Raw genomic sequence first — 57,671 nt, forward strand, 5'->3', positions numbered from 1 at the left:
TGGGGTCATGTGGGAAGCGCCAGAGGCTATAAATTAGCTATTGACGCCATAGTCTCTTGTTAGTTGTTTCGTTAATTGCAAAACACTTCAAGCATAGGTGTCGACTTTTGTCAATCCTGACTTAACTTGATAATCCATTGGTAGTGAATGATTAAACGACAATAACTCTTTAAAAATTTCTTGGTCTGATGAGCCTTTTGATTTCATTTCATTGAACAACTCGATTCGTTGTCCCGTCACTTTTGATGCGATTTTATCAAACTCTTCGGACATACCCGCCCAATTCTTGTACGCTACAGGATCAGAAAGTGGGGGGGGGCGTCATTTAAATTCATCAATAACTTATCAGGTATAAATGCAACGACTTCAGCCATTTTTTTAGCGAATAAAGGATCTGCTTCGACATCTGGAATGAATGTATCCAAGCCATGTCGTACATTTCCTGTACTTTTCGTTTCCTGTACAGTTGCAGGTACAATAGAATTTTTAACCTCGGAAGTTTTGTACTGTAATAATGAATTAGCTACGCTTAAAGTATTTGCGATCGGTGTCATAGGCCACCTCCATAGTCAATGTTCAATATCTAGCAGGAAGTGCGCCAAATTAGAAATAACTCTACTACCGTGCGGTAAAGAGAAGTCGATATATTGAATTGCCGTCGTGCGGTCTATCTTTGCCGTTTGTTGCCATTCAATGAACTAAATACTGCCTATCATTGTTAATTGGTCAATAAGGAAGATTAGATCTGTCAGCACTTCCATTACCAAACTAAAGAATTGAACCACACGCAAAATAACCGTTGAGCACACAAATACAAAAGCAATTTTACGAAATTTATCCGGACAACTAACGCTTATTATCGAGCATGTCCTATATGTCACTACACGGTTTAATTTGATTTTTTGTCACTTCAATACGCTTAATCATTGATTTAATTTGGTACTCCTATTTTAACCCAAGGTATATCACTACAGATTTTGTTAGATCTGTAAGTTTAATGGGGTCACCTTGATGTTAACGGGACCTTTATGTTTCCTATTAAAAACCATGAGAAAAATATTTTTAATATAAAAATCAGTTAGTTAGCATTTCTCATGGAAACAAAGCGCGACTATATTTCATTATTTAACGGGAAGAGAAGCAGCACTTTCTTGTTATCACCCATGAAAGCGCTATACATGCGCGGTTCTATTTTGACGGGATATAATATCAATAACGTAACTGCGTATCAGTTAGCGATATTCAAGTTTGCGTTATTGCTTGGTATGCCAATGAACGTCAGTAATTTTATGTGTTTTTTGATTTAAAGCAGCAGATAGCGCAGATCATGGCATGATCTGCGCGTTTTATTAATGCCGGAAGTTTGTCATTAGTGCTGGTATGCCTGGCAGCATGCCAACCATTGCCATGACTAGGGTGAGCAATACGAACATGATCAGTGGAATGATCCAGCGGCTCATATGCGTTAACTCGGCACTTCTTTGTTTACAACCAATAAGACCTAGGTTATCCAGTAACATGGTAAGGGACCAACCAAACGCGGGATTAACCAAGGTTGATGCAAATACCACTATCGCCGCTGATTGGGTGGTTTTCCCTTCTCGAGTCATTTCCATGCCCGCTTCAAGCAGCGGAATAAACACGCCCACGATTAACGCCACACACAATACAGGCTGCCAAATCGCCAGATCCATTGGGTAGCCCCAGACACCAGCGATAACACAAAATAACGCGGTTAATATGGCCCCAGCAGGAATAGGCCGCTTTGCGATGGCCGCTGGCACAATATAGGTGCCCCAAGACGAGGTGAAATTCGAGCCACCTAAAATAGAGCCGAAAGTTTGCCTGACCGATGCGCTGAGCATAGTGTCGTCGATATTCATTTGCACTTTTTCAGTTCGCTGTGGGTAGCTTATTTTTTGAAAGACCTGATGCCCCAAAAAGTCCGGCGACCACATGGCCACCGCGAGTACGGCAAACGGTAATACAACCACAAAGCTCTCAATGGTCGGCATACCCAGCATCCATCCGGTATTTTCGCCCCACCAATACATGGGGTTCATGTTAGGTAAGCCAGGTGCGGTTTTAAACTCAAACGGTGCCCCTAGAGAAAACGCTGTCGCCCCGCCTAATAGGCAACTAAGCGGCACGGCCAGCCAACGCTTTTTGAAGTGCTCTAACAAGGCATACAATAAAATAGTGGCCAAAATGACAATAAAAGCAATGTGCGTCATTTGAATGTCTTCAGCCCAGGTAAACAGTTTCTTCACTTGAGAAATCGTGCCAATAAAGCCTAAGTATAGTAACAGCCCGCCACATACCCCTTTACTGGTGAGCCGTGCCAGTAAACTGCCTCCTTTACTGAGGGCTAGAATTAAGCCGAACGCCCCAATCAGTAATCCAAACGCCATAGGGTGCCCCCCCGCCGCGACAACAATCGGAATTAACGGGATAAGCGGACCGTGTGTACCAGCTAAATTGGCGGTGGGTAAGATAAAACCGGAGAACAATAGAATGAAAACAGAAACAATAAGTAACTCGTAGCGCACATTTTCTAGCACAAAGGCGTCACTCAAACCTAATGTACCAGCAAACGTGGCCGCAATAGCACTGACCATAACAACTTTGCCGATAGTGCCTGCTAACGCAGGGATCGTGTCTTCAAATTCGAAGCGATAATCTCTAAAAGGTAAATTAGGTCGCCAACGCTTGGGCTGCATAATTTGCAGCTCATGCTCGAGGTACTCGTCTCTGGTGTCGAACTCGGAACTGGGTTTATGCAAATTTTCATAACTATCGGAACCGGCCTGAGTGCCCTCTGCTATTTCAGGGGGATTGTAGTGCTGCGACTTGGTATTCATAATTTTTCCTAACACATAGTGACTTGCTCTAACTAACAGTAAACGCATTGTTTAAAGCAAATGAATGTCGATGCGGCAGGGTAAGCCAGCCATTGACAAATGACGATTAAGCAAAAGGTCTTATACGGTGATATTGAGGGCTGTAAATAGATAAGTGATACGCCTAACAAGGTAATAACGGGTCTTTCACCTCATGCTATAAAAGTATTAAAATTCATTTAATATCATTAGCTTACAATTTAACTTTGAAAATTAATCTATCGTCAGAAACGCGATATACACCGCTTGCTTAAAGAAAAGTCACTGCCTATAAGACATTGGTCTCATAGCCAGTTGATTGACGAAAAAAAGCACTGTCCAGCTTCGACGCTATGCATTTATTCACGCCATAGCATCCAAAAAGCACACGCCGCACACAGGTAATTAGTTAGATAAATGAAGCTATCGCCACCAAGATGAAGGATTAATGAATCAGTAAGATGGAACGTTCAAGCAAATTATATAGACAGCCATAACAAATTATATAGACAGCCATAATAAAATTTAAGTTTCGAATCCCCGTTTGGACACAGCCCCCACAATAAGATTTTTTGTTTGCACAACTTCAAATTCAAAATTAGATCTAAGAATAAAAATATGAGCGGAATGACGTATTCTCTAAAATTCTAGGCAAGCTAACTTTCCGCAATTGTCTGCGGAAAGTTAGTATTTACTTAGGTTTAAATGCTTGAAATGTTCAGCCTTGCTTGAGCAATACTTTTGCTTGACCCATCCCTCGTAATCTCTGATGGTGTGTATGGCGTTTAAACGAATTCATCATTTGCTCAGCACCCGCGGCATAACAAAAATGCTTTTCGAATTCAGTCGTTAAGGTTAACCACTGGGTAGTATTTAGGCCCAGCCTGACCAGAATGGGGCATTGAGCGTCATCGATATAACCCGTTATATCATCTCTAATGCAACGACCGGTGATATCTACTAGCTCGCAATAATCGTTCAATGAAAAGGCAATGCCTTTCGGCATATTTTGTTGTGCGTTGCCTACAAAAGGCATTAACGTTCTCGGCTGAGGTCGTTTACTTTTCGCCGCTTGCAGGCGGTTTTTAATGCTGGTGTATTTTGACGTTTCTGGTGTTTTTTCCAATTTCGCACGAATAGGATTCAAGTCAACATAAGCCATGCACGCGAGCACGGCACTTTCATCCAATAAAGCTTGTGATTTAAACCGCCCTTCCCAAAAACGACCAGTGCAGTCATCTTCCTTATTAGCCTCTCTGGCTATGTATTCATTCAAATTACGCATGAACCAACTGATGTCATATAAACGCTTTCGATATAACTCAACTGTTTCATCAAAGGTTATAAGCTCGCCTTGGCTAAGCCTATCCCCCATGACATATTTTTGCGTAAGTAGCGTTCCTTTGTGTAATTTATGGTAGCGCGTTAACACCTCATCAATATTCCAATCATCTGTTAACGATTTATCTACGTGCAATACGATGTGCGTGTGATTGCTCATCACCGCATAGGCGCAAATGTCGATGGAAAATATCGTCGACAGAAAAAGTAAGCGGCTTTCTACCCAGCCTCTACGATGCTCGTAACTTTGACCGGAATATTTATCAATACCGCATAAAAATGAGCGGCGTACACAGCGAGAAACACAATGGTAATAAGGCGTGTCTATTAGACTGATTTGGCTTTTTCGAGGCTGAGGCATCAAGCACCTACCCAACAAAAAATGGAACACCTAACAAGTTTAGTTTAGGTTTAAAAATTATCCATTTTTATCATGGGTGTCACTATATTTATTTTTATATCTAATGGAGAGGGTTTAGGTCAGTAGGAATCGACACGATTAAGCGTTGCGGGTTTTTAACCCTGAAATTTTAGGGATTGGCTGGCGGCGAGATTGTGGTTTTGTAGGTGCAATACCGTTTGCTGGCCTACAAGGAGTTTAGTTGCAATACCCGACTAAATGACAGCCCTTGTTAAAACACAAACAGGGCGGTCATTTAGCGCGGCATATTAGATTATTTTTGTTTCCTCAGCCGGTTTTACGGTATCAGCTATTTCGTCTGTAGTTTTCTCCGTCTCAGCTGTTTTATCTGCTTTTTCTTTGGTTGCAACTGGGCTTGCTTGTTTGCCAGAAGGATCGGTGTAGGTGTTGTTCAGCTCTTGTACGTAACGATCGGCATTGCTCAGCGCTAAGCGCAGTGCTTTTTTGGAACGCCAGCCCCAACCGACAGGACTGGTGCGAAAGACACTATTCCAAAAACCTGTATTGCGTTTAAAGGCGTGGATCATGCCTTCTCGTCGTTCAGCACCTAGGTCGCTGGCAGTTACGGGAATGGTTTTGCTAATTTTGGCCGACGCACTTTTTTTGATTTGTGCGTAAATCCAAATCAATACCATAACAATGGGTACGCCCACTATCATCCCAGTCTGCCATGAACTGATGGCCCAATTCCACCAGGGGGTGCTATGTAAATGACCATACACGCCTGCCGCTGCAAGCCCGCCAATAAGAGGTAATAAAAACACCGCACTTCGCCACGCTACCCCCCTGCGCCATTTTTTCTTTAACGCTATTAAGCCAGGCACTAATTCGTCGGCGATTTGATGGGCTGTGCGTTCTAAATTGGCGATAATGCGGTAGAAACGCTCCACTTTAACCTGACTGACCCGGGCGTAAATGTCGGCCATATCGGCGTTGCTTTTGGCTTCTAAACGCTCACGTACTTTGTCATCTTCTATCGGGCGCGCCTGGTCAGGGTTGAATATAGTGTAAAACTTCCCCGCAGTGAGTCCCTTTTCCGCAATCGCACGTTGCCAAGCACCTACGACTTCTTCTAGGTTGTCTTCGCTGGCGGTTGTATCAATTTGATTGAGAATGTATAAAAATTTATTCGCGTCACTGCGACTGACCGTTTCCCCGACCAAGTGCTGCAAGGTATCGCGCATCGCGCCAGGCTCAGGGCGACGGGCATCAAACAAGACCAATACCAAGTCCGACATGTTCATAATGTGATCGGTAATACGCAGGGTCGCAGTACGTTGTGCATCAGCATCAAAGCCAGGGGAATCGATGAGTATTTGGCCTTTCAATTGCTCGCTAGGGCAAGTTTTTAATTGTAGGTAGCTATCAATACGCGCACCTTCACTAAGTGATACTTTGTCTAATTCTTCGCGCATTTTATAAAATGGAAAACGCGGGTCCGCGTCCAGTGCGATGCCAGGTAAACTGCGTGACTCTTTATCTTTTGAATAACACATAACGGTGAATTTATCGTCTACCGCCTGTGTACCACTTTCTTGTAATTTGGCTCCAATATAACGATTGATAAAACTCGACTTACCCGCTGAAAAGGTGCCAAGAATAGATATCATCGGCCACCAAGGCACATGAAAAGCGAAAGACTGATCGGTTTTTAGCAAACCTAAGCGATAGGCAACTCGGTCAAGGCTGCGAAAGCTCTTCACAACATCAACGAGTAATTGATTTTCATTTTTTAAGTGCGACTCAAGCTCGCTCAGACGCTGTTTGACTTGTCGGTTCGGTCCTGGCATAGAAAGCTCTCTTATGTGTGGAGTAAGACGATAAAGGGTAGTCATGTTATGACCAAAGCTGCTTAACGTGCCCTAGTAAATATAATGCTAAATTCGCGTTACCTAGCGCTAAAAACAAGCAGCGAGAGTATAAAAAGAGTAAACAATATACCTCATATATTCAATAGACATGGATTTTATAGGATGTGCAAGAAATACCGCGAAAGGTGCTAAAAAAGGTAACATCAGGGTCGATGAACAGGCTCGTTCAGTCGCGTTTTGTTCTGCATTCGCTCGCTAGCACTGTGTGAGAGTCGCTCAACGCAAGCGGCCATAAGGTGTTCACGTTTCTCAGTATCCTTTTTGTGGTCTTTGAACTCACACTAATGGAATCAGTGTGAGTTACTTTGCTCTTTTTCAGGATTATGGGTTGCCATTTTAATCACCTGATTTTCTAGCTTTTCCATAATGCGCATCAAGTTACGGTACTCAGTTGTATCTAGCACACTTAGTAACTCTTCTTCCCATGCAAGCGCCTTAGGCGAAATTTGGCTGTATAACTCCCACCCTTGTTCGGTCAACGATAAATAAGCCGCACGATTATCATTGTGATCCTGTTCTCTTAGCAGTAACGATCGATCTGCAAGCTGCTTTACTGCTCGCGACACCTTAGATTTATCCATTAGCGTTAGCTCAGCAATATCTTTTGCAGTGAGTCTTTCGTACTCCCCCAAACATGCCAATAACCGCCAATCAGGAATAGCGAGACTGAATTGGTTACGGTAGGTCTGTGAAAATGCATGGCTAATGCGCGTGGCTAAATTAACCATTCGGTAAGGCACAAAAAGTTTAAGCAAGATCATATTAGAAGGCCGTTAAAAAGTAATGATTGCCTCACGCTAGTAAGGCTCGATAGTGTGTGAACTGCATGCTTATAAGGGCTAACAGCTTACACATCACAGTAGAGCAACGCCACAATAAATACTCTTAAATGAGAGCATTTAAACAAATCTTTACAATCTAGCCAAAATATTAGCCCATTTATATTACAAATATTGCCTCGACAACTTGCATTACCACTAAACAAGCCATTAAATTAGTCTCAAATGAGAATAACGTAATATAATTAATTCTTACTTATTAACCCGGTAATCATCTTTAAGCGAGCGTGATACATGAGTAACGATGCAGCCATTAATGGCCTGTTTGGTTTTAATAACGAACACCAGACAGAAGCCTTGCCAGGCGCCTTGCCAATCGGCCAGTTTAACCCACAGCGTTGCCCTTATGGATTGTACGCAGAACAATTTAGTACCAGTGCCTTTACCCGTCCACGACACGAAAATCGCCGCACATGGACCTATCGTATTCGCCCGTCTATCGCCATGGGTGATTTTAGTAAAATAGACAAAGGCCAAGTACGTTCCGGCCCAATCACCGAAGTAGATTGCCCGCCCAACGTCATGCGCTGGGACGCCCTGCCGTTACCCACTGAAGCCACTGACTTTATTGATGGCCTCATCACCATTGCGGCCAATGGTGATGTGCGAGGTCAATCAGGTATGGGGATCCACATTTATCTGGCAAATAAAGGCATGGACAATCGTTCATTCTATTCTGCTGACGGCGAACTGCTCTTTATTCCGCAACTGGGGGCATTCAATGCCATTACCGAAATGGGAGAACTCAGCATAAAACCCGGCGAAATTCTGGTTATTCCCCGGGGGATCAAGTTCAAAATAGAGCCATTAGACGGGCCTATTCGCGGCTATATTTGTGAAAACTACGGTAGTCCACTGGAGCTTGCTGAGCGCGGCCCTGCAGGTGCCAATGGCTTTGCTAATCAACGTGACTTTCAGTACCCCCATGCTAACTTCGAAGAAACCGAAGGAGAGCATCAGATCATTGCCAAATTTTGTGGTGAATTTTATCAGGCGAAGCAAAACCATAGTCCGTTTGATGTGGTGGCTTGGGTGGGCAATAGTGCGCCGTACAAATATGATTTATCTCGATTCAATGTACTCAACACAGTCAGTTTCGACCACCCAGATCCGTCAATATTTACCGTGCTGACCTCCCCTAGCGCCGAGGCGGGTGTAGCAAATGTCGACTTTGTTATCTTTCCACCGCGCTGGATGGTAGCAGAAAACACTTTTCGTCCGCCTTGGTATCACAAAAACTTTATGAGCGAATTTATGGGCTTGATTGAAGGCACTTACGACGCCAAAGAAAAAGGTTTTGCGCCAGGAGGTATGAGCCTGCACAACTGTATGACACCCCACGGCCCAGAAGCGGACGTGTTTGATAAGGCAACTAATGCTGAACTCACGCCCCAACGTTATGAAAACACCATGGCCTTCATGCTGGAATCTCGATACGTCATTGCCCCCACAAAATTTGCCCTTAACGCTCCTCAGCGTCAAAAAAATTATCTGGCCTGTTGGGGCGATCTCAAAAAGCATTTTAACGGTCAGCCATAGTCGCCGGCCCGCTATATAAGGTATTAATATAATGACATTAATAAACGAAACACATGATCCAGCTCGCAAAAGCTGGGTAAGCTCGGCTAACGGCGATATGCAGTTCCCAATTCAAAATTTACCGTTCGCTATTTTTCGAGAAGCAGGGTCTCAGTCCTCGTGGCGTGGTGGCGTGGCCATTGGCGAGCAAATACTCGACATGGCCAAAGTTGCCAAGCTGACACTGTTCAGCGGCGATGCGCAAACCGCCGCACAGGCTGCCGCCGAAGCAAGTTTAAATACCCTAATGGGACTGGGCGAAAAGGCAAATTCAGCCCTGCGCTTGGCGTTATCTCAGGCTTTAACCCAAGGCTCTGAGCACCAAGCGGCGCTTGAAGGCTGTTTACTGCCACAAAACTCAGCTGAATATGGCATGCCCTGTCACGTAACGGATTACACTGATTTTTATAGCTCAATTCACCACGCCACAGCTGTGGGTAGTTTATTTCGCCCTGACAACCCTTTATTACCAAACTACAAATGGGTGCCGATTGGCTATCACGGGCGCTCGTCAAGCATAGGTGTTTCAGGTCAAGCCTTCCCCCGACCAGTGGGTCAAACCAAAAAACCGGATGCAAGCGTCCCAGACTTCGGCCCTTGCCAACGGTTAGACTATGAACTGGAAATGGGCGTATTTATTGGTCAGGGCACTCAACTCGGCCAACGTATTGACATCAGCAAGGCTGAGCAGCATATTTTTGGCATGTGTATCTTAAATGACTGGTCAGCGAGAGATATTCAAGCATGGGAATACCAACCATTAGGGCCTTTTTTAGCCAAAAACTTCGCCTCAACCATTTCTCCTTGGGTAATCACCACCCAAGCTCTAGCCCCGTTTAGACATAAGTTTACACGACCAGAAACCGATCCCCAGCCGCTGGCATATTTAAGCAGCGAGCAAAACAGTCAATCTGGAAATCTTGATATCGAACTCAGTTGCTTCATTCAAACCGAATCCATGCGTCAAGCGAAACACACGCCTCAACGACTGTCTGAATCTAACTTCAAACACGCTTACTGGACACCCGCTCAATTAGTTACCCACCATAGCGTTAACGGCTGCCCCATGACCCCAGGCGATCTTTTAGGTTCGGGCACCCAATCGGGTCCAGAGGCAGAAGAGGCTGGTTCATTACTTGAACTGACCCAAGGCGGCAAAAAATCGCTAACCCTGGATAACGGCGAAACCCGTACCTTTTTACAAGACGGTGATGCCATCATCATGCGCGCCCAGTGCCGTCTTGATGGCGCAGCCACCATTGGTTTTGGAGAGGTAGTGGGCACGATACTGCCTGCCCTAGTATGAAATTATTCAGTTATTTTCGCTCGTCAGCGGCGTACAGGGTAAGAATTGCGCTTAATCTCAAGCAAGTTGAGCACGAGTTGGTGTTTATTAACTTATTGAAAAGTGAGCAATTAACCTATGACTACCAGGTTTTGCAACCCCAAGGCCTAGTGCCCTGTTTGCAACTCGCCAGTGGTGATGTGATCACCCAGTCTGGGGCTATTTTAGCCTACATTGACGCTCAATATCCCCAGTATCCGTTGATGCCGGCCAATCTGTTATCCGCAGTCAAAGTGCGCAGCATAGTTGACATGGTTGCCTGTGATATTCATCCGTTAAACAACTTGCGGGTATTAAAATATTTGAGCAAAGAGTTAGCGGTTGAGGATAAGCAAAAGCAAGAATGGTATCGCCACTGGATACAAGGGGGGTTTGCAGCCATCGAACAGCAACTTGAAAACCAGCGAGCTAGCACGCCAAATACTGGAGTTTATGCTATGGGTGAAAACGTCACTATGGTTGATGTGTATCTGGTGCCTCAGATATACAACGCCCTAAGGTTTGAGGTCGATATGCAAGGCTATCCCAATATGATGCGTGCTTATGATGCCTGTAATAAACTCGATGCATTTATACAGGCTGCGCCGCAAAATCAGCCTGATAGTACAATTTAGCCTTGGGTAGTTCAAAAGGTTAAACCGTTTAACAGAAACAATAACTGCACACGAAGCACCGCTGATGATCATTAGCGGCGCTTTGCTGTGGCCTATACCAGTAAATTTAACGAGTTTGTGGCAACCTAAGAAGCACATCATTGGATACAGACTGCGCGCTATCGGTCATCCCAATGCAATAACCTTAACACTCTTCACATTCAGCCACACGCGGACTCATTCCAGGGTGGCTTTTTTCACCTTCCATATGCCGGTTGCCTTATGTTTTCCTTGTGCTCATGAATACCGATGACGCTCAGAAGATGTGGGGACGCAAGCAGATAATTCCCGGAACGTCCCAGATTCTAATCCGCCCCTGCGGCCGGTACCAATCAACTGAGTCTTCGAGATACAACCCACGCATTTACTCTGCCTGCCTGCCCAGCAACCTTGATGGCAGCGTCCCTGCCTCAAGAATGAGTCTTATGCGCGTTGTGGATTGCAGTAATCACTCAAGTAACAACTACGCTGGAGTGTTATTCCACACAACGATAAATATTCAATAGTTACTATCTGTTCTGATTTTAGGGATCGGAATACTCTCTCTATGGATGTATCTTCCAGTACGTCCCTACTCAGCGCAGGCGATAACGCTACGCTCTTTGTGACGATGAAGCACGAAGTTGTGGGTAACATTTCGTTCCTTATGTTTAGTGCTTTGAGTCATGTTTATGGTAGCTTGCCACGCAACGGTAGCATCAGTGTTAAATATCAATTTTAAGCGCGAACGTACTAAGATATAAAGACTTCTAAAATAGAAATAAACGAAGCAGGTATACAATGAAAACTCATATTCTTTATCGTGGTCCGCAAGAACGCGGGGATTGCTGGCAAGAGTTGTTTAATGATGCCTTACCCGATGTCGTTTGGCACCACTGGCCAAAAGTAGAACGCAAAGACGCCATTGAGCTTATGGTCACTTGGAAACTACCACGGGACTACCAGCAAGATTACCCTAACCTAAAAGTCATTTTTTCAGTGGGGGCCGGTGTCGACCAGCTCGATTTAGCCACGGTGCCTGAGCATATTAAAGTCGTTCGTATGCTCGACCCTGGTATCGCTAAAGGGATGAGTGAATTCATTGCCATGCATGTGCTAAATATTCACCGTGAGACTTTTAGCTATATCAATTCAAATCCATCTGCCAGTTGGAAACAACTTTCCACTATGGCTAATCACAAACGTCGTGTGGGTATTTTAGGATTAGGCAATTTAGGGCAAGATGCAGCAAAAACACTGTTAAATTTGGGTTTTAGCGTCAACGGTTGGAGCCGTTCTGTTAAAGATATAAAAGGCGTATCGTGTTTTAGTGGCAACGCTGAACTGAGCACTTTTTTAGCGCAAAGTGATATTTTGGTGAGCTTACTGCCCTTGACGGAGCAAACCCGTGGTTTACTCAACGATAAGACGCTCTTAAGCCTGCCTAAGGGGGCAAGCTTGATCAATGTAGGCCGTGGCGAGCAATTAATCCCCGAAGATTTACTTGCCCTTCTCGATAGTCAACATATCAACTACGCTGTGCTTGACGTGTTTGAAATTGAGCCTCTGGCTGAGAATCATCCCTTTTGGCAACACCCTAAGGTAGTGGTTACCCCACATATCGCGGCCATCACCCAAAATGACAGTGCAGGCAGCGTATTAATTGAAAATGTACAACGTTACCTTAACAACCAGCCCATGGTGGGCATCGTCGACCGCTCACTCGGATATTGATAAGCAGTATTAAACGTTAAATATGATTTCGCCTAAGGCTGCCGTAAAGCATTCGGTATATGCATCGTAGGCAGATGTATCGCTCTTACTAGAATACATATCTCTGCAATCGATATTTTACCTGGTCGAGTATCGTTGTTAATGTCGAGCGACGGTGTCCGTTAGCGATTTTATTACTGCCTGAACATCATTGTATCTCGAACGTTTGATACTCATACGAGCTATTGTCATTTACGTTTAGGGTTATTTACTTAGGTTATCTCACCGGTTGAAATATGATGAAACACAACCAGTTAAATTATTCGTCATTAAATGGAATACTTGAACGAAGTTCTATTATTATTGGGTCTGGTTTATATCTGCCCCACAAAAACTAACAATAGTGAGCAAAAATGGAAAACAAATTGAAAAAAATCGCGATTTGGTCAGCCGTCGTTATCTTACTTCTCAGTTTACTCTGGCTACCTGCACTGTGGTTATTCATCGTGCTTATCCCGCTTGTTGCTTTAGGTTATTACGACTATCACCAAACCAGTCACAGCATTTTACGTAATTATCCGGTTTTTGGCCACGGCCGCTGGCTCATGGAACGCTTACGACCGTTTGTCCGCCAGTACTTTTTCGAATCTGAAACCGACGGCACTCCTATTAGCCGTATGTTTCGCTCGCTGATTTATCAGCGTGCCAAAGGCAGTTTAGATTCCAATCCTTATGGTACTAAGCTTGATACCCAACGGGTAGGATATGAATGGATTGGCCATTCAATGGCAGCGAAACACCATGATAGCAAACATCCAGCACCCCGCATCAAGGTAGGCGGTCCCGACTGCACTCAGCCCTATGAAGCGAGTTTCTTTAATATTTCCGCCATGAGTTTTGGTGCCCTAAGTGACAACGCCATACGGGCGTTAAATAAAGGTGCAGCCATTGGTGGCTTCTATCACAATACTGGCGAGGGCAGCGTCAGCGATTACCACTTAGAAAACGGCGGTGATATTGTATGGCAAATTGGTACCGGCTATTTTGGTTGTCGTGACAAAGAGGGCAATTTTGACCCGGATGCTTTTCAAAAAATTGCGCAAAAGGATGTGATTAAAATGATTGAGATAAAACTCAGTCAAGGTGCTAAACCCGGTCACGGGGGATTACTGCCCGCCGATAAAAATACCGATGAAATCGCCCGTATTCGTTTAGTTGAACCGGGTACCCAAGTGGACTCGCCACCTTCCCATAGTGCGTTCGATACACCGCTGGGAATGATGCAATTTATTAAGCAATTGCGTGCGCTATCAGGCGGAAAACCTGTGGGTTTCAAACTGTGCATTGGTCGAACCAGTGAGTTCGTTGCCGTGTGTAAAGCCATGATTGAGAGCGGTATAAAACCTGATTTTATTACCGTCGATGGTGGTGAAGGCGGCACGGGAGCTGCGCCTCTAGAGTTTTCAAACTCGGTAGGCATGCCGCTGCGTGAAGCACTTTCGTTTGTTAGTGATGTGCTCATTGGTTTCGATCTTAAAAAAGACATCAAAGTGATTGCCAGTGGAAAAACATTCAGTGGTTTTCATTTAGTTAAAAATTTAGCCTTAGGCGCGGATATGTGTAACAGCGCTCGGGGTATGATGGTCGCCCTTGGTTGTGTGCAGTCACTGGAGTGTAATACCAATAAATGCCCCACAGGTATCACCACTCAAGATCCCAAATTGACCCGAGGCTTAGTCGTGCCTGATAAGGCCGAACGCGTGGCCCGTTATCACAATACAACGGTCAATTCGGCCTTAGAGATTATTGCATCAGCAGGTTTGCGTAATACTTCGGATTTGAACCGTACTCATATTTTTCGCAGAGTTAGCCAAACGGAAGTTCGTCGCTTTGATGAAATTTACCAAAGTCCCGTACTCGGTAGCTTTTTTAATGAAGAAGTACCGCCTAAATTTGCTCAAGCGTTGAAGGAGTCCTGTGCAGAAAGTTTCTTCCCTAAACAATATGTAGCAGAAACCACCGAAGGTTTGAAAGAAGTGAGTTGACCGGGCTTTTTACACCTACCCACAAGGTGAAGTATCACATGCGTGTGAAACTTCACCTTTATCACCTTGTGACTTACAGCGCTTTTTTGGTTGGCATTACCACGTTGGCAAAAATTAAACCGGCAATGAGGGACATAAAGATCAAAAAGGTCTCTTGGCCGATATGTTCAGCTTGCACGAAATCTTGACCTGATACGAAGGAGTTCAAACCTATATAGGTTTTCGAGCCGGGCACCAGTACAATTAAGCCTTGCATACTGACCAGTGACGCGGGTGCGTGAGCAATACGCGTAAACAGATTAGCGTAAATACCTAACGCAAATGCTCCCACGAAGGTACTTAAACCTTGCTCTAAATAGGCCGAGCTCCACACTGTTGCGCCGTAAGCAATAAAACCGGATAACAAAGCCCATGGAATATGCTTTACCCGGGTTCTGAATATCACGACCAGGGCCAAACAGAGCATGAATATCGCGAACCAGCGCGTCCATTCTGGTAATGAATAGGCAACCTGTGATTCATTCGGACCAAATAAGCCAAAGCCGATACTGATCCCTAAAAACGCACCAAAATACAATTTGAATAATTGCATGACGGCATCCATTATTCTGGCGGTACCTGAGACCAAATTACGGGAGGATAATTCAGCTAAGCCCATGGTTAACGCCAACCCTGGCACTAAAATAATTACCGATGAAAGCACCACCAGCGGAATATTAATCCCATGATCAACGTAAAAGCTAATCGCACACGCCACTAACCCTGCGATAAGTGATGCTGCTGGCTCTAACATCAGGGTGACACGTTTTGAAATTTGTGACCACAAGACTAAAAAGTATACGATCAGCCCGATTAGCCCAGTCCATAGTATTTCTTGCCAGCTCGCTCCCATTAACATGGCAAAGGCACCGGTGGCACCACAAAAACCAAGGCCTGTTAATATTTTGCCATAAGGACTGGGCATTTTATTGATCACGTCCAATTGATGATCCGCTTCTTCAAGGCCCACCTCGCCTGAAAGTAAACGTGTTGCCAACTCGTCTGTACGCGACAAGGCGTTCATATCGTAATCACCTGGCTGAACGCGCACTGAGTGATTGTATTCATCTTCCCGTCTGTCACTCCAAATGACGAACGTTAATGCGGTGGGCGTGGCGATAAAAGACGCACGTACCCCTAAGTAGGTTGCCAATTCAGTCAGGTAGGCTTCTAAGCGAAACGCAGGAGTACCGTATTTGTGTAACATAATGCCCAATTTAACGATAAATTTTCGAATCTGAATAAATTCTGCTGTATTCACTTCACACGCCTTTTTTCACAATTATTTGTCTAGCATTATCAGCCTACGCTGAAATTTCGCGGATTTTAGTGGCAATTGAACCGTTACACAACGCACATTTTTTACCCAGATAGGATTAAAAAAACTAATCCTTAGTATGCGAGATGAGCAGTAAAAACGAAAAAAGTCGTCCCCCTCCCCCATAACGATAACAATAACGACCCGTGCTCAAGGATTGAATTTTTATAAAAAAGCATCAGTTCTATATAACGCAAAATTTTTAATCACCTTAGGAGAAAATAACATGGCTAAAGAGAAAGTCGTATTAATTACCGGTGCATCCAGCGGCATAGGAGAAATGACTGCCAAAATCTTGGTGCAAAATGGCCACAAAGTGATTTTGACGGCCCGCAGACAAGAGCAATTAAACGAACTTGTCGCTAATTTAGGCGAAGAAAACGCGTTCGCCGTGGCCGCGGATGCCACCGACATCCACGCCCTTGAAAAAGTGGTGCAGGCGGGTTTGCAGAGATTTGGCCGACTCGACGTGGCCTTTGCAAATGCTGGCATGGGAGTATCCACTTCAGGTACCGAGCAAGGTGACCCGGACGAATGGAATGCTATGGTCAATATTAATATCAATGCTCTCCTCTACACGGCCAAACTGACTCTGCCTTATTTACGTGAGTCCGTCGGTCAATTCATTATCACCAGTTCGGCTGCGGGGCGTCGCCCGATCAAAGGGTCAGTGTATGGCGCCACTAAATGGTTTGCCTACGGATTTGGCCAGAATTTAGCGGAAGAAATGGCCGAATGGGGCGGCCGCTGCACCACCATTTCTCCTGGCATGGTTAACACCGCATTTTTTGATGAGGCCAAACCTGACAAGCTAGCAGCGGTTGATGTCGCTGATGCTGTGCTATTTACCATCGAAGCCGACAAACGCAACAATGTACGGGAAATATTCTTGATGCCTACTAACTGATTAAACATTCATTCATCGAGGGCGATTAATCACTAAAAGCGGCACAGCCTTAATGGGGTTATTCAGCAAAGAAAGACCTGAATAATCGCCGTCGAGCAAAAATGATGGCTGTGAATAACATTCAGCGATTAACGTTTTTTTGCAATATGTCCTGTGTCTCGTAAATTGAATCAGCAAACCATCCTGTAAGTCTTCTGAAAATATCAATTTTCAGTTATTGTCAGTCCTTTGTATTTGTATTCTTTACGACCTAATAGGAAATTAATAATGTTGATTAGTTGCCGTCGTCAGTCCCAAAACAGCAACATATTCGTACACGGCAAGTCCATATTGATAGGAAAAATATTAGGCCTTACCTTTGCCTCATTGTTGCTGACGGCCTGTAATGAGCCAGCCAAAAATCAGGTAGTTGCCCACCTCAATGACAAACATGCCGACGAATTGCACCTTGATGAAAAAGTCTTGTTGGCAAAAAGTTTGTACAAAACCCAAGGACTTACCGTTGCAGATAAGCTAGTGCCTTGCACCTTATCCGGGGGTGCGGAGTCAATGTGCATCAGCATTAAAGTCAATGCCGAACATGACGTAGTACATAAGATGGGACCTTGGTGCCCACGTAATGTTGCTGATAGCGCCGATCTAGCCGGTATCTGGTTAGATAACGATGTGGTATATGATGCAGACGGAATGTTCGTCAAAGACCTAGCTACCTTTTACCTGGATGATGATTGGCAATTATATGATCCAAAAACAGGTGACATTAAGGTAACTGACAGTAAAGAAGCCTGCATGGCAGCGGCCCGTCCTGATGTTGATCCTAAATACCAAAATTACTGTGTTGAATGCTTGCCTAGCTACGTGGACAAAACGCTGGAAACCACATACCTGATCCCCGCCCAACCCATTGTCACAAAACATGCGTCTCGTTTAAATCCCCACTCGGGCGTGGGCCTTGCCTTTAATGGCGTTCGCCTTGATGCACCGGCGCCTGTTGAAGCCATCTTAGGTGCGCACACCTTAGCGGTGTTTGATGATTGCGGCGGCCATGTGAACTTGCATGCGGGGTACCATTACCATGCTGTCACCGAATGCAGTGCGAAAATCGCCGTGGCTACCGACCATGCAGCAATGCTAGGTTTTGCCATGGACGGTTATATGTTGTTTAGCCATTTCAATAATGATGGCTCTCTTTCACCTGACCTAGATACCTGTGGCGGCCATGACCTTGCTGATCTGGGTTATCATTACCATGTTAACCAACCTGGTAAAAACCAGATCCTGTCTTGTTTTACCGCGCAACAAGGTTGCACAGTAGATGATGACAGGGCCCGTTGCGATGCCAAGGGTATGGGTCCTCCTCCACCAAGAGCTGGTTAAGCGTCAACTCGAATACATTGTTTATCACCTACCTGGCTCACTCTTTGAGCAGGGTAGTGTTTTTCAGCCATTAAAAATACGCCAACGTCGTTTAATCATCAATGACAGTGCCACACCTGACAGCAAGCAACATTATTACCTAAATGCTAGCCGCTTCTGTTTGTTTAACACTCAGTCAAAAAATCAGCTAACAATCAGTGCTAAGCCTGTCTATATTATTGAAACGGCTTTGTATTAAAGTTCTACGCTGAGACAAAGCATAGATCAAACGTGCAAAGGCTTAACGGCTGTTTTACGTGAATTTAGGTTTAACTAGGTGAGAGGAAAAATGAACTTTCGACTTATAATATCACTCGTTTTGGGATATGGCGTTATTATCAACCCAGCCCATGCGCAAACAACCAATTGGCCGGAAGAACCGGGTAAAGCGCTCATTCATCAATACTGCACCGGGTGCCACCAACTTAACCAAATCACGCAAAGTGCTGGCTACAGCCAAGTGGGCTGGCAAGAATTGATCAGTAGCATGATTGACCTAAGCAAAAGTCCCCATCGCGATACGATTACCGCATACCTTGCTAAGCACTTTCCACAAAATAGTGCCCGTCGTGCCACGTTAAAAACGGGAGACATATCCATTGATTTTAAAGAATGGTTTGTGCCCACCCTTGGCCAGCGTGCTCGCGATCCCATGCAAACACCTGATGGCGCCATCTGGTGGGCGGGTCAATGGGGTAATCTCATTGGAAAAATAGCGCCTAAAACCGGAGAAATGACAGAATATCTCCTGCCTGCTGGTGCTATGCCGCATTCGGTCACTCACGATAAAAAAGGAAACATTTGGTACACGGGCAACAAAAATGGTTCAGTGGGTATGCTTACCCCCAGTACTGGCGAGATAACCGTTTACAACATGCCGGATCCCAAGGCCAAAGATCCTCACACCGCGATATTTGATAATAACGGGACCATGTGGTTTACGTTACAACACAGTAATATGGTGGGCAGGCTTAACCCAGCGACTGGCGATATTCAGCTTGTCACCATGCCCAGCCCACACTCCCGTCCATATGGGATAAAGCTAGATGCTAACGATACGCCCTGGGTAGCATGCAATGGTAGCAACTGTTTGGTAAAAATCGATCCCCACACGATGCAACTGCATGAATATAAGCTCCCACATGCAAACACGAGAGTGCGACGTCTCGATTTCGCGAGCGATGGCATGCTGTGGTACGTCAATTCCAGCCGCGGACGCTTAGGTCGGTTTGATCCGACCTCTGGTGATAGCAAAGAATGGCCCTCTCCCAGTGGGCCTAAATCCCATCCCTATGCAATAGCAGTGCTAGACAACGTAGTTTGGTATAACGAGTCAGGTGTAAGACCCGATGCACTGGTTCGATTTGACCCAAAAAGCGAAATATTCCAAAGCTGGGCAATCCCTTCAGGCGATGTCTATGCAGGTATTGTGCGTCACATGCGCACCACCCGAGAAGGTAACCTATTGATCCACCAAAGTAGCAGCAACCGGATCATTCTAGTAACCCCCCAATAACCGAAAAAAGTTGACGTTATATCCATCAACATATACTAAGAAATAACTAAGCCGATAGTCTGGCTTAGTTAATATTAGCCCTGCCTTTACCTACCTTTAAATAGGCGAATGCATCCCGTTAATTGATTTCCCCACTTAATTTCGAAGCTTTCGAACATGAAGGCATTTTCCATTCACTGGAAATATCCCGCTGTTTGTCATCGCCGCTGCTAGCCAAAAACGCGGATTTTATGCCTTTATTTGTCTAGAAATGCCAAGCAACTGTCAAGAAAGGTAAAGATTCTGTAAAGGCCAGTTACTCCTGCGAACTTATCGATTAAATAGTCAGTCGGAACCGCAAATCATCAATCAATGATGAAGTTCCACTTACATTATCAACCTAAGAAAAGTTAAACCTGGAGATACAATGAAGTTAAGCAAAACGACGTCGTCGATAATACGCTCCCCTGCCTTATATATAGGCTTGGCGGTATTATCGCTTACCGGCTGTGGCTCAAGTGACGATGACAGCACCGGTTACATTCGCTTTTATAACGCCTCGTACAATGCCCCTGCGGTATATTTAACCGTTGACGAAGATCTTGATGAAGACGATGACGATGAAGTTGAAATTACCTACAGTTCCGTGCAATTTGGTAGCGTAACCTCTAATAATGCCTTAGACAATGACACTTATTGGGTGGAACTTGGCTGGCAAGATGAAGAGAGTAATGATCGCAGTGATCTGGAAGTGATATATCAAGAACAGCATAAAATTAAGAAAGATTATATTACCTTCGTAGCCCTGACCGATGATATTCGTGATCCTACCGTGCTGACTTTTGATATCCCAGTCGTTGATGATGACGATGATGACCTGTTTAACCTACGTTTTTTAAATCTAAACACCAATTACGCATCGGTAGATGTTTATATGTCTGAAGACAATGAAACATTTAACGAAGCTGAATTTGTGTCTACGGTTGAACTTAACAGCCTGACCGACAATATAAAGGTCGAGCAAGATCAATATATTTTCTATATCACTGAGCCTGGTGGCAGTGAGCCTATTTTTACCTCTGAAGATATTTCTTACTCAGTTGTAAGCCAATATGTCGTTGCTCTGCGTGACAACGTTGGTGTGGGCAGTTCACCGTTCACCATTGACAGCATAGGAACCAACAGCGTCACTGAATTAAACGACGTTGATTCTGAAGCCTCTTTTGGCTTTTACAATGGTATCGCAACGAATCGCTACATACCTGACTACTCGGGCGTGGTTGATCTTAACGTTGATTTAATCGACGACAGTAAACTAAAAGTTGAAGATTTAGCCTACGGCGAATTCAGTAATACCACTACCACCTCTAACGGAGATTATTCGTTTGATATTTATAATGCCGACAACGATACGCTGTTCATCCACGATGCGTTATTAAGCTTGGAAGAAAACGCCGATAACATGGTGTTTATCTACGCAAAAACCGATGCAATTGATGACGACGAAGACGATATTATCGATGAAAACGAAGACGGTATCGTTGATGATTATGAATCTATCATTAAATCAATCACGATCACCAAGAGCACCAGTTCGAGCATTTATAGCCATGGCATAAAGGTTGTTAACTTAAGTGATTCTGACGATTTTAGTCGCGTTAAATTCTACTTCGTAGAAAGCGATGAGGTTATCTCTACTGCAGACAATACCCTTTCTGTTTTACAAGAAAGTAACAGCTCAATTAGCCTGATCAATAACACTTACTCTGTATACGCTATCGCCACGATTGAAGACACCGACATTATTATGGACAGTTTTCAACTTACCTTAGATGAAGACAGCGTAGAACAGTTCTTAATATTTGAAGCTGATGATAGCTCATCTACTGGTTTCAGAATGACATTAGTGAATCAGAACCAAGACAACTAATCGAGTTTAATAACGTTGCGCCAGCCTGTCCCTTTGCCAGCCAGGCTTGAGCGCGACTTTATTCTTTCTCAAGTTTTACGCCCTAATGACATGTTAGGGGCCTCAAGTTACCCACCCTTTTGACGTTTCGTCGTATGTGACTGCTTGTTTTCACAGGGTATGTGCGCGAACAAATTATAGGGTTGAGTTTGACGTTTGAATTGACGCTTTAGCCGAAAATGATGCTCAACACTCAGTAAGAAAATAAGCAAGTAACGAAAGAGATCCATGAAACACAGTTTTAAGCAGGACTCCAAATGAAAAAAACACGATTAGCAGCACTAGTATCCAGCGCGTTTCTGTCTATTCCTTCTGCCTTTAGTGCTCAGTACCAAGTGGTTGAGATCCCAGCTGCGGAGCTAGGAACGGACTCTTATCCCAGCGCCATTAACGATATAGGCGAAATTACCCTCAACTTAGTTTCCCAATATAATCCGGTTATTGATGTCACCTTGCTTGATTTTGACTCAGCCACCTTAATCGCTACCTTGACCAATATAGAGAATGCAAAATCCGGTGACTTCAATACCACCGATTATGCGCTTTTATACGCCTATATCAGCGCCAATGACGAAAGTCAGTTTTTTCAACAAATTGCCAGCTTAAACAGCTATATAGCAACAGAAGACACCAGCACCTTGCTGCGCGGTTTTGATACCATAGACCCCAATACTGATGAATACCGCAACAGCGCCACCACAACGGTGCGCGGCATAAATGAATCTGGTTATACCGTCGGCATAAGTTACGATGGTTTCTACACACTGACCTATGTGAACGACAACATAGAAGACGTTAGCTATGTTTTAAACGACTTCTATGCCCGCGCCTTTGCACAAATTGATGGTGACGTGATAGCGCTTCCTCCGCCTGAAGATACCGTAGGCGGTTATAGTGAAGCCTATGACATTAATGAGCTCAATCAAGTTGTGGGTATTGCCACCACTGAATTGGTGTCAACCACCTTAGAAGACAGTGTTGCAGACTGTGCAGACGAAGATGAGCGCGGCGACATACCTGAAAAGTCCTGTTTGCGCAGTTTGAGTATCAGTACATATGCGAGTTTGAGTACCGTGTTTCAAAGACGTGGGGTTATCTGGCAACTTGATGATGGCAGCGTTTCAGACACAAATGAACTGCCAATGCTTATCGAGCCAGATGATGATGACACCACTGTCTATAACAGCACTGCGATTGCAATAAATGACTTTGGTATTGCTGTGGGTACCTCCCCTGCTTATTACAATAATACTGACACATTAACGTCCGCCGCAGTGATATACGACAACGATAAAGCGTATACGATCAGTGAAGACAACGATGAAGAGTATGATGTATTCGCCAGCTACGCGACGGATATTAACAACAACGATTTAGTGGTGGGTTACGCCACAAAGAGCGTATTAGGGATAAGCGCAAGTAAGTTTTTCGTTTATGACTATGACTCTGGCCTTATCGATTACCCAGATGATTTTTTTGATAGTGCATCAACTATTCCAACCGCCATTAATGATGACAATATGGTCGTAGGTTATACTGAATACGAAGAAACAAGCTCAGGCGTACGCCGAGTTGAAGGTTTTTTATACGATTACCGCAACGACATATTCTCAAGTTTAAATGACTTAATCGAGTGCAATAGTCCCTACACTATCTCTCAAGCAAACGGTATTAATGAAAACAATGAGATCATCGCGACTGCCAGTGTATCAACCGTAGATAGAGACATAACCGGCGAAATCGAACTTGATGAGTTCGATGCCCAGTCGTACTCGACTCATGTGGTTGCGGTTAAACTTGTGCCCATCTCAGGTGGTTCCATAGATAACTGTGACGTATATGAAGAAGAATATGAACGCCAAGGCGCGAGCGCATATTGGTTGTTGTTGTTAGGCTTATTCGGTTTAGGTCGATTTGCTTTTACGGATCTAAGGAAAAGCGCTTAAACCCACCACGGCTTACCAAGGACCTTGATTGATAGCTCACTGTTATTGGGCTATCAGTCTACTTTCCATTCAAGGTTTTCCAGTGGATATCCGCCAAACCATTTAGGAGCGCTCATCACAAAGCACGTTTCTAGCCGTTCGATGTTTAAGTCCTGAGCGAGGATCTGATCGCACAAATACGAATGCCAGAAGATTAGGCAAAATAAGACCTATTAGGTCTATGTTTGCCTATGAAATGGATGGTTGAGATGACAGAGCAGCAACTCACATTAGGCTCTGGGTAATCCAGCTTAATGATAAGCGGTAGATCAGCTAGGCTTCGCCAGAAAGCTGTGCGTTCGCCCTCTTTTATGCTCAAAAGCCTCAAGTCGTTTATCGTGCGAGCGATCTTTAAGTTGTACTCCTGAGGTTTTAAGACGACGTGCTTCTTTTAGCAAGTACAAAACTCGCTGAGCCGCGACGTCAAAGCCCAAACCTGCAGGTCGTATGTTAGAAATACAATTGCGTCGTGCGTCATTCAGGCCTATTTGGGGCTCCCAGGTAAAGTACACACCAAGACTATCAGGAGCGCTCAACCCTGGGCGTTCGCCAATTAACATTAAAACCGCTTTAGCATTTAAGTACTGACCAACTTCATCACCAATGGCGACTCTGCCCTGTTCCACAATGGTTAAAGGGGCCAATGAACACGGCTGGGATTGTTTTTTTAACAAGGGGATCAATTGGTCTAGTAAAGGCCGCACATTGCGCTGAACCGCGATAGATGAAAGCCCGTCCGCCACAACTATGGCTAAATCGTATTGAAGCTGCCTATCGCCTTCTTGTTGCGTAGTAAACTTCAATAGCACATTTCGCGAAATATCATTCAGTTTTCGACCTAAATCCGGGCGTTGTAAAAAAGTTGTTCTATCAAAAGCTTGACTATGTAAAGCCATAGGTTGGCACGGCAACGCTGGGGCAAACTCAGCTAATTGCTGTTGTAACTTCTCTATATTGAGTGGCAGTTTTACCGCGTCCCGTGCCCGCGCATGGGACAGCTGAAAATCAAGCATTTCAGAAGTGGGTAAGCTCACCCCTGCACGACCTAAGCCGATACGTGCATCTGTGTAACGGCGTAATGCGCGCCATGGATTATTGACTATGTTTTCGCTCGTTAAATGGGCTTGATGATCAACCGCCCCCTTTAGATTTTTAGGCCTCTCGACGTGTTTTTTCATTATAAAATTCCCCCTATTGCATGTAACGCACGGGCAAATACGTCAGGTACGTTACTTGATAGCAGGTGTTGTCCGTCACTTTTCATGATTTGCATTTTGTCTAACCATTGTTCAAATTCTGGTGCTGGGCGGGCGCCTAAAACACGACGAAGATACAACGCATCGTGAAATGACGTCGTTTGATAATTGAGCATAATGTCATCTGAACCCGGGATCCCCATGATAAATGAACAGCCAGCTACGCCGAGTAAGGTGAGAAGATTGTCCATGTCATTTTGGTCTGCCTCAGCATGATTGGTGTAACACACGTCGCAGCCCATGGGCAGACCAAGCAGCTTGCCACAGAAGTGATCTTCTAATCCGGCACGTGTGATCTGCTTACCATCGAACAGATATTCAGGCCCAATAAAACCAACCACAGTATTAACAATTAATGGATTAAACTTACGTGCCACCCCATAGGCCCGAGCTTCGCAAGTTTGTTGGTCTAATCCGTGATGCGCATTGGCTGATAGCGCACTACCTTGGCCCGTTTCGAAATACATAACATTGCTGCCTACTGTGCCTCGATTGAGGCTCAGCGCAGCGCTTTGTGCTTCGGCTAACGTCGCTAAATTAAAGCCAAAACTGGCATTAGTTGCTTGGGTGCCACCAATCGATTGAAAGACCAGATCCACAGGCGCACCAGCTTCGATACACTCGATCGTATTGGTCACATGGGTCAGCACACAACTTTGCGTAGGTATTTGATACTGACTAATCACATCATCCATTAAATGCAGCAGATTAATGGCTTGCGCGACATTATCCGTTGCGGGGTTAATGCCGATCACTGCATCACCATTACCGTATAACAAACCATCCAACAAACTGGCGGCAATCCCATTGATGTCATCGGTGGGGTGATTGGGTTGTAACCGTGTTGATAAATGACCCGTTAAGCCGATTGTGCTGCGAAATCCAGTGGTGACATGACATTTTTTAGCCACTAAAATCAGGTCTTGATTACGCATAATCTTACTCACCGCAGCCGCCATTTCTGGGGTTATACCGCCGCTAACGCTGGCCAGTACATCACTGGTTACATGGTCGCTCAACAACCAGTTACGAAAATCTCCCACAGTTAAATGCCCAATAGTGGCAAACGCCTGCTTGTTATGTTCGTCCATGATCAAACGGGTAATTTCATCGTCTTCATAAGGCACCAAGGCTTCATTCAGGAAATCAGTGAGTGGCACCTCGGCAAGTGTTAACTGCGCTATCGCTCGTGCCTGTTCAGACTCAGCTATAACGCCAGCTAGACAATCTCCTGAGCGCAATGGTGTTGCTTTGGCCATGAGCTGTGCCAAATTTTTGAAAAGATATGTTTGACTGCCGACTTGATGGCGATAACGTTGACCCATTCATACATCCATAACAAGGTTGCTCACTGCCAGCCGTTTAATCCAGTGCATAGTTGACGGCCAGATAATGAGATTAGGCAATTTTCAGACCTCTTAATTATTGTTCAATACGCTAAAATTTCTAGTTTGCGAAAAACATACCGCTTCACTTCATTCGCCAGCAAACTTTAAAATTCAAATTAAAATCAGATGGTTACCATAAATATAAAAATGAAAGGTGCTTTAGAATGTAAAGTGCCAAGCGATGTTTTAACGTCGCCAGCACCATTTTAGTCACGATGCACCGTTGCAAGGCGCAAAAAAATTCCCAATAAAAAAGCCCAAGCTAATGAGCTTGGGCTTTTCAGTGCTTCGACGCTTGTCCTAAATGCCAGCGTTAGAAACTTTGCATATCAATTACAAATCGGTAGCGAACGTCATTGTTCTTCATGCGTTCGAACGCTTGGTTAATGTCCTGCATATCGATCTTTTCAATTTCAGATACCACATTATGCTCGCCACAAAAATCAAGCATCTCTTGGGTTTCTTTGATGCCGCCGATTAACGACCCCGCTAAGGCTTTGCGACCACCTATCATATACGCGCCGTTCACGGCTTTAAGCGGTTCAATTGCGCCGACAAAACACATGGTGCTGTTGTATTTAAGTAAGGCTAAATATGGATTTACATCATGACCAACGGGAATGGTATTAAGTAGGAAGTCGAACTTACCACGCCATTTTTTCATGCTATCTTTGTCTTTAGTCACCAGCACATCATGCGCTCCGAGTTTTTTAGCATCAGCGGCTTTTTCCTCGGATGTAGTGATCATCACGACATGCGCACCCATGGCAGCAGCGAATTTAATGCCCATATGCCCTAAACCACCCAAGCCTATGACCCCCACCGTCATACCTTTTTTCACCCCATACTGATGCAAAGGTGAATAGGTGGTGATCCCCGCACACAGAAGTGGTGCGGCAGCGGCTTTGTCTAAGTTCTCTGGTACTTTGAGCACAAAGTTGTCGCTTACCACAATGCGTTTAGAGTATCCGCCTTGGGTGATTTCTTCTTCGTCTCCCGTGCCATCGTCAAGCTTACTATTGTACGTCATGGTTGCACCGTTCAAGCAGTGCTGTTCCAGGTGTTCCTCACATGCAGCGCAGGTCTGGCAAGAATCAACCATGCAGCCCACACCGACGGTGTCGCCCACTTTGAAGTTGCTTACCTTGTCTCCCACTGCACTGACCTCACCAATAATTTCATGACCCGGCACCAATGGATAATTTGAGTTGCCCCAGTCGTTTTTCACCGCGTGCAAGTCACTGTGACACACGCCGCAAAACTGAATATCAATCTGCACGTCATGCGCCCCCGGCGCTCGGCGTTTAATGTCATGGGGCTCCATATGGCCATCGTCTGATTTTGCTGCATAAGCTGAAATCGCTTTCATAGTACCTCTCTTAATTTTGTCACTGAATATTTAACCTTAGGTAACGAAACCGCCAGGGTCGTGATTGCTAGGTTATTAACGATAGCAGCCAGATCCACGCAGCGTTCTAGCCGTTAAGGTTAAGAATGTGTTGTTGCGCTGCTAACACCTGCGTTTACTCAAGAGCGCTACCATTGTTCACCAATGTTGGATAGTCCACATACCCTTTAGCGCCGCCACCATAGAAGGTGTCTTCATCGGGTGTGTTATATGGACCGTTTTGGGCGACTCGAGTGGGTAAGTCTGGATTAGCTAAGAATGAACGACCAAATGACACAGCATCGGTATCTCCTCGTTCAATCCATGTATTTGCCTCGTCGGGCGAGAACTCGCCGTTTGCAATAAACACGCCCGTAAAGGCATGCCGCATTTTTGTTAGTAGCGTATTACCTTGCTCGACACCCGAGCCGTCTCCAGTGTGATTATTTGGTCTTACAACGTGCAAATACGCCACGCCTTTATCGGACAACGCCTTGGCTGCTGCCACATACGTAGTATCGGGGTCATCGTCGTAGCTGCCACCAGGCCCACCTGTGGGTGATAAACGCACACCAATGTTACCCAATGGGATCTCTTTGCTAATCACGTCGATTATTTCATTCATCAAGCGCAACCTGTTTTCCACTGCACCACCGTATTGATCCTCGCGCTTATTTACCGACGAGCGAATAAACTGATCGAGTAAATATCCGTTGGCCGCGTGCAGTTCAACGCCGTCAAAGCCTGCTTCTTTGGCACACTTTGCCGCATGGCTATAATCTTTTTTAAGATTTTCGATATCATCTAATGTCATTGCCCGTGCTTTTGGATGTGGCACCGTTGGCCCATCAGGCAATAAATCACCGACAAACGCTTCGCCTTCTGGCTGAAAGTCACTGGAAGAAACAGGTAGCCCACCGTGAGGCTGAAACACTTGGTGGGAAATTGCCCCAACATGCCATAGCTGGCAGAAAATACGCCCGCCAGCATTATGCACCGCATCAGTCACTGTGCGCCAATGTGCCACCTGCTCATCGCTAAATATGCCTGGGGTCCACGCATACCCCTGGCCCTGAGGACTGATTTGCGTTGCCTCAGACACGATAAGTCCTGCGCTCGCGCGCTGGGCATAATAAAGTGCGTGCAAGGGAGTTTGTTCGTTTTCCCCAGCTGTAGAGCGCGAGCGCGTTAAAGGTGCCATAACTAAACGATTGCTTAGTTTGATATTGCCCAAAGCTAACTCGCCCAATAATGCTGGATGCGACTCTGCTGATGATGAATGTACGTTATTCATGGAATTTGCCAATTTAGCTGCCCTCTTTCGATAATGTCTTATGCCTGAAGCAACCCCTGCAAATGCAAGGATCTGAGCCGAATATAAAACTAAATGAAATGAATGTACCAAGGACTAAGCAAGGGCTATTCCAAACCCATGTACGATAGTAGAACATCTTTGTTAGGCCCCCATACAAAAGGCCTACAAACGAATAATTAAAAATACACCGTAAGAATGCCTAGCACGTAAATAGCGCTAAGCTTATTTACTCAGGTAAATATTGCGAGCCATCAGCAGTTATTTCAATTGCTGAGTATTGCCAAAATCTGCGCGCGCTTATGTGGTGGTAACAAGCCGTTTATGCATAATCTGCAATTGAAAGCCGAGCCACAGAATAACCAATAACATCAACCATGAACCAATTACCACGCCTGTCCACTGGGCCTGTTGCCAAAAAATGCTCAAGTAAATCCCCCCGGTACTGGCGCCCACGTAATAGAAGGTCAGGTACAAAGACGAGGCGCTGGCTTTTCCTCCTTGGGCATTTAGGCTTACCCAACTGCTGGCCGTTGAATGGGTTAAGAAAAAACCAAAGGCGTTTATCAGCAAGCCCAAAATAATGGCGTATAAAGACGGGATCAAGGTAACACCGGAGCCAAGCATAATAATCACAGTGCCCGCCATCATGCAGTTAGGCTGCGAAAATCGCTTGCCTAACTTACCCGAAATAGCAGATGCATAGGTACCTGACAAATAAGTCAAAAAGAGCAAACCTATATACTGTGCCGATAGGCTATAAGGGTTATCTTTAAGTACAAAGGTGATGTAGCTGTATTGATTAACAAAAATAAAGAAACTCAAACCACCAATCAGGTAACTCAACAAGAGGCGCTTATTGGCTAAGTGCGCCCATAATTGTCTCAACATGGGTTTTGCACGTAAAGGTTTCGCAGCAAAATGTTGCGATTTAGGCAATAACCAAGCAAAGGCCAAGGTTAGCAGTAAACTTAATAGCGCCATACAGGCGAATGTGCCCGTCAAGCCTAGGTTTTCTCCCAGAAAACCGCCAAGTAACCGCCCACCAATGCCGCCAAGAGAGTTGCCACTGATGTATATTCCCACCGCTATCATCAAGGCATCGGCGTTAAATTCATCACTCATATACGCCACAGCGATAGCAGGCAATCCGGCTAAGAAGAACCCCTGTAATGCGCGTAGTAACAATAAACTTTGATAGCTGCTAGCCAGTGCCAAACTCGCGGTGGTCAGGGTGATCCCCACCATTGTCAGTAACATAATGCCTTTGCGTCCTATGGCATCAGATAATGGCCCGTAAAAGAGCAATGAAATGCCCAGCGTAAGGGTCGAAATGGTAAAGCTCACACTGGAGTGCAAAGGTGATACCGCAAACTGCTCGCTGATCATTGGCAACAGCGGTTGGGTCACGTATAAATTGGCAAACACCATAAACGAGCCCAAACACAGGGCCAGCGTCGCGTGCCAAAACGGCGCAGTGTGGGGCGTGATCATCCCTGATTGCGAGTTCAACATGGAAATTATTTAACCTGAAAAATAACGTGCGCTCGCACATGAGCAAGAATAAAAAAGCGACCATAACAAAAGCTTAGGTCGCCTAACAATACATTAGCGCAATGGTTTAACCACGGTCGTGTGGTGTGAACTAAAAGCTGTCTGTTGGTATGCGTACCCAGCCTTCCATTAACACCCGGGCACTGCGACTCATTGACGCCTTAATCACAGACCATTGCCCGTCAACCTGCTCTGCTGCGGCACCAACACGCAAGGTACCAGATGGGTGACCAAAACGGACGTCGGTGCGGTTGCCTCCCCCGGCAGCGCTATTAACTAACGTACCGGGAATAGCCGCAGCGGTACCAATAGCAACGGCGGCGGTACCCATCATGGCATGGTGCAGTTTGCCCATGGACATAGCACGTACCAAAACGTCAATGTCTTCAAGCTCAATGGCTTTACCACTGGATGAAACATAGGGCTTTGCTGGTGCGACAAAAGCCACTTTAGGCGTATGTTGGCGTGAAGCGGCTTCGCTTATATCCTTAATCAACCCCATCTGCACCGCACCTTGGGCACGAATGGTTTCGAACTTAGTTAGCGCCGTTGGGTCGCCGTTAATAACCTCTTGTAACTCAGTGCCCGTATAACCAATATCTGCCGCATTAACAAAGATAGTCGGAATACCTGCGTTAATCAGTGTCGCTTGCAAGTTGCTTAAACCAAGCGCTGCCAGCTCTGGTGAATTGAGATCATCCACAATATTCCCCGTGGGAAACATACCACTTGGGCTATCGCCTGCATCATCACCGTCATCGGCAGGTTGCATGAATTCAATCAATACCTCGGCAGCGGGGAACGTCACACCATCAAGTTCGAAGTCACCGGTTTCTTGTACTTCGCCCTCGGTAATGGGGACATGAGCAATGATGGTTTTTTTGATATTTTGTTGCCAAATCCGCACCTCGGCAATGCCGTTTTGCGGAATACGGCTAGCACTGACGAGTCCATTGCTAATGGCAAATGAGCCCACAGCAGCGGTTAAATTTCCGCAGTTACCGCTCCAGTCGACAAAGGCTTTATCAATGGCCACTTGGCCAAACAGGTAATTCACATCGTGATCAACTTGGTCGCTTTTCGACAAAATCACGGTTTTGCTGGTGCTTGATGTTGCCCCGCCCATACCGTCGGTTTGTTTACCGTAGGGATCAGGGCTGCCAATAACCCGCAACAATAATTTGTCTCGCGCCGGGCCTGGCTTCTGTGCAGAAACTGGCAAGTCAGCAAGGGCAAAAAACACCCCCTTGCTGGTGCCGCCACGCATATATGTGGCGGGTATTCTAATTTGCGGCTGATGCCCTTGTGAATGAATAGCCATGCGCTTACCCTACCGTTGCTTCAAGGAAGTCTTGGGCAAAGCGCTGTAATACCCCGCCCGCCTCATAAATTGACGACTCTTCTTGGGTGTCAATGCGGCACTTGACCGGCACGCTTATTTGCTCACCATTTTTACGGGTAATATTTACCGTCATTGTTGCCCCAGGTGAACGCTCGCCCAGTACATCGTAGGTTTCACTGCCATCAATGTGATAAGTGTGGCGATTTTCGCCGGGCATAAATTCTAAGGGCAATACACCCATACCAATTAAGTTTGTGCGGTGAATACGCTCAAAACCTTCGGCGACTATCACTTCAACACCCGCAAGTCGCACCCCTTTGGCGGCCCAATCACGTGATGAGCCCTGACCATAATCAGCACCGGCAATAATAATCAGCGGCTGTTTACGCTCCATATAGGTTTCGATGGCTTCCCACATGCGCATTTCAGTGCCTTCTGGCTCTAAGCGCGTCAACGAGCCTTGCTTGACTTTATTTTGCCCGTCACTGCCCACTTCATGCACCATTTCATTGAACAGCTTAGGGTTGGCAAAGGTGGCACGTTGGGCCGTTAAATGATCGCCCCTGTGGGTAGCGTATGAGTTGAAATCTTCTTCTGGCAAACCCATTTTGTGCAAGTAAGATCCAGCTGCGCTATCAAGCTGAATCGCGTTTGATGGGGATAAATGATCGGTCGTGATGTTGTCACCCAGCACCGCTAATGGGCGCAGACCTTTCATGCTGCGCTCACCCGCTAATGCGCCTTCCCAGTATGGCGGACGACGAATATAGGTACTTTGCGGGCGCCAATCGTATTGCGGATTAATATGCTCGCCGTATTCCACTTTTAAATCGAACATGGGCTCGTACACTTTACGGAACTGCTCAGGTTTAACACTGGCTTTAACCACAGCATCGATTTCTTCATCTGCGGGCCAAATGTCTTTCAAGGTCACTGGGTTGCCGTTTGCATCTAGACCTAATATGTCACGCTCAATATCAAAACGAATGGTGCCGGCGATAGCATACGCCACCACTAATGGCGGTGAAGCCAAAAACGCTTGATTCGCATGGGGGTGAATACGCCCATCAAAGTTACGGTTACCTGACAAAACTGCCGTGGTGTATAAATCTCGATCAGTAATTTCTTTTTGGATCACGGGGTCAAGTGCCCCACTCATGCCGTTGCATGAGGTACATGCGAAGGCCACCACGCCAAAGCCAAGCTGTTCTAGCTCAGGCAATAAATTGGCGTCTTCTAAATACAATTGCACCGCTTTTGAGCCCGGCGCTAATGAACTTTTCACCCAAGGTTTGCGGGTTAAACCAAGTTTGTTGGCATTGCGAGCAATCAAACCAGCCGCCACCATGTTGCGTGGGTTACTGGTATTGGTACAACTGGTGATAGCCGCGATGATCACGGCACCGTCGGGCATTTTGCCTTCTTCATTTTCTACCACACCACTGATACCACGTGCAGCTAATTCACTGGTTGGCACTCGGCTATGTGGGTTTGACGGCCCAGCAATGTTGCGCCCAATAGTGGATAAATCAAAATTCAGTACGCGCTCATACTCGGCTGTTTCAAGGCTATCCGCCCACAAGCCTGTGTGTTTGGCATAGGTTTCTACCAATTTAACTTGCTCATCGTCACGGCCGGTAAGGGTCAAATAATCGATGGTTTGACGGTCGATGTAGAACATGGCCGCAGTGGCGCCGTACTCTGGGGTCATGTTCGAAATAGTTGCCCTGTCGCCCAAGGTCAGGTGCTTAGTACCTTCACCGTAAAACTCTAAATACGACGACACGACTTTTTCTTTACGTAAAAACTCGGTCAGTGCCAACACCACATCCGTGGCGGTGATCCCAGGTTGCGGACGGCCCGTGAGTTCTACACCAATAATATCCGGTAAGCGCATATACGAAGCCCGGCCCAACATCACGCTTTCAGCTTCTAAACCGCCCACACCAATCGACATCACGCCTAACGCATCAACCATAGGCGTGTGGCTGTCGGTGCCCACCAACGTATCAGGGAAGGCAACACCATTTAGCTTTTGTACCACGGGCGACATACGCTCAAGGTTAATTTGATGCAAAATGCCGTTACCTGATGGGATCACATCGACGTTTTTAAACGAAGTTTTGGTCCACTGAATAAAATGGAATCTGTCTTCGTTACGTCTGTCTTCGATGGCACGGTTTTTCTCAAAGGCATCTTTGTCAAAGCCACCATGTTCCACCGCTAATGAGTGATCAACTACCAATTGTGTAGGCACAACAGGGTTAACTTTTGACGGGTCGCCGCCTTTTTCAGCAATGGCGTCACGCAAACCGGCTAAATCGACCAGTGCCGTTTGCCCTAATATATCGTGACACACCACACGCGCCGGAAACCACGGAAAGTCTAAATCGCGTTTGCGCTCAATAAGCTGCTTCAACGAGTCGGTTAATAGCTCAGGGGCACAGCGCCTCACTAGGTTTTCAGCCAATACTCGAGAGGTATAAGGCAAGGTGGCATAAGCGCCAGGCGTGATGGCATCAACAGCAGCTTGGGTATCAAAATAATCGAGATTGCTGCCCGGAAGAGGTTTACGGTAATCAGTATTCATAGCGGTCCTTAAATACGAAAATAACAACGCGCCAGTCATAACCTGTTTGAAGTGCGTGAAAGCAGATACTGGCGAAAAAGTTAAGCGAACACGGTAGAGGCACTTACGTGTGTAGTTGCCTCTACCGGTTTGAGCTTAGCGCTGGTTAATAGGTGACACTTTGCGTGGCTCAGGCCCAACATAATCGGCACTAGGGCGAATAATACGGTTGTTGCTACGTTGTTCCATTACATGTGCTGCCCAGCCAGTTAAGCGTGAACAGACAAAAATAGGCGTGAACAATTTAGTCGGGATCCCCATAAAGTGATACGCAGACGCATGGAAGAAATCCGCATTACAGAACAGCTTTTTGCTGTCCCACATGAATTCTTCACAGGCAACCGAGATGTCATATAAAGACGTGTCGCCGTTTTCTTGCGCCAGCTTTTCAGACCACGCTTTGATGATCGCGTTACGCGGGTCAGACTCGCTATAAATTGCATGACCAAAGCCCATGATTTTTTCTTTACGCTCAAGCATGCCGGCCATTTGTACTTTGGCGTCAGCAGGAGAGCTGAACTTTTGGATCATGTCCATAGCGGCTTCGTTTGCCCCGCCGTGCAGTGGTCCGCGCAATGAACCAATGGCGCCCGTGACACAAGAGAACATGTCAGACAGGGTTGATGCACACACACGTGCGGTAAAAGTAGAGGCGTTAAATTCATGCTCTGCGTATAAAATCAGTGATACGTCCATCACCTTACGATGCTGTTCAGACGGTGTTTTACCGTGCAGTAAGGCCAAGAAATGCCCACCGAGTGAATCTTCATCTGTGGTGCAATCAATTTCGACACCTTCATGGGTGAAGCGATACCAGTAACACATGATCGCCGGAAACGCCGCCAGCAAGCGATTAGCCGCTTGGTTCTGGTGTGAAAAGTCTGTTTCTGGCTCAATGTTACCCAAGAATGAGCAACCCGTGCGCATCACATCCATTGGGTGTGCATCTTTTGGAATAAGCTTTAATACGTCTTTAAGCCCATCAGGCAAGTCGCGCTGATTGCGCAACATCACTTTATATTCGTCTAATTGCCCTTGATTAGGTAACTCACCGTTAAACAATAAATACGCCACTTCTTCAAAGGTAGTATTGTCGGCTAAATCAGATACGTCGTACCCGCGATAGGTCAGGCCAGAGCCTGATTTACCCACAGTACACAAGGCCGTTTCGCCTGCACTTTGACCGCGTAAACCTGCACCACTTAATTTTTTATCAACCATGACTTGCTCCTAATTTATATTCATCTACATCGGTAATAATCGTGTCGCTGACGCATTATTACCAGCTGTTATTTGTTTTTACCTTGGGCAAATAAACTGTCTAGTTTTTGCTCGTAATCGTGATAATTAAGGTAATCGTAAAGCTCCATGCGAGTTTGCATTTGATCCACCACAGAGGTTTGGTCACCTTGCACTAAAATTGCGCTGTATACATTTTCAGCGGCTTTATTCATGGCACGAAATGCACTTAATGGGTAAAGCACCATGGCTGCGCCCCACTCGCCTAACACTTTTTTATTCCATAGTTCAGTTTGGCCGAACTCAGTGATATTAGCCAAAATAGGCACATCTAAGGCCTCTGCAAACGCGCGGTAGTGCGCTTCGGTTTTTATCGCCTCAGCGAAAATGCCATCAGCACCCGCTGCTACATAAGCTTTGGCCCGAGTAATAGCTGACTCTAAACCTTCTTGGGCGAAGGAATCGGTACGTGCCATGATAAAGAAGTCCGAGTCCGTGCGTGCATCAACCGCCGCTTTAATCCGGTCGACCATTTCTTCTAGGGGTACAATTTCTTTATTCGGACGATGACCACAACGCTTTTGCGCCACTTGGTCTTCCATGTGCACAGCGGCTGCGCCAGCTTTTTCCATATCACGCACTGTCTTAGCAATATTAAATGCTCCGCCCCAACCTGTGTCGATATCCACTAAAAGCGGTAAATCACAAGCCGAGGTAATACGCTGCACGTCCACAATCACATCATTCAATGACGTCATACCTAAATCAGGTAAACCGTAGGAAGCATTAGCTACACCGCCACCAGATAAATAAATGGCTTGATGGCCAATTTTCTTCGCCATCATGGCGGAATACGCGTTAATCGCCCCGACGATTTGCAGCGGTTTGTTATCTTTTAAGGCTTGGCGAAATTTTTGACCTGGGCTCATGTAACTTACTCCTTAGGGTAGTTATTTTTCGGCGAGGTGGAAATTGACCCCGTCGCAACAATTAAAGGGTTATTTGATGACAGCACAATGACGGCAAAGCTAGGCTTCCCGCTGTGGCGTTAATTTGCGCTGAATGTTGTTTTTCGAATATAAAATATGCCGACGCATAAGCATTTCTGCTAACTCGCCATCGCGATTACAAATGGCTTGCACTATATGTTTATGTTCATCAAAAGCGGTACTCACTCGTGGACCTGACATGCCTAATTGCACACGATACATGCGCACTAAGTGGTAAATACCATTGATCAACATAGCAATTAAATGATTGTTTTTGCTGCCCAAAATAATCCGGTAGTGAAAGTCCACGTCCCCTGCTTCTTGGTAATAAGAGCCATGGTTTTTCACGTCTTCTGAGTGCACATTCAGCAAAGCATTTAAGTCTGCGATTTCTGCATCGGTCATGTTCTGGGCCGCTAAGCGTGCGGCCATGCCTTCAAGCGACTCACGCACTTGATACAAGTCCACCAGCCCTTCAGGGGAAAGTGACACCACACGTGCACCTACATTGGCTTTACGCTCAACAATATGACAAGACTCCAAGCGGTTTATCGCTTCACGGATTACTGCCCGGCTAACACCATACTTTGTCGACAATTCAGTTTCGCTAAGCTTAGAACCAGCCAACACCACACCTTCCACTATGTCTTTACGCAACTGGAAAAACGTCTTGTCCGCGGCGGTAATAGGCTGTTCGGTTAGGTTTTGCATGAATTAAGCATCAATTCCACTGGTAATTATTGCAGCTGACCCCGATAGTTAAATTAGGCCAGTCTGCAAAAGATGTCGACAATATAGCAAATTAATTGGTTTTTTCAAGAGATAATGTGGGGGATTGTCGACAATTGGTTGTTTTTGACCTTGCGGTCGGATTTGCGCTGCGCTTACTTATGGCCTACGGCCACCTATGCACTGCGTGCACGTTTATTCGCTGCGTTCACTTTATGGCCTGCGGCCACTATGCGCTACGCTTATCGTCATCCATGACGAGTATGACTCTCGTCCCTACGAGCCAGTAACTTCTTTTATAAAGTGCATCCATGCACTTTACCTACAGGCCAGCTAAAACTGTTCCATATTTATCCCGTAAATATTGGTCAACAGCCAAAAGAAGTCACCAAGACAAAAGGGTCGGGAACCATTTTGAACATCCGAAGGATGACCCGAAGGGCAAAGTACAGGATGTACTTTGTAAAGGCCGCTCTCCAGCAACACTCTATTCTCGGCAACGGCTCCCTGCGTTGCTCTACCTTCCAATATCCATGTTGGTCGCCTGCGCGTCTCGACTAACACAGGTCGTGAAAACTCAAATTGGTTATTATTTTCTCCTCGATTTGAAACACATCCCTGATGATCGGCCCCCAGTCTCGCCATCCATAGCGAGCCGCACAACTGGGCGCTACTGCGTAGCTAAAGAATCCAGTTTCACCCATGCAATCGACCCAGTGTTAGCCTTCGTTGCTCGGGGAGTCTTGAGTCGAGAGAAAAGCAAAGCAGCGACTGCGCCGCCAAAAGGAAAAAGTAGGGTCAGAGTAAACTTTTCAGTATGTTTACATGTCTGCCTCACAGAGTTTTTGAATGTACAGTTTTTGGCCCGGCATCATTGGTGATTCCCCTATTCCGGCAGATCTTGAAATATTCCTTATCACTATAACGACAAAGAATGAAACCAGAAAAATTTTAACCTGTACAACGAGTTAGTGTGTATGTTAATAAAGACAAGTGGGGGGGTCTCCGAATAATAATATTGTTAATAAGCAAGGAGCATTACATGAAGTTTCGTATAATCACCATAGTATCGTTAGTTATTTTATCACTTTCCGGCTGTGCAACATCTTCCTACTCTGTAGGTAAAAATTTTTCTAGCGAAAATGTACCTCAAATAATTAAGGGTAAAACTACAACTGAAGAAATGGTCAATTTATTTGGTGAACCCTATTCTAAGACTGTAATCTCAGCGACTGACGAAAAATGGATATATATGCACTCGGAAGGCACTGCTAAAGCGCAGAGTTATATTGTTACAATGGATGTTAAAACTACTGGTACTCAAAAAATGCTAGATGTATTAATTACTGATGGCGTTGTTTCAAACTATACATTTACCGAAGGGCAAAATCCTTACACTATGCAAGTAAACTAGTTTACATATAGAAAATTACTTAAAAAGAAAAATTACAATTGGTTCACGCATTATAGCCAAACCATCACTTTCCTATTAGCAATAGCGTTAACTTATGAAATCATCGAATCAACGGGGTCACCCATAAGTCAGCCGTTGTCAATAGTCCGATAAAGTCCGGATCGCTTTTCAGCAAACATTAGCGTTTGTCTACTCTGTAGCATGTCCGGGTTTTCATTCGCTAATATGTTTTTCTATTGGTTGTGCTGGATTATTTATCCGCAACAGTCACCCATCTGGCTCTAGTCCTTGGTCATTTAAGGCCAATTCCCACGCACATTGTGCGCCACAAAAACGTCAGTTCCCCATATTATCCAATATGATAAACGCACAGAGGTAGTGGCTAGGCTTTCGCCTTCCAGATTAATATTGCGAAGGAATTTGCGCTGTTAGAATCAACGCACCTCTTTACATTACTCCCTGATATTGAACTTATGCTCTGCCAATCAGCATAAATTTGATTGGCGTAAAAACTTCGGACTAACACGAAGAACAACAAGGCATTGAGTCGATTTTTTCTAAATACTCAGTGCCTTGGCTTTTTCTAGGCTCTATTCTGTTGCGCGTTAGGCACTTACACTCTTACCCTTTGCACTCAAAAACTTTCACGCGCTTACAAGAAAGACAACAAGTCTTCGTCTAGTTGCATTAGTGTTTTTGGGTCTGCCATCATAGTTTTGGCTAATGATTTTGTTCTGGGTAGTAAACGCTCGAAATAAAACTCAGCCGTTTTGATTTTTGCCCGGTAGAAATCGCGGTTTTCTAAGTCTGTCGCGAGTTTTTCGTAGGCGGTTTGGGCCATTTGTGCCCAGAAATATCCCATCATAATATAGCCTGAGTACATAAGGTAATCCACTGAGGCTGAGCCGACTATGTCGCGATCTTTTTTGGCTCTTAGGGCTAAACGCATGGTGTATTGCTGCCAATTCGCCACATTCTTGCTTAACGCCCAAATAAATTTATTCATTTGTCGCTTGTGAGGATTTTTAGAAATCATGCTTTTGTCTTTGCAGAAAAGCAGCACTTCTTTACTAAATTTATTTAAAGCCTTACCTCGGGTAAGCAGTATTTTACGGCCTAATAAATCTAGAGCTTGAATGCCGGTGGTGCCTTCATACAAGGTGGCGATACGCACGTCACGCACAATTTGTTCCATGCCCCATTCTTTAATATAGCCATGGCCACCAAATACCTGCATGCCTTGACTGGCGCTTTCACAGCCTAATTCGGTTAAAAAGGCTTTTAGAATCGGGGTAATAAAGCCTAGTCGGTCATCAGCTTCTTTACGGGCTTCTTCGGTCTTGGCCATTTCTATTTCATCAACAATTTTTGCTGTGTAATAGACCATGGCGCGTCCACCTTCAGAGATGGCTTTTTGCGTCATTAGCATTTTGCGTACATCAGGGTGCACTATGATGGGATCGGCCACTTTATCTGGGAATTTCTTGCCGGTTAACGCACGCATAGATAAGCGGTCTTTGGCATATAACAATGAGTTTTGATAAGCCAATTCAGAGGCACAAACGCCTTGCAAGGCCGTGCCGACACGGGCGGTGTTCATAAACGTGAACATACATTCTAAGCCCTTGTTTTCAGGGCCGATTAATACACCTTTTGCGTTATCAAAATTTAGAACGGCAGTGGATGATGCTTTGATACCCATTTTATCTTCAATGGCACCGCAGGTGACCTTGTTGCTTTCGCCTAAGTTACCTTGTTGATCAACTTGCACTTTTGGCACAATGAACAGTGAAATACCGCGCGTACCTTCAGGTGCCCCAGGCAGTCGCGCTAATACGATATGAATAATATTTTCAGTTAAGTCGTGTTCACCTGCGGAAATGAATATTTTGGTGCCCATAATGTCATAGGTACCGTCGGCATTTGGTATGGCTTTGGTTTTGACTTGGCCTAAATCCGTACCACATTGGGGTTCGGTTAAACACATAGTGCCGGTCCATGTGCCTTCGGTTAAACGGGTAAGGTACAATTCTTTTTGCGCTTCAGTGCCATGGCTTTGAATCGTGTTCATCGCACCGTGGCTTAAGCCTGGATACATGGCCCATGACCAATTGGCTGTGCCCATCATTTCTTGTTTTGCCATCCCTAACGACGGAGGTAAGCCTTGCCCGCCATGTTCAACAGGGTGAGATAAACTTTGCCATCCCCCTTCTACATATTTGTTGTAAGCCGCCTTAAAGCCGGTCGGTGTCGTGACAACGCCATTATCAAATTTGCAGCCTTCTTTATCACCGCTTTGGTTTAACGGCAGTAATTCATTTTCACAAAATTTGGCACATTCTTGTAATATTGCATCGACTAAATCGGGCGTTGCTTCAGCGAATTCCGGGTATTTTTCATAATGTTTATAATATTTAAATACGTCTTCAATCAGAAACTTCATATCCATCACTGGCGCTTTGTACTGCAACATTGTAGAACTCCAAAAATTGTTTTTTTGATAGGCTTTGAGCCACTATAACAGAAAAAACAACTGGTCTAACCACTTAAATTAAAATACTTACTTCTCAGAGTAATGAGTAATTATAAATAATTACAATAATGACAAAGACGTCCATGCAAGATTTTTTGTGTTATCACTAACGTGAGAAGGGAATAACCAGTCTGAACAGTGCGTTACGGCTTGCACTAAACGTGACCCATATTGAACGGTGGATAAACTACGTTTTTAAAGATGATTACAAATGCCCTATAAAGTGAACTTTTTTGCGCGGCCTGTTAATTCCAATCACAAATTGGCTTGGGAAAGCATATTAATTGAATTTTCCTTGGGTGTTATCTGCACTGTCATGGCTGTTTATGGCTGGGATACGGGAATAGGATTAATGGCCTACCCCGCTGCCCTATTGGCCGCTTTATGTTTTGGGGTGGTTGCCTATTCCTTATTTGGCTTTTTTCGAGAAAAGATGCGAGCCAAAAAACAACAAAAATGATCATAAGAAAATAACGGTGACAGCCAGGTTCGCTGCCCGGTTAATTATGCACGGTTAAGAAGCTGATTTGTGCTCATATGTCAGACATAACCTTAAGTACAACTAACATCAGACTAGAACAGAAAAATAACTATCGCCTCAAAATAGGCGTTTCAACACTATAGGGAGCATATATGAATTAATTTTTTTTCAGTGACGGGAAAAATCGCCGTAGTAACAGGTGGCTCAAGCGGCATAGGTGCAATGATTGCGCGTGGTTTTGTTGAAAATGGTGTTAAAACCTATATTACTTCACGCAAACTTGAGCAGCTTGAGCAAACCGCTGCTGAACTATCCGGTTTAGGTGAGTGCATAGCCATTCAATCTGATTTATCGACCATGGCCGGGGTTGACGCTTTTGCAGATGAAATGCTTAAACGCGAGCCGAAAATCGACATACTGATCAATAATGCCGGTGCAGCCTGGGGTGCGCCGGTTGAAGAATTCCCCGAGTCTGGCTGGGATAAAGTAATGGATTTAAACGTGAAGTCTATTTTCTTTTTGAGCAAACGTTTGTTACCAGCATTGCGCTTGGCGGGCGACGCCGATGAGCCATCACGCATCGTAAATATTGCCTCCGTTAACGGGATCACCCATCCCCACATGAACAATTATTCTTATTCCGCTAGCAAGGCTGCTGTTATCCAAATGACACGGCACATGGCAGCAGACCTTCGCCCAAGTAATGTCAATATTAATGCGATTGCGCCTGGCTTTTTCCCTAGCAAGATGACAAAACACGCACTGGCACATGAACAAGAAATCGTGAAAGGTCTCCCTGCGCGAAAAATTGGCGAGTTGGCTGATGTGGCTGGCACCGCTATTTACCTTTGCTCCCGTGCGAGCAATTACGTCTGTGGTCACACTGTTGTGCTAGATGGTGGCCAAGTCGCCAATGCAGGTTAAGTCGAAATAAGAACGCTCCGTTCTAGAATAAATGAACGTTTGTAAGCCAGTATTTGTTGCTGGCTTTTTATTATCTGCGCTATGTGTTAACTGACCTTTTAACTCACTTTTTACCTGCCGTTTGGCCACTATTTAGAAAGAAAAGGTTTATAGCGAAAGATGATGGCGACTTATCATTTCTTTCAATGACTATTGTGCTCAAGAAAGCCCACAAATATGTTCAACTAACAATCGTTCCATTAACCATAGCTCGAGTAACTCTTTTTCGATTAACCAGAGCTCCATTCACCTCAGAAAGTAGGATTTCAATATGTCTCAATATGTAAACCGTGCAGTTGTGTTGGCGAAAAGACCCAATGGCGAGCCACAAAATGATGATTTTAGAATTGAAGAGCAACCCCTGTCAGAACTGGCTGAAGGTGAAATTCTGGTTCGTACCCTGTGGTTATCTTTGGACCCGTATATGCGCCCGCGCATGAACGACATGAAGTCATATGCCGCGCCCACGCCTATTGGCGGCATCATGACAGGTGAAGTTGTTGGGGTGGTAATGGAGTCGCGTTCCGCCAATTACGCCGTAGGGGATCGCATTACCGCTTATGGCGGCTGGCAGGAGTATTTTGTGAAACCTGATGACGCACCCATGATGTATAAAATTCAAGAAGCCGGCATTCCTTTACAAGCATACCTTGGCGCAGCGGGCATGACTGGGCGTACCGCATATTTTGGACTCACCGAAATCGGTAAACCGCAACAAGGCGATACATTAGTGGTATCAGCTGCTTCAGGCGCCGTTGGGGGCATTGTTGGTCAACTCGGTAAAATGCACGGCTGCAAGGTTATTGGTATCGCAGGTGGCAGTGAAAAATGTAAGTTCGTTGTTGAAGAACTCGGCTTTGATGCCTGCGTAGATTACAAAGCAGGCAATCTAGAAAAAGACTTACAGCAAGCATGCCCAAATGGAATCGATATCTATTTCGAGAATGTGGGCGGTGATGTAACACGTGCCGTTGCTACGCTACTGAACGAAGGCTCAAGGGTGCCAATATGTGGTTATGTGTCTAATTATAACGATACCGACCTAAGTAAGGTGCAAACGCCTCAAGACATTCTAGCTACATCCCCTCACCCACCAACAGCCCGCTTTTTTGTGCAAACCGAATGGCAAGAGCAACATCAACAAACGACTCAAAAGTTGGCGCAATGGATCAAGGACGGCAAATTGGTATACCGCGAATCGATTGCCGAGGGCATTGAACAGTCAATACCGGCTTTTCAAGGCATGCTTACCGGCAAAAACTTTGGCAAACAGTTAGTGCTTATCGCCGCTGAGTGATAACTGATATTGCTGTTGATGGCAGCAATCGAGTCAGGATCGTAGAATTAACCTCAGAATTAACAACACAGCCTTAATAGATGTGGCGACAACGACGTCCCTACTTAGCCGCTTGAATAGCGGCTAAGTGTATATCGCACATAACGCTTCCTTACATTTCTTGCAATCTTGCCACTATGGCGGCATCCAGTGCTTTTTCATGTGTTTTGTATTCACTTGGGCCATTTGCTTGCGGGCTATTGCCGTGCTTGGCAATGACAAGTCCAAGTTCAGGATAAACGGCGATTGCTTGGCCAAATATACCGGATGCACGAAACCTGTTGCTGTCACTTTCTAACCACCATTGGTAGCCATAATTGGGGTAGGTTTTGGATGGCGTAACTGAATCTTTTAACCAGTTTTTCGCTAGTGGAGAGTTTTGCGAAGGAGTGAGTTGCTCATAAGCAAACTGACCTATTTTAGCGAAGTCTCGCAGGCTGGCGAGTAAACAGCAACCCCCTGTTTCAACGCCGTTTGGTCGATCTAATACCCATAAGGCATCGCTTTCCATGGCGTAGGGTTGCCATATTTTATCCTGTAAATAGGTCGCCGCATTGTTGCCTATAGCTGAGCGTAAAAGCTCGCCAATTAGATTGGATTCAGCGGTATTGTAGTTAAATACGGTTCCTGGTTTGTGCGCTCTGGGCAATGCTTTGACGTAATTTATAAGCCTAATACCATTTGCGGCGCCCGCTTTTGATACGTCTGAATTTGGGTCGTTGTAATCTTCGTTCCACTGAACGCCTGAGTTCATGTGCAACACATTTTTAATGCTAGCGCCGTCATACGCTGAGCCTTTTAATTGCGGTAAGTAGTCTACAACTTGATCATCAACACTAGCGATATAACCCTCTTTGATGGCAGCGCCAATGAGTAAAGAGGAGATTGATTTGGTGACAGAGAATGATATCCAGCGAGTATTTTTATCGTTTCCATCGGTGTAATTTTCGTACACCAACTCGCCGTTTTTTAGCACCACAAGGCCAATTGCACTTTTAAGCTCAATAAAATCCCCTATCGTGTATTCTTTGCCCTCTACCTCGTACGTGATATCACCTAACCCGATATCTTTTAGCACCATAGGTTGCGCATTTTTTGCTTTGCTGACTACTCTGGTAGGCCACATTCTGCCTATGTTTTTAAAGCCAATTGCTCGTTCGTCTTGGGTCCAAAATAAAATCTCGGTACTACGTTCAACTAACTTATGTTGTTTGATAAAAGCGTCGTCTGACGACACCTTGGCGTAAGCGTTGCCAACAAAGATAGCAATGGCGAGCATTGCAATTGCGAGGAAACGAGACCTGTGAATACCTAGTTTAGTCACCTGATTCTGATGCTTCATATTGCTATTTTCCCTGGTCTTGACTGCACGAGTACCTAGCGTTGACTGCGCAAATACCTAGCGTTGACTGCGCAAATAAAGGTGCAGTGTTAATGTAATTACCTATGTTTAAAGCACTGCTAATTTTCACCTCGTAACATATAACATCTTAATAACTACAGCAAATTTCCAAAAAGTTACTTAAGAAAAGCGGCGCTACGTATCGTTTGGCCTACGAGTGGGTAGGTAATGAAATGGTTGTATATGTATTCGCTGTCGGCAAACGAAATAAAACAATATGTATAAAGAGATAGCCATTACAAAATGGTTGAGTTAAAAACGGTCCTATTCGCATCTACACATTATCATTCAACGTTTGCACGCTATATATTCAGAATCTTCACTCTAAAAGAGACCACTATGACATCATCGGAAAATGGGCTTAAAGCCATTGCCACGTTAGAGGCATTTAAAGGACTGCTGTCTCTTTTGGTTGCCGTGGGTATCCATATGTTGGCTGGGCGCAATTTACAACAAGTCGCAGAGTCTATTGTCAGTCATGCGCATTTAAACCCTGGGGGTCATTTACCCAGCATTTTTATTCATGCGGCGAGTACATTTCCTGACAGTAGAATGAGCCTGTTTGCGCTAGGTGCCCTGGCCTATTCACTGATCCGCCTAGTTGAAGCCTATGGCCTGTGGAGAGGACTTGTATGGACCGAGTGGTTTGCCTTGGTCAGTGGCGCGATTTATATTCCTTTTGAAATATACGAAATCCTATTTCATACCAGCATCATAGGAGTTGCCGTGTTTATGCTAAATATCGTTGTGGTTTGGTACATGGCAAGGTTGCTGTTAAACAAAAGAAAAAAGACGCATATTTAACGGAACAAGCCTGACGACAAATATGCTTATCCGCTGAGCAGGAAAATTTGCCTTACTCAGTCTTGCTAAGCCACTTGATTGTTGGCTACTACCAACGGGCTGGGTAATGTATCTGGGTACCTAACAATCGATGCGTAACCTAGGTGATACGTCCCCAAGCAGCGGATCCCCCAAAAAAACTTTTACTATTTTTACCTGACTCCAAAAAGAAAACCCCAGTGATAAGCTGGGGTTTGTTTATTCGCTAAAACCTGTACTTTGACAGGCCTTTAACCTAGCGACCTTATTCGTCTTCTTCCTCTTCGACTAACGTCATAAGTGAGGTATTACCGCCAGATGCAGTGGTGTCGATACTAACGGTTTTTTCCGTTAATAAACGTTGGATCAAGTGGTCATTATACTCAGAGGTGATAACCGGCAATATTGCGCCTGTGCGTTTCGCTAGCATTTGTACCATGTAGCTTGAGCGCTCACTTTTACTGTCGATGACCACACCAGCTAGTGCGTCTTCGGCCAATAGTGCTTCTAGGTGATGCAGTTTAGCCACCTGAAATACGCCTTCAGGGGCACCGGTAGCGATAAACTGTTCACGGAACTCAAGCGCTTCAGCATAGAACAGCTCAGACACCACTGAAATAACTACGTTGCCTGTTGCTAAGGCTGTCACTATGGATAGCGTCCAGTATTCGAACGTCACGTCTTTATCGGCGAAACATACCAAGATCCCTCTTGGCTCCAGATATAGCACATTTGATTCGCCCGTTGGCCCAGGTAATACCTTGGGTTTTTTCAGGCGTTTCTCAATACTGATCAACTGTGAACGAGACGCTGCTAAGGTAGAGTTTAAATCTTCCGCCAGTTCTTCAACTATTTCAACTTTTGCCAACTTAGCCAGTAACTGACGAACAGAAGAAATACGAGTATTTAATTCTGATAAGCGCCACTCGTGCTCAGTCGAGCATGCATTTTTCATAAACTGAACAGCTTGTTGCTTGGCCTCGTCAGTACTTAGCAGGGCTTCATCGGTATTGGGCAACGACTCACTTACCGCTCGCGGAGTCGATTTTTCGAGCATTAAGCGTGGCAAGTAATTAGGGCCACCCGCTTTCGGGCCGGTACCTGAAAGCCCGCGTCCACCAAAGGGCTGAACACCAACGATGGCACCAATCATGTTGCGGTTAACATACACGTTACCAGCACGGGAGAGTTTAACCAGTTCCATGGCACGCATATCAATGCGGGTATGGATCCCCATGGTTAAACCAAACCCCGTGGCGTTAATTTTCTCTACAGTTTGTTCCAACTCATCGGCTTTAAAGCGCACTATGTGCACACAAGGACCAAACACTTCGCGTTTTAGTACTGAGATATCGGCAATTTGATATAACTTGGGCGCGAAAAATGTGCCCTTGTTAGCGGGTACCGAGCATTCATATAATAAAGTGCCATTTTGCTGCATATCGTCCGCATGGGCCTGTAAGTTAGCCAAGGCTTTTTGATCAATAACAGGGCCAATGTCGGTGGCTAAATAAGCGGGATCACCCACGCTTAATTCCTTAAGCGCACCAATTAGCATCTCGGTGACCGTATCGGCTATCTCTTCTTGTAAGAATAATACGCGCAAGGCTGAGCAACGTTGACCTGCACTTTGAAAACCTGAGGCAATCACGTCATCAACCACTTGCTCTGGTAACGCCGTTGAGTCAACAATCATGCAGTTTTGACCGCCTGTTTCGGCAATCAAAGGCACCTGTTCTCCGCCTCTTTGTGCCAAGGTGTTAGCAATAATATTACCGGTAACCGTTGAACCGGTAAACATAACCGCTTTAATGCGCTCATCCGGTAACAACACGTCGCCCACATCAGGACCGTTAGCGATAACAGCCTGCACAACACCCTCTGGTAATCCCACATACTCCATTAATTGTAATGCGCGCAGAGCGATTAGACTGGTTTGCTCAGCGGGTTTAGCAATCACTGTATTACCGGTTACAAGGGCTGCCGCCACTTGGCCTAAAAAGATAGCCAAGGGGAAGTTCCACGGGCTAATACACAGCACGACGCCACGGGGGGCAAGTCTGTCATCTTGGGCAAGTATTTCAGCTCGGGCGGCGTAATAACGACAAAAATCGACCGCCTCTCGCACTTCGTCCACGCCGTCTTTGGTCACCTTGCCTGCTTCTTTAATACACAGGGCAATAAGCTCGTCCATGTGGCGCTCAAGAATATCCGCGGTGCGGCGCAGCAAATCGGCTCGTTCCGGCATAGGCGTTTGCGACCAGCTGGCAAAGGCATTGTGCGCTGTGGTTAATTTATCTGCCATTTGTTGTTGACTATCAAAGTGATGAAAGCCAATGATTTCATCCACATTGGCAGGGTTACGCACAGCATGCGCACCTTCAGGCACTTGCGCTTCGCTCAATAAATTTTCGTCAAACCAACGATCAACCGACGCTTTAAGCGGGGTGATCTGATTGATATCAGTGACATCAATCCCTTTTGAGTTATCCCGCTCTTTACCAAACAAGGCTATGGGCTTCTGGATTTGATCGTTGTATTTGAATTTTAAGCGTTGGGTTTTCTCAACAGGATCTTCAAGTAACGACTCTACCGGTCTAGATTCATCGACAATGGCGTTCACAAACGAAGAGTTGGCGCCATTTTCAAGCAAGCGACGCACTAAATAAGCTAATAAGTCTTCATGCTCGCCCACAGGAGCATAAATTCGACACTGAATATTTTCTACTGTCACTATCTGATCATAAAGACTGTCGCCCATACCGTGTAGACACTGAAACTCAAAACCTTCTTTATCATCACCGGCTAATTCAATTATGACAGCGGCTGTGTATGCATTATGGGTAGCAAATTGTGGATAAATCGTATCGCGATAATCCAGTAATCGGTTGGCACAAGCGTGATAAGACACATCGGTCGATGACTTACGGGTGAAGACCGGGAAGTGTTCTAAGCCGTCTTTTTGAGCATTTTTTATTTCGGTATCCCAGTATGCGCCTTTAACCAATCGAACCATCATTTTGCGGCCGACTTTTTCGGTCAACTCTCGCAACCAGTCGATAACATATAAGGCACGTTTTTGATAAGACTGCACCGCTAGACCAAAACCGTTCCAATCTTTTAAGTCGGGATCGCTAAATACTTGCTCAATTACGTCCAGTGAGATATCCAGGCGTTCTGATTCTTCTGCATCCACGGTTAGACCAATATCGTACTTTTTAGCCAGCAAACACAATTGCTTCAACTTAGGCGGGATCTCTGCCATAACCCGTTCTCTATGGGTAAATTCATAGCGTGGGTGAATGGCCGATAATTTAACGGAAATTCCTGGACTTTTTCTCGGGCCTTTGCCTTTTGCTGCGTGACCAATGACTTCGATCGCTTGGGCATAAGCGTTAAAATATTCGTCGGCATCTTTTTGCGTTCTGGCACCTTCACCAAGCATGTCGTAAGAGTACACATAACCTTTACGCTCTTTTTCTTCGGCTCGGCGCACGGCATCTTCGATGGTTTCGCCCATCACAAATTGCTGCCCCATCACCTTCATGGCTATGTTCATGGCTTTACGAATAACAGGCTCGCCAACTTTACCTAGGGTCTTTTTCAGAAAACCGAATTTGTTCTGTTGATTGGCATAATTAACTAAACCACCGGTGAGCAATAAACCCCAAGATGACGCGTTAACAAATAATGAATCACTGTTGCCTAGATGTGAGCTCCACTGGCCTTTGGATAACTTATCGCTGATCAGCTTATCTTGAGTATGCTTGTCCGGCACCCGCAACAATGCTTCCGCGAGGCACATTAGCACCACGCCCTCAGCAGAAGACAAAGAATATTCGTTGAGCAATGCCTCAACCACTCCGGTACCTTCTTGATCATTTCGAATTTGCAGTACCATTTTACGTGCGCGTTCCCACGCACGGCTGCGAGCGCGCATATTAACTTCTGCGTCAGGCAGAATATGATCGACGGCGAGATTCTCATCGATGCGATAAAAATCACGAATTTTTTGACGTATGGGTGATTCAGTGACTAGGGTACCGTCGAACAACATATGCAACTCCAAATAAGCTGGAAAATTAAACGTAAGGCGTGCACTTTTTCAAGCCCACTCAATATTTCGCGGAGTATATAGATAGCCACTAGTGGGAACAACGTTTGTGACACGTAAATTCCCGAAAAATAAGTAAACAGATGTATGCGCTTTTGCAAGCGCAATTAGTGAGCAAAATAGTGGGTGATTTGTAACAAATAGGCAGGTAATGCTAACACGCTGCAAAGTGAACCCATGGCGCTTCACTGGAATAGTAATAAGCTTTAAATACCGCTTAGTATGCAGCGGCAGATTCAATGGCCCAGCGTAGCCATTTTTTAGTCAGGAAAACTGATTTTCCCCATGGTGATATTCGGGATCCCTTGGGTAATATTACCAAAAGTTTGCTGGCCACCTACCAAACATTCATTGGCCAAAATCGCAAACAACACGGCTTCTTTCGCATCTGGGTTGATACCCAACTTACTGGTATCTTCAATGATAGAAACTCTCGGACACAAACTAAGAATGTGCTCCATCAATAGTGGATTATGAATACCACCGCCGCTGGCGTACACGCTAAAGTCAGCTAAATTACCAGCGCAGTCGTTGATTGCCTGTGCAATCACGTGCGCCGAAAAGAAATTAAGGGTTGCCATCACATCTTGAGGCGCTAGCGCTTGTGTATTGGTACGTTGTTGTGCATCCATTAAATAGCGCAAATTAAACACTTCTGGCCCCGTGGTTTTAGGGAAATCCAGGGTAAAGAATTCATGCTGCTTTAGCGCCTCTAATAACCCGGTATGTATTTCCCCCTGACGTGCGATAGCACTATCTTTATCATAATGCAGTGGTGCAAAGTGTTTTTGCACGTAAGCATCCATTATGGTGTTCCCCGGACCAATATCAGAACTAAATACCGCACTTGAGTCAGCCGTGAGGGGCAAATAGGTTAAATTCGCTATGCCGCCCATGTTTAGCAAAATACGATTTTCTTGGCGACTGGTAAAAAACAAATAATCTCCATATACCGCTAAAGGCGCGCCCTCTCCTCCTGCAGCGATATGTTTTTGCCGAAAATCAGCCACCGTTAGGATCCCCGTCGTCACCGCTAGGTGATCAGCATCACCTATTTGTAAGGTTCCGTTGCCAAATTCACTTTGACCATGCTGACGCAAAGGACAGTGATATATGGTTTGCCCATGGCTGGCGATTGCGTCGATATCTGACGCGTCTACGCCCCATTTTGCCAAACATTGATTGATCATCTGGCCGTGTAATACTCCGATCCAAGGGTTCAATAAGGTCACCTGTTGCAAATCGACTTGGCGCTGAGCAAAAACACTTTTTATTTTCTGTTTGTAGTTATCGTCGTAATCCACAGTGCAAAACTCTAATAACGCAATTTGCGTATCAGTACCTTGACCTTCGATTCGGCACAACGCCACGTCTAATCCATCTAAAGACGTGCCGCTCATTAAACCGATAATAACGCGCGAGCGTTTTTTAGCGCTGCGGTAAAGTTGCTCTATATGCGTGTTCATTATTAGTTTTGACCTGATTTCACTTATCAATGAGAATAATTTATCAATAAATACACTATTTACAAGAAACTTTTATTGCAATTTGAATTTTACTGGACTGATAATGACCCTGCTGTACAAATAAAAATCATCAATGGCACATTTTTTCAACGGATATTGACAACGGGATAGAAGACACATGAAATATCGAACTAATTCTACCAAGCTGCAACGACTCGCTTTAACGCCTGTCACCCTAGCAGTTACTGCGGCCCTTTTCAGTTCTGCCCCTATGGCCCAAGAACAAAATCAGAAGCAAGATAAAACCGAAGTGATTTCTATCACAGGTTCGAGAATTCAACGCACAGAGCTAGTATCCAGTAGCGCCGTTGCCAGTGTTGATGAAGTGCAGATTAAATTAGACCGCGCCGTCAACGTCGAAGATATTACCAGCAAATTACCCCAAGCGGCAGCGGGAGCAAACAGTACCGGTTCTACCGTGGGTGACTCATTTGGTTCTTCCACTATTGACCTGCGCGGTTTAGGTCAAAACCGTACGCTGGTGTTAATTGATGGCACACGTGCTGTGCCTTTCAGTTTCCGTAACTCAGTGGACGTTAACATGATCCCGACCGGTTTGATTAAACGTGTTGACGTACTTACAGGTGGCGCAGCGGCCATTTATGGCGCCGATGCGGTATCTGGCGTAGTTAACTTCATCTTAAACGACGACTTTAATGGAGCTGAGTTTTCTAGCAGTTATGAAACCGCTGACGGTGGCAACGAAAAAATTAATCTCGAAGGCATTTTTGGTGGCGATATTGCGGACGGCGCAGGCCATATCACAGGCTACCTAGGTTATTCTGAACGCAAAGAGTTATTGGCTGGCGAACGTGATTACGCCATGAAAAACCCAAATTCAATCATCAACACAGGTGGTTATTATACCGACGTTGCCACAGGCAATACATTTGCTATTAATGCTGCAGGGAGTGTGGTGGATGAACGTCAAACGACTAGCTCTACGGCTGATCTTTACCTGACGCAACCCATGAAACGTTTGTCTACCGGTTTGCTGTTTGATTTTGATTTAACCGAAAACGCGACTGCCTATGGCCGTGCTATGTACTCTAAAGTGACAGTACAAGGCGCAGGTGCAAGTGGACAAGCGCCTATTTCCGTTAATCAACAGGTCACTCTGACCGCAGATAACGCTTTTTTAAGCGATGAAATTCGCAATAACTTAACCTTCGATGGCAATGCGCAGGTTAATGTAGAAAGAAACCTAGGACTTGGTGTGCAGCACACTGAGGCAGTTCGTGATTCTATTCAACTGCAAATGGGCGTGAAAGGTGATATTAATGACTATTTGCGTTATGACGTTTATGGTCAATACGGTAGAACCGATGAAACAGCGACCATTTATAACAATGGGTATAAAGTTGATGGCTTAGGTAACAACCGCTTCGCCGCGCTGGCCAACACGGTAGATATATTTGACCCTAATCTCGATTTAACCAGCTTCAGTGATCCCTTGATTTACACTACTCGAGAACGTACCCAAAATGTGTTAGCCGCCACGTTATCAGGTGATTCGTCAGCGATTTTCGAACTACCAGATGGCCCCATTGATTTTGCTATTGGTTATGAATACCGTAAAGAAACCGGTAAACAAACCCCAGGCGATGCCTTCAGAAATGGCACCAGTTTTGCGTCAGTCAGCGCATTTGATATGGATGCAGGCTTTGATAGTGAAGAGTTCTATGCTGAAGTGCTGGTTCCTGTTATTTCAGACGTCGCTTTTGCCAAGGAAATCAGTATCGAAGGTGCCTACCGCATTTCAGATTATTCGAACACGGAAGCAGAGGATACTTATAAAATTGGTCTTAACTGGGCCATTAACGATGATATTCGATTCCGTGCGAACAAGTTAACGGCGTTTAGAGCCCCTAACCTAGGCGAATTTGCTAGCCCAATCAGCGGATTATCACTCGCTTTATTTGATCAAACGAGTGACCAATTTGTGGCACGATTTGCTGGACGCTATAACGGCGATCCATGTTTATTAGGCACAGGCGATGCAGCCCAATGTGAACGTTATGGTGCGCCAGCGATTGGCACCGCATACGATTCTAGCACCGCCGAATATACTTATGGTGGCAACCCAGACATCAAACCTGAGCAAGCTGAATCTGAGACGGTCGGCGTGGTTTACACGCCTGAATACATCAAAGGTTTTGATGTATCAATCGATTATTACCACATTGATATCTCTGATGCGGTGAGCCAAATTCAGCCGGGAGCAGCCTTGCAAAGCTGTTATATCGATAACCCTGACGCAAGCAACCCATTATGTGGCGCGGTATTACGTGACCCAACCACAGGATTTATCACCACCGCCATCGTTAACGACTTTAACTTAGCCTCAATAGAGCAAAGCGGTATTGATATCGCCACCAACTACATTATGGATGCTCCCGATACCATCGGCGGTACATTTAAGTTTAGCTATCAGGGTAATCTGGTCACCAAACAAACTCGTCAAAACAATGCCACTGTGGCCGCGGTTGATTGTAAAGGTACTTATGGCAGTGCCTGTTCCGGAGATTTTGCCAGTGTGTTACAAGCAGATTACAAGCACAGAGCAACCCTTGATTGGAATCTAGATACAATGAACTTTCAACTAGGCTGGCGACGCATTGGCGATGTAGATTATGCATCTGATCGCTCCACCGGTATCTCTGCCCAAGACTATTTTGATTTTGCCGCTTCTTGGCAGGCAACTGAGCAAGTGGTGTTAAACTTCGGTATCGACAATTTATTTGATAAACAACCGCCAATTCCTGAAGTGGGTGCGAACCATTTCAATACTGTCAGTGATTACGATGTCATAGGCAGAACGGTAGGTTTAGCAATTAGATACTCGCCGAGTTTTTAACTTTTTATTAAAACTAAGCGTTTGTTAAACAAGCCCTGTAAATGCAGGGCTTGTTTATGCCTTAACCTAATATACGCACACTGTGATAAACCAAAAATCTGGCCACAAGTAAGCGTTGCCTCGGCATGCTCAACCGGCACCTCGAATACGATTGCTTACCCAATGCAAGCATACTATCTTCAACAAACGCGAGAATTAACTTCAGTAGTAGCCGCTGTCATCAGTTTATGGATAGGGCATTTTTCAGCAATTTCACTCAGCCGTTGGCGCTGTTCGGTGGTTAGTTCACCGTTAAGGTTTACACTAACATTCAATACATAAATCCCTTTGCTTTCAGCGCTCGTGTTGCGATCTATGTTCAGGTCGACACTGACCAGCGGGATTTGTTTGCGTTTGGTATACATCAGTAAGGTAATCGCCTTACAAGCTGCCAAGGACGCATCATAAAGATCATGGGGATCGGGTGCTGAATCCTCACCTCCCAACATCCCGGCAACATCAGAAAATAGTGTGTGTTGATGAACACAAATCGTTTGACGAAAGGTGCCGGCATCACTTTTTTGTAAGTGAATAGTCATAAATTACCCTAACTAAAGTTATGCTATTTTCGTTCGCTCAATATTTATTTCGGTAAAGGGATAAACTCGTGTTCATCACCCACGACTTTGGGAAATCGCCCTGCTAACCAATCTTGCTTAGCTTGCTCAACTCGTTCTTTACGGCTCGAAATGAAATTCCATTCTATATACCGCTTAGCCATTTTTTCGCCGCCAATCAAAGCAATTCGGCACTCTGTTGTCGCTTCTATCATCACGCCCTCCGCTGCGGACAGAACCACCATGGCGAATTCAGGAATGACGGTATCTTTGATTTTCAAACTACCTTTGGCTACATAAATGGCCCGCTCTTCACAATTAGGTAATGCTAAGATTTGCCCCGCTTGCATATGGGCTTCAACGTACAAGGTTTCAGCATAGGTCAGCACGGGTGACGTGAGGCCGTAAGCCGATCCCATCAACACCCGAAGTGACACACCTTCGATGGTCGTCCCGGGAATAATCGTTGATGAATAATGATAAAAAGCCGGATCGATCTCTTCATCTTTTTCTGGCAAGGCTAACCAGAGTTGCAAACCATGTAGCGTATGCTCAACGTTTTTCACTTCAGGGCGTTCACGTTCTGAATGGGTAATGCCCTTGCCTGCCACCATTAAGTTAATATCGCCAGGGGTGATAGTGGCATAACTGCCTAATGAATCACGATGCAGAATTTCACCTTCAAAAAGGTAAGTGACAGTCGCCAAATTGATATGGGGATGAGGGCGCACATTAATGCCCGAACCAGCGGGAAAGTTAGCTGGCCCCATATGGTCAAAGAATATCCAGGGACCTACGGTTTTGCGCTCTTTGGTTGGCAAGGTACGGCGAACCGAAAACTCCCCCAAATCTTTGGCTCTGGGTTGTATGATGATATCGATGGCGTCGCAGCCCTTATCAATATTGCATTCAAGCTCAAGGTCTTTCGATTCAATACTCATGCTTTTTCCTATTTTTCATCATTGCACACTGCCAGTAAAATCGCTGTCAGTGTTCGACAAACCCCAGCGGTCAGCACAATGACTGACTAATTATTGTGAAGTTTAAAGTAATTATCTGCTACAAAATACGTCAGTCGCTTCTCTACACTGTTACCATTAAACAAGTCATTAAATAGTGCTCGCAATGAGGCGTTTTTAGTCACGGCGCTGCCTTTGTAATAGCTGTGCTTGCAACCTACACCATCGACCTCTGTGACATCTATATACACTGCACGTTCACTATCGAGACTTTTCAAATAGTGGCCAAGGCGCGCTCTTTGCTCTTTGCCTGGTTTAACACGTGATGCTTTTAAGGCTGCATCGTCTTCGTTAATCACCACATGAATGCGGTTTCTTACATCGATGCAGTCTAACCAATTAGCGTGGTTTTTGTTGTTGCTATCAGCCGCGACTAAATTAATATTATCGAAAACTAAATCAGAGGTAGCGTTATCGCTCGTCATAAGCGAATGCTTGAGCAGGTAGTTTCCCATGCTATGACATAACAAATTAATTTTGACCTTACAGTCTTCGCCGACTAATTCGCTATAAAGCGATGCTGCCGCCATCGGATTATTTTTACCTGCGTACTTTTTATCGACAATGGCTTTAATTCTATTTACGCAGGATTCAGACAATAAGGTATGAAAGAAATGAATTTTTGCTACAAAACGATTGAAAGCACCAGATGAGGCTCTAGCATCCGCCTTGTCACTCAAATAAGACGCGGTGCCTGACACCGCCCCTCCGCCATTTGCAGGCCAAGTAAACGGAATAACAATAAGGTTATATAGTTCTTCTAATTCCGCAGCTGCGGTTAATACATCATCAAGGTCGTTGTTGTATCCATGCACAAAAAACAAAATCGCTTTATTCTCTTCTTTTGCCCGGGTAAATACTTTGCAAGCAACGTCTAACGAACCATGCCATGGTTGGCGAGTATCTAAACTGAGATGATAGTCTTTAACTAATTTTTTTGTTTGTGTGGGGGTCAGTTCGTCTTTTACTAAGGAAACCTTCCATTTTCCT

Annotated in this window: 41 protein-coding genes (1 of these 41 running past the window's edge); 17 read left to right on the forward strand and 24 right to left on the reverse strand. The window is 45.2% G+C overall.

The features are described 5' to 3' along the window. Positions 1-87 precede the first annotated feature (87 nt). The 6 genes from GPLA_RS10315 to GPLA_RS10340 form a co-directional block, all read right to left on the reverse strand. Positions 88-273, reverse strand: coding sequence for a hypothetical protein (locus tag GPLA_RS10315; protein WP_007104848.1), 186 nt, complete (start codon positions 271-273; stop codon positions 88-90). Between the two features lie 20 nt (positions 274-293). Continuing rightward, positions 294-554, reverse strand: coding sequence for a hypothetical protein (locus GPLA_RS10320; protein WP_040514392.1), 261 nt, complete (start codon positions 552-554; stop codon positions 294-296). Between the two features lie 795 nt (positions 555-1,349). Beyond that, the gene (locus GPLA_RS10325; RefSeq protein WP_007104851.1) at positions 1,350-2,861 is read right to left on the reverse strand and encodes a DUF3360 family protein; all 1,512 of its coding nucleotides are present in this window, start codon (positions 2,859-2,861) and stop codon (positions 1,350-1,352) included. Positions 2,862-3,597: 736 nt separating this feature from the next. Next, positions 3,598-4,581, reverse strand: coding sequence for a hypothetical protein (locus GPLA_RS10330; RefSeq protein WP_007104852.1), 984 nt, complete (start codon positions 4,579-4,581; stop codon positions 3,598-3,600). Between the two features lie 308 nt (positions 4,582-4,889). Beyond that, on the reverse strand, positions 4,890-6,431 hold the full coding sequence (locus GPLA_RS10335) for a dynamin family protein (RefSeq protein WP_007104853.1): 1,542 nt from the start codon (positions 6,429-6,431) through the stop codon (positions 4,890-4,892). A gap of 371 nt (positions 6,432-6,802) precedes the next feature. Then, positions 6,803-7,273 (reverse strand): MarR family winged helix-turn-helix transcriptional regulator, encoded by a 471-nt coding sequence (locus GPLA_RS10340; RefSeq protein ID WP_007104854.1) that lies wholly within the window; start codon positions 7,271-7,273, stop codon positions 6,803-6,805. A 312-nt stretch (positions 7,274-7,585) separates the two neighbouring features. On the opposite strand from GPLA_RS10340, the gene hmgA reads away from it, so the two are divergent. From hmgA to GPLA_RS10365, 6 genes are all read left to right on the forward strand, one after another. Then, the gene (gene hmgA, locus GPLA_RS10345; protein WP_007104855.1) at positions 7,586-8,890 is read left to right on the forward strand and encodes a homogentisate 1,2-dioxygenase; all 1,305 of its coding nucleotides are present in this window, start codon (positions 7,586-7,588) and stop codon (positions 8,888-8,890) included. A gap of 31 nt (positions 8,891-8,921) precedes the next feature. Beyond that, entirely contained in the window at positions 8,922-10,235 is a 1,314-nt protein-coding gene (gene fahA, locus GPLA_RS10350; protein ID WP_007104856.1) for a fumarylacetoacetase, read from the forward strand. Next, positions 10,232-10,888 carry a maleylacetoacetate isomerase gene (gene maiA / locus GPLA_RS10355; RefSeq protein WP_007104857.1) on the forward strand — a complete coding sequence of 219 codons (657 nt, stop codon included), beginning with the start codon at positions 10,232-10,234 and terminating at the stop codon, positions 10,886-10,888. The genes fahA and maiA overlap by 4 nt, the downstream gene beginning before the upstream one ends. 586 nt (positions 10,889-11,474) lie before the next feature. Further along, the gene (locus GPLA_RS23470) at positions 11,475-11,648 is read left to right on the forward strand and encodes a hypothetical protein (RefSeq protein WP_007104858.1); all 174 of its coding nucleotides are present in this window, start codon (positions 11,475-11,477) and stop codon (positions 11,646-11,648) included. A 59-nt stretch (positions 11,649-11,707) separates the two neighbouring features. Next, positions 11,708-12,640: a 2-hydroxyacid dehydrogenase gene (locus GPLA_RS10360; protein ID WP_007104859.1), complete on the forward strand. Its 933-nt coding sequence runs from the start codon at positions 11,708-11,710 to the stop codon at positions 12,638-12,640. 392 nt (positions 12,641-13,032) lie between these two features. Then, positions 13,033-14,664, forward strand: coding sequence for an FMN-binding glutamate synthase family protein (locus tag GPLA_RS10365; RefSeq protein WP_007104860.1), 1,632 nt, complete (start codon positions 13,033-13,035; stop codon positions 14,662-14,664). Between the two features lie 73 nt (positions 14,665-14,737). Here GPLA_RS10365 and GPLA_RS10370 read toward each other — a convergent pair whose 3' ends face one another. Beyond that, positions 14,738-15,964 (reverse strand): threonine/serine exporter family protein, encoded by a 1,227-nt coding sequence (locus tag GPLA_RS10370; protein WP_007104861.1) that lies wholly within the window; start codon positions 15,962-15,964, stop codon positions 14,738-14,740. Positions 15,965-16,247: 283 nt separating this feature from the next. Between GPLA_RS10370 and GPLA_RS10375 the strand changes: the two genes are divergently transcribed. The 5 genes from GPLA_RS10375 to GPLA_RS10395 all read left to right on the forward strand — a co-directional run bounded on the left by GPLA_RS10375 (position 16,248) and on the right by GPLA_RS10395 (position 23,754). Further along, on the forward strand, positions 16,248-16,928 hold the full coding sequence (locus GPLA_RS10375) for an SDR family oxidoreductase (protein ID WP_007104862.1): 681 nt from the start codon (positions 16,248-16,250) through the stop codon (positions 16,926-16,928). Positions 16,929-17,195: 267 nt separating this feature from the next. After that, positions 17,196-18,305 (forward strand): YHYH protein, encoded by a 1,110-nt coding sequence (locus tag GPLA_RS10380; protein WP_007104863.1) that lies wholly within the window; start codon positions 17,196-17,198, stop codon positions 18,303-18,305. Between the two features lie 328 nt (positions 18,306-18,633). Continuing rightward, positions 18,634-19,860 carry a Vgb family protein gene (locus GPLA_RS10385; protein ID WP_007104865.1) on the forward strand — a complete coding sequence of 409 codons (1,227 nt, stop codon included), beginning with the start codon at positions 18,634-18,636 and terminating at the stop codon, positions 19,858-19,860. A 406-nt stretch (positions 19,861-20,266) separates the two neighbouring features. After that, positions 20,267-21,769: a hypothetical protein gene (locus GPLA_RS10390; RefSeq protein ID WP_007104867.1), complete on the forward strand. Its 1,503-nt coding sequence runs from the start codon at positions 20,267-20,269 to the stop codon at positions 21,767-21,769. 296 nt (positions 21,770-22,065) lie between these two features. Further along, positions 22,066-23,754 (forward strand): DUF3466 family protein, encoded by a 1,689-nt coding sequence (locus GPLA_RS10395; protein WP_007104868.1) that lies wholly within the window; start codon positions 22,066-22,068, stop codon positions 23,752-23,754. A 308-nt stretch (positions 23,755-24,062) separates the two neighbouring features. On the opposite strand, the gene eutC is transcribed toward GPLA_RS10395, so the two are convergent. The 10 genes from eutC to GPLA_RS10445 form a co-directional block, all read right to left on the reverse strand. Then, positions 24,063-24,971: an ethanolamine ammonia-lyase subunit EutC gene (eutC, locus tag GPLA_RS10400; RefSeq protein ID WP_007104870.1), complete on the reverse strand. Its 909-nt coding sequence runs from the start codon at positions 24,969-24,971 to the stop codon at positions 24,063-24,065. Next, positions 24,971-26,374, reverse strand: a complete 1,404-nt coding sequence (locus GPLA_RS10405) for an ethanolamine ammonia-lyase subunit EutB (RefSeq protein WP_007104871.1) — start codon at positions 26,372-26,374, stop codon at positions 24,971-24,973. The genes eutC and GPLA_RS10405 overlap by 1 nt, the downstream gene beginning before the upstream one ends. Before the next feature lie 376 nt (positions 26,375-26,750). Further along, positions 26,751-27,806 carry an NAD(P)-dependent alcohol dehydrogenase gene (locus tag GPLA_RS10410; protein ID WP_007104872.1) on the reverse strand — a complete coding sequence of 352 codons (1,056 nt, stop codon included), beginning with the start codon at positions 27,804-27,806 and terminating at the stop codon, positions 26,751-26,753. Between the two features lie 154 nt (positions 27,807-27,960). Beyond that, positions 27,961-29,118 carry an alkene reductase gene (locus tag GPLA_RS10415; protein ID WP_007104873.1) on the reverse strand — a complete coding sequence of 386 codons (1,158 nt, stop codon included), beginning with the start codon at positions 29,116-29,118 and terminating at the stop codon, positions 27,961-27,963. Positions 29,119-29,436: 318 nt separating this feature from the next. Further along, positions 29,437-30,630, reverse strand: coding sequence for an MFS transporter (locus GPLA_RS10420; RefSeq protein WP_040514420.1), 1,194 nt, complete (start codon positions 30,628-30,630; stop codon positions 29,437-29,439). 151 nt (positions 30,631-30,781) lie between these two features. Next, a complete protein-coding gene (gene prpF, locus GPLA_RS10425) occupies positions 30,782-32,011 on the reverse strand; it encodes a 2-methylaconitate cis-trans isomerase PrpF (RefSeq protein WP_007104875.1) in 1,230 nt (409 codons plus the stop codon). Between the two features lie 4 nt (positions 32,012-32,015). After that, a complete protein-coding gene (acnD, locus tag GPLA_RS10430; protein ID WP_007104876.1) occupies positions 32,016-34,622 on the reverse strand; it encodes a Fe/S-dependent 2-methylisocitrate dehydratase AcnD in 2,607 nt (868 codons plus the stop codon). A 135-nt stretch (positions 34,623-34,757) separates the two neighbouring features. After that, positions 34,758-35,882, reverse strand: coding sequence for a bifunctional 2-methylcitrate synthase/citrate synthase (gene prpC / locus GPLA_RS10435; RefSeq protein WP_007104877.1), 1,125 nt, complete (start codon positions 35,880-35,882; stop codon positions 34,758-34,760). 68 nt (positions 35,883-35,950) lie between these two features. After that, positions 35,951-36,829: a methylisocitrate lyase gene (gene prpB, locus GPLA_RS10440; RefSeq protein WP_007104878.1), complete on the reverse strand. Its 879-nt coding sequence runs from the start codon at positions 36,827-36,829 to the stop codon at positions 35,951-35,953. A 99-nt stretch (positions 36,830-36,928) separates the two neighbouring features. Then, positions 36,929-37,600 carry a GntR family transcriptional regulator gene (locus GPLA_RS10445; RefSeq protein ID WP_007104879.1) on the reverse strand — a complete coding sequence of 224 codons (672 nt, stop codon included), beginning with the start codon at positions 37,598-37,600 and terminating at the stop codon, positions 36,929-36,931. 1,060 nt (positions 37,601-38,660) lie between these two features. Between GPLA_RS10445 and GPLA_RS10455 the strand changes: the two genes are divergently transcribed. Next, the gene (locus tag GPLA_RS10455) at positions 38,661-39,032 is read left to right on the forward strand and encodes a hypothetical protein (protein ID WP_007104881.1); all 372 of its coding nucleotides are present in this window, start codon (positions 38,661-38,663) and stop codon (positions 39,030-39,032) included. 652 nt (positions 39,033-39,684) lie between these two features. Here GPLA_RS10455 and GPLA_RS10460 read toward each other — a convergent pair. Then, positions 39,685-41,505 (reverse strand): acyl-CoA dehydrogenase C-terminal domain-containing protein, encoded by a 1,821-nt coding sequence (locus tag GPLA_RS10460; protein ID WP_007104882.1) that lies wholly within the window; start codon positions 41,503-41,505, stop codon positions 39,685-39,687. 271 nt (positions 41,506-41,776) lie between these two features. Here GPLA_RS10460 and GPLA_RS10465 point away from each other — a divergent pair, with 271 nt between their 5' ends. From GPLA_RS10465 to GPLA_RS10475, 3 genes are all read left to right on the forward strand, one after another. Continuing rightward, positions 41,777-42,025, forward strand: a complete 249-nt coding sequence (locus tag GPLA_RS10465) for a hypothetical protein (protein ID WP_007104883.1) — start codon at positions 41,777-41,779, stop codon at positions 42,023-42,025. Positions 42,026-42,217: 192 nt separating this feature from the next. Beyond that, positions 42,218-42,970 (forward strand): SDR family NAD(P)-dependent oxidoreductase, encoded by a 753-nt coding sequence (locus tag GPLA_RS10470; RefSeq protein WP_007104884.1) that lies wholly within the window; start codon positions 42,218-42,220, stop codon positions 42,968-42,970. Between the two features lie 310 nt (positions 42,971-43,280). Beyond that, on the forward strand, positions 43,281-44,306 hold the full coding sequence (locus GPLA_RS10475; RefSeq protein WP_007104885.1) for an NADP-dependent oxidoreductase: 1,026 nt from the start codon (positions 43,281-43,283) through the stop codon (positions 44,304-44,306). A 151-nt stretch (positions 44,307-44,457) separates the two neighbouring features. On the opposite strand, the gene GPLA_RS10480 is transcribed toward GPLA_RS10475, so the two are convergent. Further along, positions 44,458-45,687, reverse strand: coding sequence for a serine hydrolase domain-containing protein (locus GPLA_RS10480; protein WP_007104886.1), 1,230 nt, complete (start codon positions 45,685-45,687; stop codon positions 44,458-44,460). 399 nt (positions 45,688-46,086) lie between these two features. Here GPLA_RS10480 and GPLA_RS10485 point away from each other — a divergent pair, with 399 nt between their 5' ends. Continuing rightward, entirely contained in the window at positions 46,087-46,551 is a 465-nt protein-coding gene (locus GPLA_RS10485) for a DUF2127 domain-containing protein (protein ID WP_007104887.1), read from the forward strand. Between the two features lie 283 nt (positions 46,552-46,834). Here GPLA_RS10485 and putA read toward each other — a convergent pair whose 3' ends face one another. After that, on the reverse strand, positions 46,835-50,626 hold the full coding sequence (gene putA / locus GPLA_RS10490; RefSeq protein WP_007104888.1) for a bifunctional proline dehydrogenase/L-glutamate gamma-semialdehyde dehydrogenase PutA: 3,792 nt from the start codon (positions 50,624-50,626) through the stop codon (positions 46,835-46,837). A gap of 317 nt (positions 50,627-50,943) precedes the next feature. After that, positions 50,944-52,149, reverse strand: coding sequence for an anhydro-N-acetylmuramic acid kinase (locus GPLA_RS10495; protein WP_007104889.1), 1,206 nt, complete (start codon positions 52,147-52,149; stop codon positions 50,944-50,946). A gap of 178 nt (positions 52,150-52,327) precedes the next feature. Here GPLA_RS10495 and GPLA_RS10500 point away from each other — a divergent pair, with 178 nt between their 5' ends. Continuing rightward, entirely contained in the window at positions 52,328-55,066 is a 2,739-nt protein-coding gene (locus GPLA_RS10500) for a TonB-dependent receptor domain-containing protein (protein WP_007104890.1), read from the forward strand. Positions 55,067-55,245: 179 nt separating this feature from the next. On the opposite strand, the gene GPLA_RS10505 is transcribed toward GPLA_RS10500, so the two are convergent. The 3 genes from GPLA_RS10505 to GPLA_RS10515 form a co-directional block, all read right to left on the reverse strand. Continuing rightward, positions 55,246-55,644 carry an OsmC family protein gene (locus tag GPLA_RS10505; RefSeq protein ID WP_007104892.1) on the reverse strand — a complete coding sequence of 133 codons (399 nt, stop codon included), beginning with the start codon at positions 55,642-55,644 and terminating at the stop codon, positions 55,246-55,248. 44 nt (positions 55,645-55,688) lie between these two features. Next, the gene (locus GPLA_RS10510) at positions 55,689-56,603 is read right to left on the reverse strand and encodes a pirin family protein (RefSeq protein WP_007104893.1); all 915 of its coding nucleotides are present in this window, start codon (positions 56,601-56,603) and stop codon (positions 55,689-55,691) included. Positions 56,604-56,689: 86 nt separating this feature from the next. Further along, positions 56,690-57,671: the 3' portion of an alpha/beta hydrolase gene (locus tag GPLA_RS10515; protein WP_007104894.1), read on the reverse strand. 116 nt of this gene lie beyond the right edge of the window; 982 of the gene's 1,098 nt are visible here — the last part of the coding sequence; its start codon lies off the right edge, out of view; the stop codon is at positions 56,690-56,692.

It is taken from the genome of Paraglaciecola polaris LMG 21857 (genome assembly GCF_000315055.1).
Taxonomy (GTDB): domain Bacteria; phylum Pseudomonadota; class Gammaproteobacteria; order Enterobacterales; family Alteromonadaceae; genus Paraglaciecola; species Paraglaciecola polaris.

Coding starts and splice junctions, on each gene's coding strand:
- GPLA_RS10455 (WP_007104881.1), top strand. CDS start 38,661: ATGAAGTTTCGTATAATCACCATAGTATCGTTAGTTATTTTATCACTT.
- GPLA_RS10365 (WP_007104860.1), top strand. CDS start 13,033: ATGGAAAACAAATTGAAAAAAATCGCGATTTGGTCAGCCGTCGTTATC.
- GPLA_RS10465 (WP_007104883.1), top strand. CDS start 41,777: ATGCCCTATAAAGTGAACTTTTTTGCGCGGCCTGTTAATTCCAATCAC.
- hmgA (WP_007104855.1), top strand. CDS start 7,586: ATGAGTAACGATGCAGCCATTAATGGCCTGTTTGGTTTTAATAACGAA.
- GPLA_RS10485 (WP_007104887.1), top strand. CDS start 46,087: ATGACATCATCGGAAAATGGGCTTAAAGCCATTGCCACGTTAGAGGCA.
- GPLA_RS10445 (WP_007104879.1), bottom strand. CDS start 37,600: ATGCAAAACCTAACCGAACAGCCTATTACCGCCGCGGACAAGACGTTT.
- GPLA_RS10410 (WP_007104872.1), bottom strand. CDS start 27,806: ATGAAAGCGATTTCAGCTTATGCAGCAAAATCAGACGATGGCCATATG.
- GPLA_RS10475 (WP_007104885.1), top strand. CDS start 43,281: ATGTCTCAATATGTAAACCGTGCAGTTGTGTTGGCGAAAAGACCCAAT.
- GPLA_RS10510 (WP_007104893.1), bottom strand. CDS start 56,603: ATGAGTATTGAATCGAAAGACCTTGAGCTTGAATGCAATATTGATAAG.
- GPLA_RS10335 (WP_007104853.1), bottom strand. CDS start 6,431: ATGCCAGGACCGAACCGACAAGTCAAACAGCGTCTGAGCGAGCTTGAG.
- GPLA_RS10375 (WP_007104862.1), top strand. CDS start 16,248: ATGGCTAAAGAGAAAGTCGTATTAATTACCGGTGCATCCAGCGGCATA.
- GPLA_RS10330 (WP_007104852.1), bottom strand. CDS start 4,581: ATGCCTCAGCCTCGAAAAAGCCAAATCAGTCTAATAGACACGCCTTAT.
- prpC (WP_007104877.1), bottom strand. CDS start 35,882: ATGGTTGATAAAAAATTAAGTGGTGCAGGTTTACGCGGTCAAAGTGCA.
- GPLA_RS10315 (WP_007104848.1), bottom strand. CDS start 273: ATGTCCGAAGAGTTTGATAAAATCGCATCAAAAGTGACGGGACAACGA.
- GPLA_RS10385 (WP_007104865.1), top strand. CDS start 18,634: ATGAACTTTCGACTTATAATATCACTCGTTTTGGGATATGGCGTTATT.
- maiA (WP_007104857.1), top strand. CDS start 10,232: ATGAAATTATTCAGTTATTTTCGCTCGTCAGCGGCGTACAGGGTAAGA.
- GPLA_RS10320 (WP_040514392.1), bottom strand. CDS start 554: ATGACACCGATCGCAAATACTTTAAGCGTAGCTAATTCATTATTACAG.
- GPLA_RS10415 (WP_007104873.1), bottom strand. CDS start 29,118: ATGAATAACGTACATTCATCATCAGCAGAGTCGCATCCAGCATTATTG.
- GPLA_RS10505 (WP_007104892.1), bottom strand. CDS start 55,644: ATGACTATTCACTTACAAAAAAGTGATGCCGGCACCTTTCGTCAAACG.
- prpB (WP_007104878.1), bottom strand. CDS start 36,829: ATGAGCCCAGGTCAAAAATTTCGCCAAGCCTTAAAAGATAACAAACCG.
- GPLA_RS10360 (WP_007104859.1), top strand. CDS start 11,708: ATGAAAACTCATATTCTTTATCGTGGTCCGCAAGAACGCGGGGATTGC.
- prpF (WP_007104875.1), bottom strand. CDS start 32,011: ATGGCTATTCATTCACAAGGGCATCAGCCGCAAATTAGAATACCCGCC.
- GPLA_RS10500 (WP_007104890.1), top strand. CDS start 52,328: ATGAAATATCGAACTAATTCTACCAAGCTGCAACGACTCGCTTTAACG.
- eutC (WP_007104870.1), bottom strand. CDS start 24,971: ATGAAAAAACACGTCGAGAGGCCTAAAAATCTAAAGGGGGCGGTTGAT.
- GPLA_RS10405 (WP_007104871.1), bottom strand. CDS start 26,374: ATGGGTCAACGTTATCGCCATCAAGTCGGCAGTCAAACATATCTTTTC.
- GPLA_RS10480 (WP_007104886.1), bottom strand. CDS start 45,687: ATGAAGCATCAGAATCAGGTGACTAAACTAGGTATTCACAGGTCTCGT.
- GPLA_RS10420 (WP_040514420.1), bottom strand. CDS start 30,630: ATGATCACGCCCCACACTGCGCCGTTTTGGCACGCGACGCTGGCCCTG.
- GPLA_RS10390 (WP_007104867.1), top strand. CDS start 20,267: ATGAAGTTAAGCAAAACGACGTCGTCGATAATACGCTCCCCTGCCTTA.
- putA (WP_007104888.1), bottom strand. CDS start 50,626: ATGTTGTTCGACGGTACCCTAGTCACTGAATCACCCATACGTCAAAAA.
- acnD (WP_007104876.1), bottom strand. CDS start 34,622: ATGAATACTGATTACCGTAAACCTCTTCCGGGCAGCAATCTCGATTAT.
- GPLA_RS10340 (WP_007104854.1), bottom strand. CDS start 7,273: ATGATCTTGCTTAAACTTTTTGTGCCTTACCGAATGGTTAATTTAGCC.
- fahA (WP_007104856.1), top strand. CDS start 8,922: ATGACATTAATAAACGAAACACATGATCCAGCTCGCAAAAGCTGGGTA.
- GPLA_RS10395 (WP_007104868.1), top strand. CDS start 22,066: ATGAAAAAAACACGATTAGCAGCACTAGTATCCAGCGCGTTTCTGTCT.
- GPLA_RS10460 (WP_007104882.1), bottom strand. CDS start 41,505: ATGTTGCAGTACAAAGCGCCAGTGATGGATATGAAGTTTCTGATTGAA.
- GPLA_RS23470 (WP_007104858.1), top strand. CDS start 11,475: ATGGATGTATCTTCCAGTACGTCCCTACTCAGCGCAGGCGATAACGCT.
- GPLA_RS10380 (WP_007104863.1), top strand. CDS start 17,196: ATGTTGATTAGTTGCCGTCGTCAGTCCCAAAACAGCAACATATTCGTA.
- GPLA_RS10495 (WP_007104889.1), bottom strand. CDS start 52,149: ATGAACACGCATATAGAGCAACTTTACCGCAGCGCTAAAAAACGCTCG.
- GPLA_RS10325 (WP_007104851.1), bottom strand. CDS start 2,861: ATGAATACCAAGTCGCAGCACTACAATCCCCCTGAAATAGCAGAGGGC.